Genomic DNA, 46,654 nt, shown 5'->3' with positions numbered 1-46,654 from the left:
CCCCCCCCCCCCCCCCCCGCCCCTTTGTGTCACCGCCCAGTTTCCGCCGGGTCGCGGGGAACGGGGTGGGCATCCGGGATGGTGGCGAACCTGCCGGGAGCAGCACCCGGTGTGGGCACACGGTGGAAGAACCGCAGGCTCAGCGCCGTGGTGATCAATAGCGCCAGGGATACCCAGGTGTAGTCGGAGATGAGGAGTTTCTCGAATCCCCCGAGGGCGTGGACGTTCACACCGTCACGCCCGAACCACCATTTCGGCGGCAGGATCAACAACATCACCGTCAGGAATCCACCGCTGTAGAGCAGGACCCTGGGTCGGTGCGGGTGGGTCCAGAACCGGAGGAGGAAGACCAGGGCCCACAGGGGTAGCCAGATCCAGTGGTGGGACCAGGAGATCGGGGAGATCAACAACATGACCATCGCATTGACCATCACCGCCTCCACCTGCAGACCGCGGATGAACAGGTGGTGCATCAGCACGGCGGCTGCGCCGATGGTGACCAGCGAGGCCAGGATCCACAGCACGCCGGGTAGCGAGGAGGCCTCCGCTGCCTCTGGGGACATCCACCACCGGTAGATCATCGCCTGCAGGGAACTGTTGGACTGGAACACGGTGCTCACCCCGGACTCGCCGGTGGCGTTGAGATCCAGGAGGGTGTTGAGGAAGAACTCCCTGGTCTCCCGCCAGGAGATGAGGGCACCGATGCCGGTGAACACCAGGGTCGAGATCACGGCGGTGATCATCCCCCGGACGTCACGTTTGACCAGGAAGTAGAGCAGCATCGCCAGGGGGGTGAGTTTGATGGCGGCGGCCAGGCCGATGAACACGCCACGGGGGACCCTTCTCCTGATCGGGAGGAGGTCATAGACCACCAGGGCGACAATGAGGATGTTGATCTGACCCAGGTCGGCATTCAGCCAGACAGGTTCGGTGAACAGGGCGATCGGCCAGGCCACCGCTGCGACGGTGAAGGCCGCCAACTGATCCCGTCCGCCCATCACCGCATTGGCCACCATGTAGAGACAGGCCAGCAACAACAGGGAGGACACCGCCACGATGAGGTTGCCGGCTAGTTCCACGGTGAGGAACTCGAAGTACCCGAAGGGTGCGAACAGGGCTGCACCGATGGGTGGGTAGATAAACGGCAGGGACACATCACCCAGATCGAAGGGTGCGGCGTACAACGGCTCACCGTTGACCAGGGCCTTGCCGCCGAGGACATAGACAGCGGTGTCGATGCGCCAGTTCAGCTGCTCGATGAGGATCTTGTTGGCCACCAGTCCGGCGGCCACCCCCAGCACCGCAACCATCGTCAGGACATGACGGAGGCTGAACTGGAGCAGGGCATCCCCGGGCACCGGGGTGGGTGTGGGGCGATCGGTGCTGTCATCTGTGCTCACCGGTGGTTGAGATCCTTCCCTGGGGGCGGTGCATCCGGATATCCGGGGAGAGCACCGCCACGGCGGACATCATCGGGAGGGGCCCCGGTGATGCATAACTGACTGATTATATTGGGGACGCGGAGGAGAGCTCAATCGGGCAGCCCCACGCGCGGTTTCACACCCCGGTCGACGGTCGGGCGGATCATCACGCAGACCAGCACGATGAGCGAGAACCACAGGTAGTGGGTGGCCAGGAGGTGCTCGAGCGGATTCCAGAAGAATTCGACTCCACCGGAGCTGGGCAGGAACATGTGGAAGGCACCGAAGGTCTGGGAGAACACCGCCCACACGGCCAGGAACCGGTGGCCGGTGAACCAGAGACAGATCGCCAGGGGGCCCAGCCACACCCAGTGGTGATGCCAGCTCACCGGGGAACACAACAGGGAGATCAGGGCGACCAGGGTGATGGCCAGCAGATGGTGGAGGGGGGTGTCCCCGGAACGCAGAACCCGGAGCACGGCCACGGCCACCGCGGCGATCACGATGAGCACGGACAGGCCCCACAGCAGCGAGGCTGCCTCCAGGTCGGGGAATCGTGCCAGCAGGCCCCGGATGGAGGCATTCTTGGCGTACCAGGGTTCACCGATCCGGTTGGAGGAGAAGAGGGTCTGCGTCCAGTAGGTGACCGAGGCCCCGGGGTTGAACAACCAGGCCAGCCCGGTGGCACCGAGGAATCCGGTCCCCATGCCGATCAGGCCTGCTGGTTTTCTCCTCGTGATCCACAGGATCAGGAAATACAACCCGAATACCAGTGGGGTGAGTTTGATGGCGGCGGCGATACCCGTGAGCAGCCCGAGGGGAATCCGGGGGAACAACCTGCCCACGTCAGTGATCACGAGCGCCATGAGGACGGTGTTGATCTGACCGAGGTCAAGCGTGCTCATCACGGGCAGGCTGCACATCAACACCACCAGCATCACCGAGACCTTCACACGGTGTTTGCCGACGGGAACAGCGTGTGCCAGGGTCCGGGCCACCAGCCACAGCATCGTCACCGATACCAGGGTGAACACCCGTTCTGTGGCGGTCTGCCCGATCGCCTCGGTGAGCAACCACAACGGAGTGAACACAATCGCCCCGAAGGGTGGATAGGTGAAGGGTAGGCCCTCATTCCGGGTGGGGAAGAAGGTGCCGTAGAGGTCGGTTCCCGTCCAGAAATGCTCGGCTCCCTGGATATAGACATGCATATCCAGCAGATACCGCCACCGCAGCTCCGTGTTGAGGGACACGCCGACCGTCACAGCTGCGACGATCACCCAGGACACCACCGGTGCCCAACGAACACCGGTGTTTATATCAGGGTGCACTTAGAGAGCTCTCACTTCCACGTCGCTGCCGGCCGGAACCGCGGACCGGGCACGCGGGGACTGGGTCAGGATCCGGTCGTCATCATCATAGTCACCGGTCACCAGGACCAGACCGATGTCCTCGAGGTCCTCGCGGGCCTCATCCACACGGCGACCGAGCAGACTCGGCACCTCCACCTGGCCGGCGAGCCCCAGGGTGACCTGGGGGTCGGCGGGGTTGATGAGCTCCCCGGCCTCGGGGGAGATGGCGACCACGGTGTCCGCGGTGCGCGCGGCCTCCCCCTCAACGGTGCTTGTCGACGCCACCGTCACCCCCGCCTCCGCCAGGGCCTCCAGCGCGTCATCCTCCCGCATGCCCAGCACGTCGGGCACCTCGATGGCATTGGACACCCGCAGCACGATCTCATCACCCCGACTGACCTCGGAGGCGATGTCGGGGGAGGTGGCGAACACCCGGCCCCGGGGGGTGTCGGAATCGAAGGCCTCCTCGACCCGTTCGACGTTGATGCCGGCGTTCTCCAGCACGCGGGTGGCCTGATCCACGCCCATGCCGGAGACATCGGGGATGGCCACGGGGGCGGGGCCACGGCTCAGGTGCACCTGCACGGGGGAACCGATGTCCAGGTCGGTGCCGGACGGAGGGGTGGTGGATGCCACCTGTCCCTCCGGGATGTCATCGGAGTATTTTCCCGGCGCGTCCACCCAGACGAAGGTGCGATCCTCCAGGGCGGCACGGACGGTGTCCACGGATCGGTCCTCGCCGAGATCCGGTACAACGGGACGCCCCTGGGAGACGAGGATGGTGACATCCTCGCCGCGAGGAAGGCGCTCACCAAAAGACGGATCAGTTCCAATGATCGATCCGTCGGGAACCTCGTTGTGGTAGCGGGTGTCGGTCACGGGGGTGAACCCCGCCTCCTCCACCACGGCCACGGCCTGGTACTCGTCCAGGCCGAGGACCTGGGGGATGTCACCGTAGCGCCCGGAACCAAACCACCACCCGCCGAGGGCCACCCCGGCGATCAGGAGCGTGACCAGGGCGATCCACACCGCCAGTTTCGCCTTCGACCGGTTGGTCACCGGTTGGATGTCCATCTGTTCAGATGCGGGAACGGAGCCCCCCTCCGGTTGGAGCGCAGGTGGCGGGGGTTCCGGCACCGGCACCGGAACACCACCGGGTGGTTCGGGGTGTGCGGGCAGGATGGAGGTCTCATTGCTGTTGGGATTGGCCTGCAGTGGGATCACCGAGGTGTCATCCGCCTGGTGGATCTGGGGCAGATGGGTGGTGAACATGTCGGTGGGCTGGGCCTCCGGGACCGCGGCGTCGGCACGGTTGGCCGCGGAGGACACCGGTGCGGGGACCTTGAAGCCGGGCAGGTTGAGTTCACGCGACACATCCTCCATGGCGGTGAGGAACTCGGAGGCATCGCTGAAGCGGTCATCGGGGTTGAGAGCTGTCGCCGTGGCCACCAGGGCATCGACGAGTGAGGGGATGCCGTCGATAAGCGAACTCGGCGCGGGGACCACCTCGGTGAGGCGGGCATAGGCGTGCTCCATGTCATCGGCGCCCTCGAAGGGGGTGGTGCCGGTGAGGAGCTCGAAGAGCACGATGCCGGCGGAGTACACGTCGCTGGCGGGACCGATCTCGGTGCCCTCGACCTGCTCGGGGGAGAGGTAGGCAACCGTGCCCACAATCTGGTCATCCCTGGACTGCCCGGCGGAGGCGGCGCGCACCAGACCGAAATCCGAGAGTTTGACCCGGTGGTCACGGGTGATCAGCACATTGTCGGGTTTGATGTCGCGGTGGACCATACCTGCCCGGTGTGCGGCGGCCAGACCGGTGAGCACCCCGCGTATCACACCGGTGGCGGCATGGGGAGGCATGGGGCCACGTTCCGCCAGCAGCTCACGGAGGGTGCCACCCGTGATGAGCTCCATGACGATGAAGGCGTGGTCACCGGAGGAGGAGAAGTCGAACACATTGACCAGGTTGGGGTGGGAGAGCTGCGCCATCGAGCGGGCCTCCCGGCGGAAACGCTGGCGGAATACCGGATCGTTGACGTAGGCGGCATCCATGACCTTCACGGCCACGGAACGGCCCAGACGGAGGTCGATGCAGCGGTACACCGTTGACATTCCACCCCGCGCGATGGGGGTTTCAATCCGGTACCTGTCCTCTAAAACGTCCCCGACCCTCAAATTCACCATGGCAACCAGTATGAATCAACGGGCGCGAAAAGTGGTAGTGACAACCCCTGCCCGCGTCGTGCACTTCACTGATGGGGTGCCGAGACGCTAGATTGAACCTGTGAGTTCAAAACACGTATCCCGAGATGTCCTGCCTGCCGATGAACCCCTGCTGACCCTGCCGGAGGTGGCTGACCGCCTCGGCATTGTGGTCACCAAGGTGATGGACCTGCTCAATGAACACAAGATCATCGCCGTGCAGCGCGATGGTGTCCGCTATGTTCCGGAGGCGTTCTTCAGCAGGAAGAAGGACAACACCAACCGTTTCATCCCCGGTGTCATCGCCCTGTTGGCCGATGGTGGCTACTCCGATGAGGAGATCCTGACCTTCCTGTTCACCCCGGATGACACCCTGCCCGGGCGTCCCATCGACGCACTGCACGGGCAGCTGGCCCGCGAGGTCATGCGCCGCGCGCAGTCCATGGCTCTCTAACGGCCACTGCCGGTAGCTCCGCACAACCGCCGACGGCGCCCACCTCCCCCACACGGAATCCCCGTGGAAAAGGAGGTGGGCGCCGTCGGTTTCGCGTCCCGCTGCGGATGCCCTACCTGCTATCCACAGGCTCCGGCGCGGCCGCCCGGAGGGGTTTCTCCTCGAAGATGACCAGCACCGCGACCCATCCCAACACCAGACCGATGATCACCATCGGGATATTGAACAGCTGGTGGTTGCCGCTACCGGTGAACATGAGGGCGACGAACACCGACGCCCCGGCCGCCAACCTGATCAACCACAACGGCGGGCGGAACGTACCCAGCAGGGAGATCAGGCTGGCGTAGTACCACGGCAGGGTGACGGAGTTGAACACGAACGCCACCGCGTAGGCGGCGGCGGTGCCCATGACCGCGCGCCGGGCATTCTGGCGGAACAGCCACCAGCACACCACCAGGCCGATGAGCATGATCACCATGGACACGGTGCGCAGCACACCCACCACCGCGTTGTAGTTGAAGTCATCGGTGAAGACACCCGCCACCATGGACACCAGGCCCGCGATGAGGGAGGGGAACGCCAGGGGGTTGATCACCTTCGAATTGCCACTGATCTCACTGATCCAGCCCCAGGACGCCCCGGATGCCCACGTGATGGCGCTGACCACCACGCCGGTGATGAGCACGCCCACGGCACCGGTGGCGAAGAATGCCAGCAGTTGCTGCCCTGGGGTGGGGGAGGAGCCCTCGGAGGAATCCTCGGCTGCTGCTGGGGCGGTGAGGCCGGTGCGGCGGTTGGCCAGCATCTCCGCCAGCTGATGCATGCCGATCCAGACCACGAACGGCAGGGCGATGGCCGCGGTGGCCTTGAGTGAGACCGCCACGGCGATGAGCGCGACACCGAGGGCGAAGCGACGTTTCAACGCCAGGAGCAGACCCACGCTGACCATGCCCACCATCATGGATTCATTGTGCATCCCACCGATCATGTGGATGATCATCACGGGGTTGGCCACGCCCAGCCAGAGGGCCACCGCGCGGTCGGCGCCGAAGTGGCCGGCGATCGCGGAGACCGCCCAGGCGATGGCGACGAAACCGGCGGTGGAGAGGATCTTGTACGCGAACACGCCGGCGGTCACATTGTCGCCGACGACGGTGGTGACCATCTCCCCGATCCACAGGTGCAGTGGGCCGTACGGCGTGGTGGTGTTGCGCCAGTCGTGGGAGACCTCCAGCAGCATGGGGCCGGGGTTGACGGCGGCGCCCTCGGTGTAGGGGTCGAACCCGTCGCGAAGCATCGCGCCCTGCATCAGATAGGAATAGACATCGCGCGACATCATCGGCGCGGCCACCAGGAGCGGCCCCACGGTGACGTACAGCGTGCGTTTGACCAACGCGGTGCGCTTGTCGACGTCGATATGCCCCCGGAACAACACCCGCCCGAGCACAACCCAGGACACGATCAGCAGCACGGTGCCGACAAACAGCACGGTGTTGGAGATGCCCTGCCCGTGCCCGTAGGAGAAGAACCCCAGACCCAGGGCCTCCAGGATTCCCCCGCGGTAACGGATGGCTCCGCCGCCGTAGGACCCCAGTGTGAGGGCGATGGCGGCGATCGCGCCCAGAACCACCGGGTTGGTGAGTGACCGGGTCAGTTTCGATGTTGTCATAGGGGTGGAGGTTACATCCTGCGTTCGGTGGCCCTGATGGCCAGGTGACGCAGCTGCGTGCGCACCTCATCCGGGATGCTGTCGATATCCAGGTGGGCCAGCCCCGAGTCGGTGAGCCTGGAGATGTGCTGCTCCACCTCATCCTCGGCACCGGTGGCGCGGATGAGCTCCGCGATCCGGTTGATGTCCCCCGGGTCACTGACCTTCCCGATGGCCGCCCGGATCGCGGTGGCTGCCTCCGGATCCCCGGCATCGGCGCGCTGGAGCGCCAGGGCGAGCAGGACGGTGCGTTTGCCCTCGCGGATGTCATCGCCCGCGGGCTTTCCGGTCACCTCCGGGTCCCCGAACACACCGAGCAGATCATCCCGGAGCTGGAAGGCGATACCGATGTCCCGGCCGTAGCTGCGCAAGGCGTCGATCAGCTCCGGATTACCACCCGCCAGCGATGCACCCAGGTGGAGGGGGCGTTCGATGGTGTACGCCGCGGTCTTGAAACGGTTGACGGAATTGGCCAGCTCCAGGGATTCGCTGGCCTGGGCTTCGAGGTAGATATCCAACAGCTGGCCACCGATGACCTCCGTGCGCATCCCGCGCCAGGCATCCCGGGCGCGGGCCAGCGCCTCGGCGGACAGGCCGGAATCCTGCAGCATGTCCTCAGCCCACACCAGGGCCATGTCACCGGCGAGAATCGCCACCGCCTCACCGAAGTGCGTGGCATCGCCCTCCAGACCGGTATCACCGTGCATCGCCTCCACCGCCCGGTGGACGGTGGGGGCACCGCGACGAGTGTCGGAGGAGTCGATGATGTCATCGTGGATCAGGGCGCACGCCTGGATGAATTCCAGGCTGGCGGCTGCGTCCAGCACAGCGTTGATGTCCTCGGAACTTCTCTCCGGACCCTGCGCCGCAACGAAACCGGCCCAGACGTAGAGCGGACGGATCCGCTTACCACCGTTGAGCACGAAGTCCCGCAGATAGGTGAGCGCCTCGGTCACCGGCCCCCCGATCGCAGCCACATCAGCGGCCCGGGCATCCAGGAAGCGGGTGAGGCGTTCACGTACGACATCCGGAATCTGATCGAGGTCGAGATCACGGTCATGTGCTGTGCTCAAAGGGAGTCCTTCCCCAAAATAGTGGTGGCAGCGGTGGCAGGTGCAGGGTGCATGAAAACCAGGGCGCGTTGACTCCCTGACCATCTACATAACATAAGATACCCAGGCATGTCGTCAACAAACATCTCAGCCTCGTCCCAATGGTCGATCAGTGAGGTGCTCAAGCGCCCGGTTCCGGGCCGGGTGCCCTTCTCCGTTGAATTCATGCCCCCGCGCGATGATGCCGCGGAGAACCGGCTCTACCGCGCCGCCGAGGTGTTCCACGATCTCGGGGCATCCTTTGTCTCCGTCACCTACGGCGCCGGGGGCTCCACCCGTGAGCGCACCGCCCGCGTGGCCCGGCGTCTGTCCCGCCAGCCACTGACCACCCTCGTGCACCTCACCCTGGTGGATCACACCGTTGAGGAACTGGAGGAGATCCTCCGTGGCTATGCGGAACTCGGGCTAACCAACCTGCTGGCGCTGCGGGGGGATCCACCCGGTGATCCCCTCGGGGAGTGGATAACCTCCGAGGGAGGCATGTCCTACGCCCTGGAACTGATCCAGATGATCAAGAACAGCCCGGAATTCTCCCACTTCGATATCGGTATCGCCTCCTTCCCGGAGGGGCACTACAGGGCGGGGTCACTGGAGAATGACACCCGGTACACCCTGGCCAAGCTGCGTGCCGGCGCGGAGTACTCCATCACCCAGATGTTCTTCGACGTGGAGGATTTCCTCCGGCTCCGGGACCGGCTGGTCGCAGCGGACCCTGTCCATGGGGCCAAACCCCTCATCCCGGGTCTGATGCCGATCACCAGTCTGCGCTCAGTGCGTCGCCAGGTTGAGCTGTCCGGTTCCACCCTTCCGCGGGCCCTAGAGGAGAAACTCCTCCGTGCGGCCAATGGTGATGAGGAGGCCAACCGCGATGAGATCCGCAAGGTGGGCATCGAGACCACCTCGGAGATGGCTGAACGTCTGATCGCAGAGGGGGTACCCGACCTGCACTTCATGACCCTGAATTTCACCCGGGCCACCCAGGAGGTCCTGCACAATCTGGGTATGGCACCCGCCTGGGGAGCCGAACACGGGCACGACGCGGTGCGGTAATCCAGATCTCCGTCACGACGAGGGGGCCGGTGAACAGTGACAGCACTGTTCACCGGCCCCCTTCTTGTCCACCCAGGGTGGTTCTGCCGGACGGTCAAGCACCCAGGGGCAGATCCGCGTGCAGCACCGCGAACTCCCTCTGATCACCGTCGAAACGGAAATGGCGCAACAGGTCGCGGAAACCGAGTGAGCGGTAGAGACCGAAGGCGTTGTTGGCCTCCTCATCGACCTCCGGGGTGGATAACACCGCGTGTCGCGCCGGGTTGCCCTCCACCAAGGCGTGCATCATCTGCCGCCCGATCCCGAGTCCCTGGTGCCCGGGCATGACGTGGACCTCGGCCACCTCGAAGTAATCCTGAAGTATGGCGATCTCCTCCGGAGAGGGGCCCCCCTGGTCCCGCAGACCACGTCGGAGTTGATGCTGCCACCAGTGGTCCTGATCGCCACGGAATCCGTAGGCAATGCCGATGACTCTTCCGTCAAGCAGTGCGCACACCGCCGTGAACCCGAGATTCATGGAATTGCGCCGCCACACGTTGATACGCGCATCCCGGATGGCGGGATCGTAGTTCATGGCGGTGATGTAGATGTCGACCAGTACGGGGACATTCACCGAGAATTCCTGGGAGTTTAATCTGCGGATCGTTAAAGACACATCACCATCCAACCATGAGTGCATCGGGCTCGTGGCGGGGTCTCGGAAACAGGTCCGGATAGTCACCCGGTAGTCCCCGGCCAGTCAGAGCGGGACGGATACCAGATGTGCGAAAACCATTGACCATTTAGAAAGTGTGTTCTAAAATGGATTCATAATGTCCAGCTCGGTGCCTATAGTTCCAAGTATTCGAAACGCAGTGACAGAAAGTGGTGTCCCAACGAAAGGACGTGGATTCGATGGGTGAGGTCATCTCCGCAACGACTCGGTTCGCCCGTCAGGGTGGCAAGTCCGTGGAGTTCCTGTCCAAGGCGAGGGTTCTGCTCGCCGAGGCGCAGCAATGCCGTCAGGAGGGCGATCTGGTTCTCGCGCTGGAATATGCCTATCAGGCAGCTCTCCGCACGGCGGGCGCGGTGTTTGCCAGTAGCCCTGAGGCGGCGAGAAAGCGTCCGCCGCGGGGTGCGTGGGAACGCCTGCGCCTGGTCGGGGATGAGGCTGCCGACTGGGCGGATGAGCTCTCCACCTACTCCCGCGTTCGTTCACGTGCTGCCAGCGGTCTGGATGTCGCACTCTCCGACGGTATGGTGGACAAGTTCATGGCACGGGTGGGGGAGTTCCTCTCTGAAGCAGAAGAGGGTGCAGGCTGGTTCCCTGCGGTCGCCTGATCATCCTCCCCATATCCGGGGGTGGTTATGAAGATCACTTTCTACCCGCGTTTCGCGAAATAGTTCACAGTTGCGTGGAAAAGCGACGACGGTCGCAGTGGAAAGATGGCTTTCCGGGCCTTTACCTCGTCTTTTTATGGTATTGGCTACCTTTCGGTGGCCAACGCCACCGACCGGTGGGCATAGGCGGCGGATGGTATTTCACGCCGGTCCGGATGCATTGGCGCATCAGGGAACAATCCAGATAATCTGGACGTTAACAGATCAGAAGGAAAAGATCTCTACAACCCCCGGGAGGACATCATGTCGCTTTCAGAGCAGGAGCAGAGGGCGCTGCGCGAAATTGAACAGGCTCTCATGGCGGATGATCCGAAATTCGGAAAGTCTGTGACGGGTGAAAATACACTGGCAGGTGGCGGTCTCACCCTCCGTGGAATTGCACTCTTTGTTGTAGGTCTAGTTTTGCTTGTTGCCGGCGTTGCGCTGAGCCAGCAGACCCTGTGGTTCTCTGTGCTCGGTGTCGTGGGCTTCCTTGTCATGTTCGGTTCCGGTGTGTGGATGCTCCGTGGTGGCGGTGGGTCTGACAAGATCTCCATCTCTCCACGGGGTGGTGGCGTGCCAACCGGCCAGTCCGGTGGATCCTCCCTCGGCGACAAGATGGAAGAGAATTTCCGTCGTCGTTTCGAGGGCAGGTAATACCTGATTCACCTCTCCTGATCCCAGGGGCAAGTTCCAAGCAGATCTGACCTCAGAGGCCCGGTCGACCAGTAATGGTCGCCCGGGCCTCTGTCGTGTCTCCGCGACCCCCTTTTCCCCACCTTCCCCCCTCTTGATGAAGCCTGCTGCTTTGCTGGGAATTCGCTGACGGGCTGGGCGGTATAGGGCCAGGTTATTGCCAGTTTTTGGGCTCTCCATGTCTCCTGGGGGACAACTTTCGGCGGTGTTATTAATGGGGCCAAAGGGATTCAAGTTGCACTTGAGGGTTAGGGACGGGCGTGGACACGGAGCGGGCCCCACTTTTCTTTTTAGGGGTTGACCAGTGGGTATGGAATGGCGGTGGGGGAGCGGCACCGCAACACTTGATACGCGTGGGGGAAAGTGGGGTAATGTGGGGCGCATCGGTGGACTGTGGTCCGGGATACCGGGTCGCCGAACACCGTAGAGACAAACTGATACGACTGATGTGGCTTCACCTTGGTCGGAGAGTTCGCGGAGGGGGTGCGGAGGATGTTCCTCGGTACCTACACACCGAAGCTCGACGACAAAGGCAGATTGACCCTCCCGGCCAAGTTCCGCGACGAACTGGTCGGGGGACTGGTGGTGACAAAAGGTCAGGATCACAGTCTCGCGGTCTATCCGACAGAGGAGTTTGCAGCACGTGCCCGCAAGGCAGCTGCAGTCTCCCGGACCAGTCCCGAGGCGCGTGCGTTCATCCGCAACCTTGCGGCAAGTGCGGATGAACAACGACCGGATGCCCAGGGCCGCATCACCCTGTCGGCCGGGCACCGCTCCTATGCGGGCCTGACCAAGGAATGTGTGGTCATCGGATCAGTGGATTTTCTCGAAATTTGGGACGCACAGGCTTGGGCCACGTACCAAGAGGAGACAGAAGCTGCATTCGCCGCGGCCGAGGATGATGTTCTCGGCGGGTTCCTGTAGTGGAAGGCCTCCGACCGCACGGGCATGGAGCGCGTGTAAGGACTCTGCTCGAGGAGTCAGCTCTGGTGTACTTCCCCGACATCAGATCGACACCTCGAGTGGGGCCCTGTACGCACTCCGTGATTGAGAAAGACGGACTGCGTGACTAACGGGTTAGACTGTCGCGCAGTTTTTTTGTCCACGAACGTGGGTATGAGTTGAGAGTTCACCAGCAAGCCGGGAAAGGGGGGACAGCCACCATGGATGACTACTCCATCAAGGGAAACCACGGGCACGTTCCAGTGATGAGGGACAGGATGGCCGCGCTCCTCGCCGACCATGTCGGGGAGATGGGGGATCGCGCCGTCATCGTCGATGCCACCCTCGGCGCCGGGGGACACGCCGAGCACTTCCTCACCGTCTTCCCCGAGGCGCGTGTCATCGGCCTCGACCGGGATGAAAACGCCCTTAGGGATGCCGGGGAGCGCCTGGCACGCTTCGGGGATCGTTTCCTCGGGGTGAAAACGCGTTTCGACGGTCTGGCCGAGGTGCTCGCCGCCGGGGAGGGGGAGATCCTCGACCTGGCCCGGAAGGAGGGTATCTCCGGTGCCCTGTTCGATCTCGGTGTGTCCTCCATGCAGTTGGACCAGGTCGAGCGCGGTTTCGCCTACCGCACCGATGCGCCCCTGGATATGAGGATGGACGCCACCCAGGGCATCACGGCTGCCGACATCCTCAACACCTACTCCCATGGGGATATCGCCCGGGTGCTCAAGACCTACGGCGATGAGCGTTTCGCGGGCAAGATCGCCTCCGCGGTGCTCAGGGAACGTGAGAAGGAACCGTTCACCACCTCCGCCCGCCTGGTGGAGTTGTTGTATGACACCATCCCGGCCGCAACCCGCCGCACCGGCGGGCACCCGGCGAAGCGGACCTTCCAGGCACTGCGCGTGGAGGTCAACCGCGAACTGGAATCACTGACCAATGTGCTTCCCCAGATCACCGACGCACTCAATGTCGGTGGGCGGGCGGTGTTCATGAGCTACCAGTCCCATGAGGACAAACTGGTGAAGCGGTTCTTCACGGAACTGACCACCTCCAAGACACCTCCGGGCCTCCCGGTGGACCTGCCCGGGACGGCACCGCGTTTCCGACAGGTCACCCGTGGGGCGGAAACCGCCTCCGAGGCCGAGATCGAAGAAAATCCCCGTGCTGCGCCGGTGAAGGTGCGCGCGATTGAACGCATCGCCGAGAACTCCGAGAACTAGGAGAACAACCATGACCATGACTCGTGGCTCCCGTACCGAACCGGGCAGAAACCGTTACTCCCGACAGTCGGGGAGCCGGGATTATTCCACGGCATCCACGGTGGTGAGGGATGCGTCGACAAGCACCGTCCCCCGCAGGACCACCCTGCCGCCGGAGCGCCGTCACACCACGCGCGGTCTGGTGAATCCCGGTGCACAGCCGACGCGTCAGCGGCGTCTGCAGCACAAGACCGGTTCGCAGCAGGTGCTGTCCGTCCGTGGCCGGAGGGTCGTCGCCCCGCGCGCCAACCCCCGGATGATCCAGCTGTTCACCGTGGTGGTCCTCCTGCTCTGCGTGGGTGTGGGGGCCTCCATGGGCCTGTCGGGTGTGTCCACCCAGCAGACCTATGACCTGCAGAACCTCAAATCTCAGGAGACCGAGCTGGCGAACCGTATCGAATCCCTGACCCGCGACGTTGAGGATGCCCGTTCCGCGGCCACCATCGCGGCGACCGCCGGTGAGATGGGCATGGTGTCCCCGGTCGAACCTGGTGTCCTGGCGGTCCGGGACAACGGGGAGGTCGTGGAGGAACGCCCCGCCAGCCCGGAGACCCGTGCGATCGTCGACATCAACAACGGCACCCAGGTCCGACCCAACCGTGCCTCCAGCAACCCGGATGAAACCAGTGAGGTGACCGAGAGCCTGCAGGTGATCCCACCGCAGCAGGGCGCGACCACCCCACCGCAGCAGGCGGCGGCCATCCCGCCGTACCAGAACAATTCCCCCGCGGGCGCGGTCCCGTATGAGGCGACCGCCCGTGACACCGGTGGGCAAGCGGGTGGCATCGGGCAGTGAGTTTCCCTGGGGATCCACAGAGCCGGGCACAACGAGCGGGACGTGGTGACACGTCCCGCCGCTCGGCCTATCAGGATGAAAGCCGCCGGGCGGCCCGCGAACGCGAACTGAAACGGCGCAACGGCACATCCGATGCCACCCGGGCCACCCGCACCACGCAGGCCGGCCCCGCCGCCGGTTCCACCGCCGCCGGGGTCAGTTTCCGGCCGGGCACACCGGAGGGTGGCGCCCGCAGGCGACGGGTCAACGTGATCACCGTCATCGCCCTGTGCCTGGCCTCCGTGCTGGTGTTCCGCCTGGGCTGGGTGCAGCTGGTGTGGGGGCCGGACCTGGCGGTCTACGCCTCGGATCAGCGCACCCGTGTGTACACCGACCCGGCACGCCGTGGTGAGATCCTCGACCGCGACGGCAATCAGCTGGCCTACACCATGCAGGCGAGGTCACTGACCGTCTCCCCGAACATCCTCCGCCCGGAGATGATGACCCAGACCGACCTGGCCCTGCGTCTGGCGGCCGAACAGGACGATCCCGCCGAGGTGGAAAGCTATGTCACCATCGCCGAGGGTGAGGACTACGTCCGCATGGACACCGCCCAGCGTCAGGAATTCCTGGAGGACAAGGTGGAGGAACGCCTGGAGTTCACCTCCGAGCGGATCCCCGAGATCATCGACTCCCACGGCAAGGACATCTCCAACATCCGCGCCGAGGAGATCCTGGAGAAGCTCCACGCCGACAGCCAGTATGAGGTGCTGGTGCGCAACGTCGACCCCGATATCGCCGCGGAGATCACCGATGAACTCTTCGGTATCGCCGCCGACCACCAGGACATCCGGCAGTACCCCAACGGTGCCGTCGCCGAGAACATCATCGGACGGATCAGCATGGACGGCGAGGGCCAGTTCGGTTTCGAGGCCTCCAATGATTCCCTGCTCGCCGGCATCAACGGACGCACCACCATGGATGTCTCCATCCAGGGGCAGTCCATCCCCGGAACCCTGCGCGACCAGGTGCCCGCCGTCGACGGCGCCAGCGTGGAACTGACCATCGACCTCGACCTGCAGACCTATGTCCAGCAGCTGTTGGAACAGGCCAAGGCCAATTCCGGTGCCGATGGGGCATCCGCGGTGGTGCTCGACGCCAAGACCGCCGAGGTCCTGGCCATGGCCAACTCCGACACCATCAACCCCAACGAGGACACCGCCAAGCAGATCGAGCGGGGCAAGAGCTTCGACAACCCCTCGATCACGCACCCGTTTGAACCCGGTTCCGTGGCCAAGATCATCACCGCCGCCGGCGTCATCCAGGAGGGACTGTCCACCCCGGATGAGGTGCTCCAGGTCCCGGGCAGCATCCAGATGGCCGGCGTCACGGTCAAGGATGCATGGGATCACGGTGTGGTCCCCTACACCACGGCCGGTGTGTTCGGTAAGTCCTCCAACGTGGGCACCCTGATGCTGGCTGAGCGGCTGGGTGAGGAGAAATTCGATGAGTACCTCGAACGCTTCGGTGTGGGACAACCCACCGGCATCGAGCTGCCCACCGAATCGCAGGGACTGCTTCCCGCACTTGAGCAGTGGTCGGGTGGCACCTTCGCCAACCTGCCTATCGGGCAGGGCATGTCCCTGACCCTGCTGCAGATGGCCGGCATCTACCAGGCGCTGGCCAATGACGGTGAGCGGATTGAACCCCGCATCATCAAACAGATCACCGACTCCGACGGCACCGTGCTGGAACAGTCCGAACCCGATCGCGTCCAGGTGGTCAGCCCGGAGGCGGCGCGTACCACCGTGGACATGTTCCGTTCGGTCATTCAGGACGACCCCTCGGGTATGCAGCGCGGCACCGCGGCCGATGCCGCCATCGAGGGTTACCAGCTTGCAGGCAAGACCGGTACCGCCCAGAAGGTCGATGAGGAGACCGGCGCGTACTCCAACTCGCGGTACTGGATCACCTTCGCGGGCATCGCCCCGGCGGATGATCCGCGCTTCGTGGTGGCGATCATGCTCGATGAACCGGAACGTGGCGTCCACGGCGGCGCGGGTGGCACCGCCGCCCCGCTGTTCCGGGATATCTCCGCCTGGCTGCTCAACCGGGATAACATCCCGCTGTCCCCGCCGGCGGAGCCGATTCTCCTGGAGGCGGGGTAGGTCCCCTAGAATCACCTTGATCTGATCAATCCGACCAGAGGTCCCGCTCCGGTGCACCACCCATGTGCGCCGGTGCCCGCACATCACCCACCATCCAACACCAGTACACACGGAGGAAGCCATGGCCATCACCCTGGGAGAACTCGCCCGCACGATCGGGGGCGAGTTGTTCAACGCCCCCGACCCGGACCTGGAGATCCGCAACATCGGGCTGGATTCCTCCACCCTGGCAAAGAAGTCCCCCATCTTCGCAGCCGTTCCCGGTTCCCGGAAACACGGCGCCGAATTCGCCGACACCGACCGCGCCGCAGGCGCCCTGGCGGTGCTCACCGACCGGGACGGTGCCACGATCCTCGACCGGAACGGTGACACGCGCCCACGTCTTATTGTCGAAGACGTGCGGGAGGTGTTGGGGGTGGCGTCGTCAAGCGTCTACGGTGACCCGTCCCGTGACCTGGTGCTCATCGGTGTGACCGGTACCTCCGGCAAGACCACCACCAGCTACCTGCTGGAACGCGGTCTCATGGAGGCCGGGTACAAGGTCGGTCTGATCGGCACCACCGGCACCCGCATCGACGGTGAACCGGTGCCCACCAAACTGACCACCCCCGAGGCACCGACGCTGCAGAAACTGTTCTACCGCATGCGTCAGCACGGGGTGACCCACGTGGTCATGGAGGTCTCCAGCCACGCCCTGTCCCTGGGACGGGTGTCCGGTTCCCACTTCAATGTGGCGGCGTTTACCAACCTCTCCCAGGACCACCTCGACTTCCACGACACGATGGAGGAGTACTTCGAGGCCAAGGCGCTGTTCTTCCGCGCGGAGTCCCCGCTGGCCGCAGACCACCACGTGGTGTGCATCGACGATGAGTGGGGTACCCGCATGGCGGAGGTGGCCGGTAACCCGCAGACGGTGGCCACCACCGGGAAGCCCGCTGATTTCACCGCCGGCCTGGTGTCGGTGAATGAGACCGGCGAGCAGAGCTTCACCGTCACGGTGCCGGGCCACGGCGAGGTGCCGGTGACCCTGGCGTTGCCCGGTGCCTTCAACGTCGCCAACGCCACTCTCGCTCTGGCCGCCGCCGTGCGCGCCGGGGTGGAGCCGGTAGCGTTCGCCCGGGGCATGGCGCAGGTCGCCGTCCCGGGCAGGATGGAGCGTATCGACGAAGGCCAGGACTTCCTCGCCGTGGTCGACTACGCACACAAGCCCGCCGCGGTGGCGGCTGTCCTGGACACCCTGCGCACCCAGATCGATGGCCGCCTCGGCGTGGTCATCGGCGCCGGTGGTGACCGTGATGCCACCAAGCGCGCCCCGATGGGGGAGTTGTCCGCCCAGCGCGCCGACCTGGTGATCGTCACCGATGACAACCCCCGTTCCGAGGTGCCCGCCACCATCCGCGCCGCGGTGATGGACGGTGCCCGCAGGGGTGCCGCAGAGGCGGATCACGAGGTGGAGGTCCGCGAGATCGCCGACCGTGCCGAGGCGATCCGCGCCCTGATCGGGTGGGCCGGCCCCGGAGATGGCATTGTTGTAGCCGGAAAGGGCCATGAGGTGGGCCAGCTCATCGCAGGCGTCACCCATCATTTCGATGACCGTGAGCAGGTTCGTGAGGCACTGCGGGACACGCAGTCCGACAGGGAAGGGAAGTAGTCCACACCCATGATTGAACTGACACTTGGACAGATCGCCGGGATCGTCGGCGGTGAACTCGCCGGCGGCGCGCAGGCGGACACCCCGGTGACCGGCACCGTTGAATTCGATTCCCGCCAGGTCACCGCGGGTGGGTTGTTCCTCGCCCTGCCCGGTGCGCGCGTGGACGGCCATGAATACGCGGCCACCGCCATCGGCCAGGGGGCCGCCGCGGTGCTCGCCGCCCGGCCCGTTGATGTTCCGTCCATCATCGTCCCCCCGGTGGCCCCCACGGCCTCCAACGCCGACATCTACGCCAACGATCCCGAGGGGCACGGCGCCGCCGTCATCGAGGCTCTGTCGAAGCTGGCCCGCCACGTGGTGGACCTGGCTGTCGGTGGGCATGACCTCACCGTGGTCGCGCTGACCGGTTCCGCCGGTAAGACCTCCACCAAGGATTTCATCGCCACCGTGCTGTCCATGGCCGGTGACACCGTTGCACCCCCCGGTTCCTTCAACAACGAGGTGGGCCTGCCGCACACCGCACTGCGCTGCACCACCCACACCCGGTACCTCGTGGCGGAGATGTCCGCGCGCGGCATCGGGCACATCGCCCACCTGGCACGCATCACCCCACCGCGCATCGGTGCGGTGCTCAATGTCGGATCCGCCCACCTCGGCGAATTCGGTTCCCGGGCCAATATCGCCCAGGCCAAGGGCGAGCTCGTCGAGGCGCTGCCCGCCGCCGCCGACGGTGGGGTGGCTGTCCTCAACGCCGATGACCCCTTCGTGGCGGCCATGGCACCGCGCACCCAGGCCCGTGTGGTGACCTTCTCCACCGCCAACCCGCCGGCATCGGGGGCACAGTACTGGGCCGGTGATCTTGAACTCGATGATGTGGCCCGCGCCAGTTTCACCCTGCACACACCACGTGGCTCCTGGCCGGTCAGCCTCCAGGTGTTCGGTGAGCACCAGGTGGCCAACGCCCTGGCCGCCGCGGCCGTGGCGATTGAGGCCGGCGTGGATGAAACCACCGTGGTGTCGGGACTGTCCTCTCATGCCGCCGCCTCCGCGCACCGGATGGATGTGCGCACCCGCCCGGATGGGGTCACCATCATCAATGACTCCTACAACGCCAACCCCGACTCCATGCGCGCCGGTGTCGCGGCACTGGCCTACACCGCCAGCGCCCGCCGGGACGCAACTAGCTGGGCCGTGCTGGGACAGATGGGTGAACTCGGTGACGAGGCGGTGCAGGAACACCGTGCACTGGGCGCTGAGCTGGCCAAGTATCATGTGGAAAGGCTCATCGCGGTCGGGGACAACCCCAACTGCCGTGCCCTGGGGGAGCAGGCCGCCGCCCTGGGAGTGAGAACCGACGCCGTATCCGATGCCGATTCAGCGGTTGACCTGCTGCGGCAGAAGGTACGCGACGGCGATGTGGTGCTGGTCAAGGCCTCCAATGCCGACCAGCTCTGGCGTGTGGCCGAGGGGCTGCACGCGATGTTTGACGGCGATTCGCGCCGTGATGTGGAAGGACTCTAACAACCCATGCAGCAGATCATCATCAGCGGAGCGGTGGCGTTCCTCGTCGCGATCTTCCTGACCCCCATCCTGATCCGTTTCTTCACGAAAAGGCAGATGGGACAGGAGATCCGGGAGGAGGGCCTCCAGTCCCACCTGCGCAAACGTGGAACACCCACGATGGGCGGCATCGCGATCATCGCGGCCATCACGATCGGTTACCTCGTCACCAACATCTACTCCTACTTCGCGGGATACGCCGCGTTCACCGCCTCCGGGCTGCTGGTGCTGGGGCTCATGCTGGGGTTGGGCGCAACCGGTTTCGCCGATGACTTCATCAAGCTGTACAAGGGACGCAACCTGGGGTTGAACAAGACCGCCAAACTGATCTCCCAGCTGGCCATCGCCCTCGTCTTCGGTCTGCTGGTGCTTCAGTTCCCCGATGAGAACGGTCTGACCCCGGCGTCCACGCACCTGTCCTTCATCCGCGATATCGACACCATCGACATCGCCTTCGGTGGCGGTGTCCTGGGCACCATCGTCTTCCTGCTCTTCATCTACATCGTGGTCAGTGCCTGGTCGAATGCGGTCAACATCACCGACGGGCTCGATGGCCTGGCGGCCGGTGCCACCGCGTTTGTCATGGGTGCCTACACCCTGATCGCCTTCTGGCAGTTCCGTAACTCCTGTGACACCGCGGTGGAGGCCGGCTGCTACACCGTCCGTGACCCCCTCGACATCGCCGTCCTCGCCGCCGGTGGCCTGGGTGCCACCCTGGGTTTCCTGTGGTGGAACGCCGCGCCGGCGAAGATCTTCATGGGTGACACCGGTTCCCTCGCGCTCGGTGGTCTGGTGGCGGGTATCTCCGTGGTCAGCCGCACCGAACTGCTCATGGTGATCATCGGTGCGTTGTTCGTCATCGAGGTGGCCTCCGTGGCCATCCAGATCGGCGTGTTCAAGACCCGCGGCAAGCGTGTCTTCCGCATGGCTCCGATCCATCACCACTTCGAGTCCGTAGGCTGGGCGGAAACCACCGTGGTGGTCCGGTTCTGGCTGATCGCGATCATGGCCGTTATCGCTGGTATGGCGATCTTCTATGGTGACTGGCTCACCCTGGCTGAGGTATAGGCAAGGTATCGGAAGGTGGCGAACATGACTGATGTGGAACTGTCCAGGCTCCCGGAATCCCTCAGGGGCCGGATCCTGGTCACCGGCGCCGGTGTCTCCGGCATCGGTATCGCCGGGATGCTGCATGATCTCGGCCTGGACGTGGTGGTGGCCGAGGACAATGAGACCTCCCGTCACCGCCTGATCGAAATTCTCGATGTGGACGTGGTCGGCACCGAGCAGGCCCGCGCGGCGCTGGGCGACTACTCCATCGTGGTGACCTCCCCGGGCTGGCGTCCCGACAGCCCCGTGCTTGTCGACGCCGCCTCCCGCGGCCTCGAGGTCATCGGCGACGTTGAGCTGGCGTGGCGCCTCGACCGGACCGGCGTGTTCGGTGTCCCGCGCACCTGGTTGGCGGTCACCGGCACCAACGGCAAGACCACCACCACGGCGATGCTCGCCGCGATGATGAAACAGGGCGGTTTCAACGCGGTGGCGGTGGGCAACATCGGCGTGCCGGTGTCGGCCGCCCTGACCTCCCGGGACCGCGTGGATGTCATGGTCGCGGAACTGTCGAGTTTCCAGCTGCACTGGGCGCCCACCCTGGTCCCCGACGCAGGCCTGGTCCTCAACCTGGCCGAGGACCACATCGACTGGCACGGATCCTTCCGTGACTACGCGCTGGCCAAGACCAGGGTGCTCACCGCGCCGGTGGCCGTCATCGGGGCGGATGATTCCTACCTCGTGGATCTCACCACCGAACTGGGCCTGTCCGGGCTCATCGGGTTCACCCTGGCCGAGCCGGGACCCCGGCAGCTGGGCGTGGTCGACGGCCAGTTGGTGGACAACGCCTTCGGCGCGGAGCTCCCACTCGCCCCGGCGGACAGCATCAACCCCTCCGGTCCGGCCGGTGTGCTCGACGCACTGGCCGCCGCGGCGGTCGCCCGCTCCCAGGGGGTGTCACCGGAGGACATCGCCCGGGCCCTGGCCGCCTTCGAGGTCTCCGGCCACAGGGGACAGATCGTGGCGGAGGACAGGAGGGTGGAGTTCATCGACAACTCCAAGGCCACCAATCCCCACGCCGCCGACACCGCCCTGGCGGGGAAGGACTCCGTCATCTGGATTGTCGGCGGCCAGCTCAAGGGCGCCGACATCGCGGACCTGGTGGCCACCCACGCCCACCGCATCAAGGCCGCCCTGGTGCTGGGGGCCGACCGCGCCGAGATCGTCACCGCGGTTGAACACCACGCCCCGGATGCGATCGTCCGGGTCACGGACTCCACCGATCCGGTGGAGGCCATGGAAGAACTGGTCAATCACGCGTTCGGGTTCGCCGAACCCGGTGACTGCGTCCTGCTGGCACCGGCGGCGGCGTCACTGGACATGTACAAGGGAATGGGACAACGCGGTGACATCTTCGCCGAAGCCGTGTTGTCCACCATCGAGGGACAGAAGGAAAAGTAGGTCGAGGTCATGACCAGCAGCACAGCAGGGAAGCCACGGGCCCCGAAGCGGGCTGCCGGCAGCACGCCACGAACATCCGGTTCCCCCCAGGGACTGGGGTTCCGGGACCGCATCTCCCACGCCTGGAACGATATTCTCTCCCGTCCACTGACGGACTACATCATGATCCTGTTCACGGTGATCCTGTTGTCCAGTCTCGGCGTGGTGATGGTCTACTCCTCATCCATGACCTGGTCGCTGGCTGAGGGCGGACGGGTGTGGAGCACCGCCCTGCGCCAGGGCATGATGATCTTCGCCGGTTTCGTGGCGTTGTGGGTGGTGCTGAAATTCAAACCCCAGACGATCCGGAACCTGGCACCGGCATTGCTGATCATCTCGATCATCCTGCTGCTCGCGGTGCAGATCCCCGGCATCGGTACCGGCCGTGAGGAGGTGGGATCCCAGTCCTGGATCGTGCTGGGGCCCATCCGGTTCCAGCCCTCCGAGATCGCCAAGGTCACCATCGTGATCTGGGGTGCCCACTACCTGGCGGGCAGGAAACCGTCGAAGCACTGGATCCTCAACCATTACACCCGGTTCGCGGGTGTGGGTGCGTTCATGGCCGCGTTGATCCTCCTGGAGGGCGATGCGGGCATGGCCATGTCGTTTGTGCTGGTGGTCATGTTCATGCTGCTGTTCGCCGGGGTTGCCCTGGGGTGGCTGGTCCTCGCCGCCCTCGTGGTGCTGGTGGGCCTGGTCGCCATGGCACTGGGTGGCGGATTCCGCTCCAACCGGTTCAGCGTCTATTTCGATGCCCTCTTCGGCAACTTCCAGGACACCCGGGGCACGGCGTTCCAGTCCTACCAGGGGTTCCTGTCCCTGGCGGATGGCTCCGCCACCGGAGTGGGCCTGGGGCAGTCACGTGCCAAGTGGTTCTACCTGCCCGAGGCCAAAAACGACTTCATCTTCGCCATCATCGGTGAGGAACTCGGATTCCTCGGTGGCGCACTGGTCATCGGCCTGTTCGCCACCCTGCTCTACTTCGGCCTGCGCACGGCCAAGCGCAGCCGGGATCCGTTCCTCAGCCTGATGGCCGCCGCGCTCACCGCCTCGGTGGTGTCGCAGGCCTTCATCAACATCGGGTATGTCGTCGGTCTGCTCCCGGTCACGGGTATCCAGCTGCCGATGATCTCAGCGGGTGGTACCTCGGCGATCATCACGCTGGCGGCCATGGGCCTGCTGGCCAACTGTGCCCGCCACGAACCCGAGGCCGTGTCCGCCATGGCCTCCTACGGGCGCCCGGTGGTGGACCGGATCCTCACGCTGCCGGAACCCTCCAGCAGGATCACCACCCGTAACTCCTCACGCAGCGGCGTCGGGAAGCCCGCGGGTGACACCCGTGAGCACACCTCCGGTGGGCCGGGCCGACGTGGTGAGGACACCCGGGAACGGTTCGGTGAACCCGTCACAGCACGACGTTCCTCACGGGCGGGTTCGAAACCCCCGTCCGGGTCAACTGGTAGCGTCAACAACCGTGATGACCGAGGCCGTGCCGCAGGTGCCCCAGGTGTTGCACCACGCACCCCCCGGACCCCCGCCCCGGATCCGCGTCGTGGGGGAGAGCGGGGCCGGGGCGCAACCGACCGGGGAACCGGCGGTCGCGGAAACGGCACCCGGGACCCCCGGCGCGGGGATGCCGGCCGCTACCGCGGTTAACCAGTTACTACAGGTCTATAGCGAGGAGAAAGTGCTCACATGAGCTCATCGAAGGAGCCGTTGTCCGTCGTCGTGGCAGGTGGTGGTACCGCCGGCCACATTGAACCCGCGCTCGCCGTGGCGGAGGCGCTCCGGGATACGTATGGGGCCACGGTCACGGCACTGGGCACCGCCCGCGGTCTGGAGACCAGCCTGGTGCCGGACCGGGGTTTCGATCTCCGCCTGATCGAACCCGTCCCTGTGCCCCGCACCCCGAACCTGGATCTGGTCAAACTCCCGTTCCGGGTGGCCAAGTCACTGCGTCAGGCACGCCAGGTGCTCCGCGACACCGGGGCACACGCGGTGGTCGGTTTCGGCGGGTATGTCTCCGCCCCGGCCTACCTCGCGGCCCGCTCAGTGGGCATTCCCTTCTTCGTCCATGAGGCCAACGCCCGCGCAGGCATGGCCAACAAGCTGGGTGTCAGACTCGGCGGTGTCGGGCTCAACGCCACGGAGAATTCAGGCATGCCCGGTCAGGTGGTGGGCATCCCGATCCGTCAGGGGCTCGGCGGGGAACGGAATGATGAGGCTGTTGAGCGTGCGCGGACCCGGTGGGACCTCGATGCGGACCGGCCGACCGTCCTGGTCACCGGCGGGTCCCAGGGTTCGGTGAGCATCAACGCCGCCGTGGCCGGTGCGCTGGATGACCTGCTGGGGGCCGACATCCAGGTTCTCCACGCGGTGGGTAAGAGAAACAGCCTGCCCAGCGCCTGCCCGGGCTATGTTCCGGTACCGTTCATCGAGGATATGCAGGCCGCCTACGCGGTCGCCGATCTCATCGTGTGCCGGTCCGGTGCGATGACCGTGGCCGAGGTGACCGCCTCGGGTATCCCCGCGATCTATGTTCCCCTCCCGCACGGCAACGGTGAGCAGGCCCTCAACGCCAGCGCCGTCATCGCCGCCGGTGCCGCGAAGCTTGTCGACGACGCGGATCTCACCCCCGAGCGACTTGCCAGCGAGGTCCGCGACATCGTCGGCAACCCGGCCACCCTCCAGCAGATGGCCGCAGCCGCCCGCACCTCCACCGTCGGCGATGCCGCCGGGGTGATCGCCAGGCTCGTGGTCTCCGCCGCCGGATACTAGACTCTAATCTCCACCAGACCGTTCATTGATGAAAGACGAGGATTGACCAGGTGCCCAACACCACTTCCGAACACCCAGCCATCGACCTGTCCAGGGTTCACCTCATCGGTATCGGTGGCGCGGGAATGTCCGGTGTCGCACGGATACTTCTGGCGCGCGGGAAGACCGTCACCGGATCCGATGCCAAGGATTCACGCACCCTCCTGCCGCTGCGTGCGGTGGGGGCGAAGATCGCCGTCGGCCATGCCGCCGAGAACCTGGAACTGGCCGGTGAACTCCCCACCGTGGTGGTCACCTCCTTCGCCGCCATCCCGCAGGACAACCCGGAGCTGGTCCGCGCACGTGAGGAGAACATCCCCGTGATCCGCCGTTCCGATCTGCTCGGTGAACTGCTCGAGGGGCACCGTCAGGTCCTCATCGCCGGTACACACGGCAAGACCTCCACCACCTCCATGGCGGTCGTGGCGCTGCAGACCGCGGGTATGGACCCGAGTTTCGCCATCGGTGGCCAGCTGAACAAGGCCGGGACCAATGCGCACCAGGGCACCGGTGAGGCCTTCGTGGCCGAGGCCGATGAGTCCGATGCCTCGCTGTTGCGCTACACCCCGGAGATCGCCGTGGTCACCAACATCGAGCCGGATCACCTGGACTTCTTCAAGACCCCGGAGGCCTATTTCCAGGTCTTCGAGGATTTCGCGGAGCGCCTCACCCCGGGGGGAACACTCGTGGTGTGCCTCGATGACCCCGGGGCCGCAGCGCTGGGGGAGCGGGCGGTGGCCCGGGGCATCAACGCGGTGGGTTACGGCACCGTGGATGCGGTGGCTGCGCACCCGACCGTGCCGGCGAAGGCGACGATCCTCTCCTCCCGGGTGGTTGCTGAGGGAACCCATGCCGTGCTCGACCTGGATGGCCGGGAGGTGGAGGTCATTCTCCAGATCCCGGGTAACCACATGGTGCTCAACGGTGCAGCCGCCCTGCTGTCCGGGTACCTCCTGGGTGCGGACGTCGACAAGCTCGCCGAGGGGCTCAGTGACTTCTCGGGCGTGCGCCGCCGGTTTGAATACCACGGCACCGTCCGGGACGGTCAGTTCGCCGGCGCGAGCGTCTACGACGACTACGCGCACCATCCCACCGAGGTGGAGGCTGTGCTCAACGCGGCCCGCGAGCGGGTCGTGGCGGCCGGGGAGGGACGCGTGATCGTGGCATTCCAGCCCCACCTGTACTCCCGCACACTTGAATTCACCCGGGAATTCGCCGAGGCGCTCTCGCTTGCCGACGCCGCCGTGGTCCTGGAGATCTTCGGTGCCCGCGAGAAGCCGGTGGAGGGGGTCACCTCCCGGGTGATCACCGACGAGATGACCATCCCGGTGTCCTATGAACCCAACTTCAGTGCGGTACCCGACCGCATCGCGGAGATCGCCGGGCCCGCTGACATCGTCCTCACCATGGGGGCCGGATCCGTGACCATGCTCGCGCCGGAGATCCTCGACCGGCTCCGGGGATAGACCGCGATGTCGAGGAAAGCCATCGCCCTGATCACCACCGCGGTGGTCGTGCTCATCGCCATTGCCGTGGCGGTGGCGTGGTTCGTTCCGGTGTTCAAGGTGGAATCCATCGAGATCAACGGTGCCGTGCGCACCGACACCGAGGTGGCCCGGGAGGTCTCCGGTATCACCGCCGGGGACAACCTCCTGCGCATCGATGCAACCGGGGCTGCCCACGCGATCGCGGAGATGCCGTGGGTGGCCTCGGTCACCCTCAACCGGAAACTGCCGTCCACGGTGGATATCACACTCACCGAACGTGAGGCGGCGGTGTTCATCCGGCGATCCGACGGTGACCACATCATCGACACCGAGGGCCAGCCCATCGTGATCGGAACACCACCGGTGGGAACGATCGAGGTCACGGGCACACGCGAGGATGATCCCGAGGTGCTCCCGGCGGTCATCGACATCATAAGCGCCATTGATGACCATGACCCGAAGCTGAGGGAGGTCATCGCCACCATCGAGGCCCCGGACCAGTTCGACATCCTCCTGCGGCTGACCGACGGCCGGGAGGTCTACTGGGGTTCCTCGGAGAACAACCACGACAAGGCTGTCGCACTCTCCACGGTCATCCAGCGTGAGGGGCAGCGATGGAACATCAGCTCACCGTCGATGGTGACAGTCCGCTAAAGTGGCGGGGCGGACTGTTTACGCAGTTCAAGAACCCTAAAGTGTGGCTTGAGGGTTCGACACGCCGCCCCGGATGTCCGACATTAGTGAGGGTTTTTCACTCATGATGGAGGATAGTCGGTAGTCGCCTGGGGATTATTCCTGACCAGATGGCCACCATCCCCGGCGAAGGCCAGGAGAAAACCAGCTATTAATATGACATACGTGCACCAAACTCTTCGAAAGGCGAGACATAGACCATGACCTCACCGAACAACTACCTCGCCAAGATCAAGGTCGTCGGCGTGGGCGGCGGCGGAGTCAACGCCGTCAACCGCATGATTGAAGAGGGCCTCAAGGGCGTGGAGTTCATCGCGGTGAACACCGATTCGCAGGCCCTGATGTTCTCTGATGCGGACGTGAAGTTGGATATCGGACGCGAGGCCACCCGTGGTCTCGGCGCCGGAGCCAACCCCGAGGTGGGACGAACCTCCGCCGAGGATCACAAGAACGAGATCGAAGAGACCATCAAGGGTGCGGACATGGTCTTCGTCACCGCAGGTGAAGGCGGTGGCACCGGTACCGGCGCCGCCCCGGTCGTCGCCGGCATCGCCAAGAAGATGGGCGCCCTGACCATCGGTGTCGTGACCAAGCCGTTCGAGTTCGAGGGTCGTCGCCGTACCCGTCAGGCGGAGGAAGGCATCGAGGCGCTCAAGGAAGTGTGTGACACCCTCATTGTCATTCCCAACGACCGCCTCCTCGAGCTGGGAGATTCGAATATCTCCATGATGGAGGCCTTCCGCGCCGCCGATGAGGTGCTGCACAACGGTGTGCAGGGTATCACCAACCTCATCACCATCCCCGGCGTGATCAACGTGGACTTCGCGGACGTCCGCTCCGTCATGTCCGAGGCGGGTTCCGCCCTCATGGGTGTCGGCTCCTCCCGCGGTGACAACCGCGTGGTGGCCGCCACCGAGCAGGCCATCAACTCCCCGCTGCTGGAGGCCACCATGGACGGCGCCACCGGTGTGCTGCTGTCCTTCGCCGGTGGTTCCGACCTCGGCCTCATGGAGGTCAACCAGGCCGCATCCATGGTCCGGGAGCGTTCAGACGAGGACGTCAACCTCATCTTCGGTACCATCATCGACGACAACCTGGGCGACGAGGTCCGGGTCACCGTCATCGCCACCGGTTTCGATGCCGCCCGTGCACACGCCTCCCAGGAGCGTCGCACCGCCGATGCGGGAGCCCCGGCCAGCGAGGCCAGCACCCCGGCACCGGCCCCGGCCAGCGAGCCCGCCACCCCGGCACCGAGCAACGAATCCATCTTCGGTGGTGCCCGTGAGGCCGATCCTTACGAGTCCCGTTCCGCAGGCGCACGCCACCGCATCGACGACAGCCGTTCCGGTGGCCTGTTCACCCGCGGTGATGAACGCGAGTTCCGCCGCGACGAGCGCAGGGATGACCGCCGTGACGATCGCCGCGATGACCGTCGTGATGATCGCCGGGATGACCGTCGCCGTGACAACGGTGATGATCTGGATGTCCCCAGCTTCCTCCGTTAGGAGACAGGGGAATAGACTGTTGACCATGGACAGTCTTGACCCACGCACACGCCCCGTCCGCAAGGTCTTCACGACCCGAGCGGGCGGGGTTTCCCCATCCCCGTATGATTCCTTCAACCTGGGCGACCATGTGGGCGATGATCCGGATCATGTGGCAGCCAACCGTGCGCGGCTGGCGGGCATCATCGGTCTGGATCCGAGCCGGGTGGTCTACATGGAACAGATCCACTCCAACACCGTCACGGTGATTGACCAGCCCCCCACGGACGGTGGTCCCATTGAGGCCACCGACGCCCTGGTGACCACCCAGCGCGAACTGGCACTGGCCGTCCTGGTCGCCGACTGTGTACCCGTCCTGCTGTCCGATACCGACGCCGGTGTCATCGCCGCCGTCCACGCCGGGCGGATGGGCGCACGCAACGGCATCATGAAGAAGACGGTCGAGACCATGGTCGGTCTCGGCGCCACCCCGATCAACATCCACGCGCTCATGGGTGCCGCGGCTTCAGGCAAACATTATGAGGTGCCGGAGCAGATGGCGCGTGATGTCGAGGCGAAACTGCCGGGTTCCCTGACCCGCACCACGAAGGGCACCACGGGACTGGACATCCGGGCCGGGCTGCTGCGCCAGCTGCTCGCCCTGGGGGTCCAGATGATCGACTCCGACCCGCGCTGCACCATCGAGGACGAGGATTTCTTCTCCTACCGCAGGCAGGGCACCACCGGGCGCCAGGCCGGTGTCATCTGGCTGCCGGAGGTGGTCTAGGTGGAACGACGCGCTGAACTTCAGGCGAACCTCGACAGGGTGAAAAAGCGTATCGACGACGCGACCATGGCTGCTGGTCGCCCTCCCGGGAGCGTGTCACTGTTGCCGGTGACCAAGTACCACCCCGTCCAGGACATCCGGATCCTCCACGAACTGGGTATCACCACGGTGGGGGAGAACCGGGAACAGGAGGCGCGGGCCAAGCACCAGGAATTCCCGGACATGGAATTCCATATGATCGGGCAGATCCAGACCAAGAAGGCGAACGCCGTTGCGCGTTGGGCTGCAGCCGTCCACTCGGTGGACAGCGTGCGCCTCGCAGAGGCGCTCGACCGCGGCGTGGGACTCGCGCTGGAACGGGGGGATCGCAGCGTCGACAAGCTCTCCTGTTTCATCCAGCTGAGCCTGGATGGCGACACTTCCCGTGGAGGAGTGCCCGCGGATGCCGTCATGGAGGTGGCGGAGACGCTCGAGAAAGCGTCGCATCTGATGCTGGCGGGGCTGATGTGTGTACCCCCGGTCGGGTGGGATTCACTCTCTGCCTTCTCCCAGGCCAGGGAGGTATTGGCAGGTGTGGAACATCACTTTGACAGAAACATGGAATTTTCTGCCGGTATGTCTGGAGATCTTGCCGACGCCATCATGCATGGCTCTACAATCGTGCGTGTCGGAACAGAAATTCTTGGAAGTCGACCGATACCGTAAGAACACAAAGTTCCACGGGTGTCCACGCACCCGGCTGCACATGACCACACGACATTCCAGGTGAAGGGAAACTGCCATGTCAATGCTCAAGAAGACCAAGGAGTTCTTCGGGCTCACTCCGTATGAGGCCGATGACGCCTACTACCAGGACGAACCCCGATACGAGGGCGCTACCGCCTACGCTCCCGAATACCGTGAGCCGGAGTACGGATACTCCCGCCCACAGTCGGCCATTCCTGCGGCACCGGCTCCCGCCCCCGCACCTGCATCGCGTGCCTACCAGCCCACCATCGTCACCGTCGGCCTGAACTCCTTCGAGGACGCACAGGAGATCGGCGCCGCATTCCGTGACGGTGACGCAGTGGTGTTCGACATGTCCCGCCTCACCCGCGAGGAGGCACGTCGCATCGTCGACTTCGCCGCCGGCCTGTGCTTCGCCCTGCGTGGCAAGATGCAGAAACTCGACAGCGAGAACTTCGCCATCACCCCGGAAACCTCGGATATCTCCATCTCCGAGCTGGAGCGCGCCGCGCGTATCCACTAACACCCCGGTTGGTCTTACCCGACACCGACACACCCGACACCGCATGCCGTGCACCGGTGAGTGGCGGGTGGTCATGAGCATGTGCCGGAGCGTGCGATCTGCAGGATCGAATCATGTGCAGCGTGATCGGTTACCCCACCCGTGGCGGAGCCACGATGCGGTGGAGTGTGTCCACCGTGCGTGGGGCCGGGACGGCAACCAGGTTCCGTCATCGTCCAAGTTCAGTTAGGCTGTTTCCCCGTGGGTACATTTGCAACTTTGATCGCCTGGATCATCAGCCTCTACATGTACGTGCTGATCGCACGCATTGTCATTGAGATGATCCAGTCCTTTTCCCGGTCCTTCTCGCCACCCAAGTGGTTCTATGTGATCGCCGAGCCGATTTTCATGGTGACTGATCCGCCGGTGAGGTTGCTGCGCCGGATCATCCCCCCTCTGCCCCTGGGCAATATCCGCCTGGATATCTCCGTGATCGTCCTCTTCTTCGGTCTATCGATCCTCCGGGTGCTGGTCACCTTCATCCCCTTCTGATCCCGCAGGGCTTTCACGCAGGACAGGCTCAGCCCGTCTGCGAGCGACACCCACCGATGGTGTCGCCCGCAGGCGGGTTTTGTGTGTAAATCACCCCCATTTTGCACACCCGACACACAGGACATGCACACCCGGTTACCACCGGGTAACTGAAGTCTCTATCCAGTGTTGATGCGCGCCCACCGGCCGGGTGGTCACAGTCTCGGGGTGGTGGGACATGGTGAAATAGCCATTCAAACGACCTTTCCGTGATCGGGGGGAGTAGGGTTGTGTGCGTTCGTGATTGTGTCCGTTTTGCGCGACCCACCGCACAGCGCTCCACTGGTTGCAGGGAAGACAGTGGATTTCACCGGCGAGTGAACTGAGCAAAAGTGGGTTGCTGGCTACAATCACGTGAGAAGGTCAGTAAGATGAATGGAAGTTCCGGCCGTGGGAGATTCCCGCGGCCGAGTCCCGGCCCATGCCTGGGGCCACCGTTAAATCGAAGGGAATCCGCTAATGCCGTTGACTCCAGCTGATGTGCATAACGTCGCTTTCAGTAAGCCGCCTATCGGCAAGCGTGGCTACAACGAGGATGAGGTTGATCAGTTCCTGGATCTGGTGGAGGACACCCTCGCCCAGCTCCAGGAGGAAAATGACGACCTCACCCAGCGGGTTGAGGAGCTCGAGACTCAGCTGAAGGACGGATCCCCCGCGGGAGCCAGCGCTGCAGGTTCCGGATCCCCACGCGTTGATGAGTCCGCTCTGCGTCGTGAGATCGAAGAGAAGATCCGGGCTGAGTACAAGACCAAGCTCGACGATGCGCAGAAGACCGCCACCAAGGCACAGAATGATGCCAAGGCTGCCCAGGATCAGCTGCAGAAGGCTCAGGCTGATGCCAAGGCTGCACGCGATGAGGCGGAGAAGGCCAAGGCCAACACCGGCAGCGGTACCCCAGCAGCGGCAGCCCCAGCGGCACAGGCCGCACCGGCCGCCAGCGGTGGCGCCACCGTAGATACCCACATGCAAGCCGCGAAGGTCCTGGGGCTGGCGCAGGAGATGGCCGATCGCCTGACCTCCGATGCCCGCGCCGAGGCCAAGTCGATGCTCGATGATGCCCGTGAGGCTGCCGAGAAGCAGATCTCCGAGGCCAACACCAGCTCCAACCGGACCCTCGAGGATGCACGTCAGCGCGCTGAGAAGCAGATCGCCGACGCCGAGTCGCGCGCCAAGAACCTCGTCGATGAGGCTGAGTCGCGCGCCAAGAACCTCGTCGATGAGGCGGAGAAGAAGTCCGCTGCCACCCTCGCGGATTCCACCGCACGCGCTGAGGCCCAGATCCGTCAGGCTGAGGACAAGGCCAACGCCCTGCAGGCTGATGCCGAGCGCAAGCACACCGAGACCATGGCAGCCGTCAAGGAGCAGCAGAACGCTCTGGAGACCCGCATCGCCGAGCTCCAGGTGTTCGAGCGCGAGTACCGCACCCGCCTGAAGTCCCTCCTCGAGGGCCAGCTGGAGGAACTCAACGCACGTGGTTCCTCCGCACCTGCGGGCAACACCGGCAACAACCCCGGTGGTCAGAATTCCTGATCTGATCTGACCCGGGATGAGGGGCATCCCACGCGGTGACCTCTCCTCCACGTAGTACACCCGGCTCCCGGGTCCGGTACCCACCGGGCCCGGGAGCCATTGGTTTGCCCCAGCACTGCTCCGCGCGCTGTCTTGGGGCGCAACCGGTCCCTGTCGGCACCAGCACATCCAGGAAGACATGTTCATCGCCGCCCTTGTATTATCCGCCCTCGGTTTCATCCTGCTGGTGGTGACGGTTACCACCCCGTCGGAGATCTGGACGTGGCTGCTCATCATCACGGTGGTTGCCGGTCTGGTGTGTTTCCTCATCGGTGAATCACGGGCACGCACCCACTCCGGGAGGAGGTCCCGGCCACCACTGGACGAGCGGACCCCGGACCGGCACCAGGATGCGCTGTGACCAAGTCCGGGGGACGCGGGATCCAGCCACTCCCGGAACGGCCTTTCTGCCACCGTGCGCTATACTGAGCGACAGTCGTTTCCCTGTGACACACAGAGAGGCGAAGGCGATGATCCGGCCATCACCGGGGAGTCTTTCCGGAAGAACAGCCCGCACCCGCCCCCATGGGAGGGTGCAGGCCCAGTAGAACCGGACGGGTGGGACCGTGACAGACCTGTTCAATCAAGTGGGACCGGTGGCCTGTTGACGGGCCGCAGGTTCAAGCAGGGTGGTACCGCGTCCGGATCAACGGGCGTCCCCGCAAGTACATGACCACTATTGGCACTTGCGAAGGATAAGGGACCCAATCACATGACTGAAGCCGTTGGCGGAGTTTACCCACTGGTCGACATGACCGGTGGATCATCACGTTTCCCCGACTTGGAGGAAAACGTACTCGACTTCTGGAAGAAGGATGACACCTTCCAGGCCAGCATCGACCAGCGCAATGACGCCGAGGATTACGTCTTCTATGACGGCCCCCCATTCGCAAACGGTCTGCCCCACTACGGTCACCTCCTGACCGGTTACGTCAAGGACATCGTGCCCCGCTACCAGACCATGCGTGGCTACCGCGTGCCCCGCGTCTTCGGCTGGGACACCCACGGTCTCCCCGCCGAGCTGGAGGCGGAGAAGCAGCTGGGCATCAAGGACAAGGGCGAGATCGAGTCCATGGGCCTGGCCCAGTTCAACGACTACTGCGCCAAGTCCGTCCTCCAGTACACCAGGGAGTGGGAGGAATACGTCACCCGCCAGGCACGCTGGGTCGACTTCGACAACGGCTACAAGACCATGGATCTCACCTACATGGAGTCCGTGATCTGGGCATTCAAGGAACTCTACGACAAGGGCCTGATCTACCAGGGCTTCCGCGTCCTGCCGTACTCCTGGGCAGAGCACACCCCACTGTCCAACCAGGAGACCCGCCTGGATGATTCCTACAAGATGCGCCAGGACCCGACCCTGACCGTCACCATGCCGATCACCGGCAAGATCGAGGGCACCGAGGCCAATGAGGCGCTCATCGGTGCCAACGCGATCGCCTGGACCACCACCCCGTGGACCCTGCCGTCCAACCTCGCGCTGGCGGTCAACCCGTCCGTCACCTACGCACTCGTCGAGGTCGCTGACGACGGTGAGGAGGGCTTCGTCGGACAGAAGCTCCTGCTGGCCCGCGACCTGGTGGGCGCGTACGCCAAGGAACTGGGCACCGATGCCACGATCATCTCCGAGCACCCGGGATCCGAGCTCATCGGCCTGACCTATGAGCCGGTCTTCGACTACTTCCGTGACCAGCCCAACGCCTTCCAGATCCTCGGTGCGGACTATGTCACCACCGAGGACGGCACCGGTATCGTCCACCAGGCACCCGCCTTCGGTGAGGACGATATGAACGTCTGTAACACCGCTGATATCGCCCCGGTCATCCCCGTGGACATGGACGGTAAGTTCACCTCCCTCACCCCGGAATATGAGGGTCAGCTGGTCTTCGACGCCAACAAGGACATCATCCGTGACCTCAAGGCCAAGGGGCGCGTGGTCCGTCACCAGACCATTGAGCACTCCTACCCGCACTCCTGGCGTTCCGGTGAGCCCCTGATCTACATGGCGCTGCCCTCCTGGTTCGTCAATGTCACCGAGATCCGCGACCGCATGGTGGAGACCAACCAGGACATCGAGTGGATGCCGGCCCACATCCGGGACGGACAGTTCGGCAAGTGGCTGGAAGGCGCCCGCGACTGGAACATCTCCCGCTCCCGCTACTGGGGTTCCCCGCTCCCGGTGTGGGTCTCCGATGATGAGAACTACCCACGCGTGGATGTCTACGGCTCCCTCGACGAGCTCGAGGCCGACTTCGGTGTCCGCCCGACCTCCCTGCACCGCCCGTACATCGATGAACTGACCCGCCCGAACCCTGACGATCCGACCGGCAAGTCCACCATGCGCCGTGTGCCGGATGTGCTGGACGTGTGGTTCGATTCCGGCTCCATGCCGTTCGCCCAGGTTCACTACCCGTTCGAGAACAAGGACTGGTTCGACACCCACGCGCCGGCCGACTTCATCGTGGAGTACATCGGTCAGACCCGTGGCTGGTTCTACCTGCTGCACGTGCTGTCTGTCGCACTGTTCGACCGCCCCGCCTTCAAGAAGGTCGTCGCGCACGGCATTGTCCTGGGTGATGACGGGCTGAAGATGTCAAAGTCCAAGGGCAACTACCCCAACGTCAACGAGGTCTTCGACCGCGACGGTTCCGATGCGATGCGCTGGTTCCTCATGAGCTCGCCGATCCTGCGTGGCGGCAACCTGATCGTCACCGAGAAGGGCATTCGTGAGGGTGTGCGCCAGGCCCAGCTGCCCATGTGGAACGCGTATTCCTTCCTGCAGCTCTACGCCTCGAAGAAGGCCACCTGGTCGGTGGACTCCACCGACGTGCTGGACCGCTACATCCTGGCCAAGCTGCACGACCTGGTTGCCGATGTCACCGCAGCGCTCGATGCCACCGACATCGCCCGCGCCTGTGACCAGGTGCGCTGGTTCTGTGACGCCCTGACCAACTGGTATGTCCGTCGTTCCCGTGACCGTTTCTGGGCCGGCGACGAGGCACACCCGGAGGCCTTCAACACCCTCTACACCGTGCTGGAGACCCTCACCCGCGTGGCGGCACCCCTGCTGCCGATGACCACCGAGGTCATCTGGCGCGGCCTGACCGGTGAGCGCTCCGTCCACCTCACCGATTTCCCCTCGGCAGACAGCTTCCCGGCTGACACCGATCTGGTCCGCACCATGGATGAGATCCGCGGTGTGTGCTCGGCGGCCTCCTCGATCCGCAAGTCCCACAAGCTGCGCAACCGTCTGCCGCTGCCGAACCTGACCGTGGCACTGCCGGATTCCGGACGACTGACCGATTTCCTGTCCATCATCCGCGATGAGGTCAATGTCAAGAACGTGGACCTGACCTCCGATGTGGATGCGGTGGGCACCTTCGAGGTGGTGGTCAACGCCAAGGTCGCCGGCCCACGTCTGGGTAAGGATGTCCAGCGCGTGATCAAGGCGGTCAAGGCAGGCAACTACGAGCGCGTGGGCGACACCGTTGTCGCCGACGGCATCGAGCTGCAGGACGGTGAGTACACCGAACGTCTGGTGGCTGCGAACCCCGATTCCACCGCCCAGATCGACGATGTCGACGGCCTCGTGGTCCTGGACATGGAGGTCACCCCCGAGCTTGAGGCTGAAGGCTGGGCCGCCGATGTCATCCGTGGTCTGCAGGATGCGCGCAAGTCCTCCGGCTTCGAGGTCTCGGACCGCATCAGCGTGACGCTGTCTGTTCCGGCTGAGAAGCTGGAGTGGGCCGGCCGCCATGCCGAGCACATTGCCGGTGAGGTTCTTGCCACCTCCTTCGAGGTCGTTGAGGCTGATCTCGGCGAGGGCGCCCACGAGGTGCTCAAGGGTGTTACCGCGAGCGTCGTCAAGGCTTAAACCCTGGTTTGAGCAACCCCGCTGTGTAAGCAGCGGGGTTTTCTTGACCCTGACACCGTGTCAGGTGGTGGGGTGGAGGCATGACCATCACGCGAGCTTTCCAGTCCACTGATCCATCAATCCGCCTGCGGGCTGCCTTGGCAGCAGGAACCGACCCCAACCCAGCACATCTTGTTCCACTCATGGAACGCCTCGGTGGGGAACCTCATTTCTTCGTCCGTGACATGGTCACCTGGGCGCTCACCCGTCATCCCGTGACAGAGACCTTTCCGCTGCTCACCGCCGCCTTAAACGATCCGGAGGCGCGAAGCCAGGCGCTGCACACGTTGTCCAAGATCCAGGCCCCGGGGACCTGGGAGGTGCTGACAACACAGATGCTTCACGACGCCAACGCAGCCTCGCGTACCGCAGCCTGGCGGCTTGCGGTGGCGGTGGTGCCCGATACGGAACGCGCAGCCTTAGCCACAGAACTGGTGGCGGAGCTTGGTCGTGGTGATGAGGATACCCAACGCAGCCTGATCCGGGCCCTAGCTGCACTGGACGGTGAGGTAAACCCCCTGTTATCTGCGGTCATCGCCCACGCCCAGGCCACCCAGGCATATCTGCAGGATCCCGACGGGGGCATCGCAGACCACCTCCATGAAGCCCGGAGGGTTGCCGCCCTCGGCCCCGTTGCGCAGAATTAGGCACATGCGTATCGGTGAATTCTCCGCCAGGACCGGGGTGAGCGCCCGGATGCTGCGCCACTATGAAGCACTCGGGTTGCTTACCCCCACGGAGCGGAGTGCAGCCGGTTACCGGGAATACACCGAGGATGATCTGAGGCGGATACTCCACATTGAAAGCCTACGATCCCTGGGGCTGGGCCTGAAGGAAGTGGGACAGGCGCTCGAGGATCCGGCTTTTTCTTTTGGTTCTGTGATCGATGAACTGATTACTGAGTCACGGGAACGTCTGAGACAGGAAAAGAGGTTGTTTGACAGGCTTCAGGCGGTGCGCACCGCCGGTGCCACCAGCTGGGATGAGGCCTTGACCATCACCGCTATGCTGCGTGGTCTGCGCTCACGGGATCCGGCACAGCGGCAGTCATCAGCATTGTCCTTAAGTCTCAGCGCACAACCCCAACTCTTGGCCAAGGCTGCATTGGAGGAAAGAAACGTCAATGTTGCCGGGAGCCTGTCCTGGGCGGTGCTCAACGCCGGGGATGAGGCGGTGGAGGAGGTGGCCCGGGGACTGAACTCCGCGGATGTTGAGGTGCGTCGCCGTGCCGTGCGTATTTTGGCAGAAGCTCCAGGTGCCAGCGAATATCTTCTCACTGCACTGGGCGATGATGATGCTGATGTGCGTGCCCTGGCTGCCCTCGCCCTGGGGAAGCAACACCGGCATGAAGCGATGCCAGAACTCATGGACATGATCCTCACCGGGCGCCGGGATGTGGACGCTGCGGATGCACTGGCTGTGCCACCGGAGTGGGAAGACGAGGTGCTGGCAGGGTTCACCCACCACCTTGATGTCTTATCCCGGGAGGATCCCGCCCGGGCCAGGATTACCCAGGCTCTGGCCGAGTTTAGCGCCTCCGACCAGCTACTAACCAGGCTGGCGGGGGACCCGTCACCGCAGGTGGCCATGACCGCCCGGGCAGTCCTGTCCTTGCGGCGCTCAGCTACACAGTGAGCAATCTTCCCTTAAGACTTGACCAATTCAACGGTATCGCCATCAGCCACGTGCTTTCCGGTACGATCCCTCTTCGTGAATAGGTTTGGTCGCATCAAGCCCGGGAGCCGTGTGCTGGCTCCACTGTTGATGATCATCAACGGATTATCTCTTTATGCCGGTGCCGCCATCGCCGTTGGTCTCTTTGAGACTCTCCCGCCAGTGCTGGTGGCATGGTTCCGGATCTCCACCGCGGCGGTGATGCTGGTGGTGCTGTTCCGGCCCAGGGTGCGGGATTTCCTGGGACGTACCGGCTTCAATGCGGCGGTCTATGGCATCTCCACGCTGGCCATGAACATGACCTTCTATGAAGCGATTGCGCGGCTGCCCATGGGAACCGCGGTGGCCATCGAATTTCTTGGCCCCATCACTGTGGCGGCACTGGGGAGTCGCACCCTGCGGGACTGGGCCGCCCTGGTGCTGGCGGGGATCGGGGTGGTGGTGATCTCCGGTGCGCAGTGGTCCACCAACAGCACCGGTGTCCTGTTCGCCCTGGGCGCTGCCGCGCTGTGGGCCCTCTACATTGTCGCCGGTAACCGCATCGCCGGGTCGGCGTCGGACAGTCGCACCGGGATGACGGTCGGTTTTGTCTGGGCTGCGCTGCTGGCCGCGCCCGTGGCGTGGTGGTTGTGGCCGGGGATGGCGTCGATCGCGCTCGAACCGGTGCAGCTGCTGGGCCTGGCCTTCGGCCTGGGGGTGCTCAGCGCGGTGATCCCCTACGGCCTGGATCTCATTGTCCTGCGGATGGCCGGGCGCGCCTACTTCGCCCTGCTGTTGGCGCTGCTGCCGCTGACCGCCGCGGTCATGGGCGCCGTCGCCCTGGGGCAGATGCTCACCCCGGCCGAGATCGCCGGCATCGCGCTGGTGATCGCCGCGGTTGCTTTACGACGACCCGCCTGACCCCCATCCCATTCGTTCACCCGTTCGGTTCACCCCTGGTTGTGCCCTAGACTGAACACCATGCAACGCTGGGTTCTGCACATCGACATGGATGCCTTCTTCGCATCCGTGGAACAGCTGACCCGGCCCACCCTGCGGGGACGGCCCGTCCTGGTGGGAGGTGCCTCGGGCAGGGGAGTGGTCGCCGGTGCCTCCTATGAGGCGCGCAGGTTCGGTGCCCGTTCGGCGATGCCCATGCATGAGGCCCGCGCCCGGGTCGGGTTGGCCTCCGTCGTGGTCACCCCGCGGCACGTGGTCTACTCCACCGCCTCCAAGCGGGTGTTCCAGATCATCGAGCAGCGCGCCGGGACGATCGAGAGGCTCTCCATCGACGAGGGGTATATGGAACCGGAGGAGCTGGTCGGGGCCTCACCCGATGAGGTCCGTGCGTGGGCCGAATCGCTACGTGCCGAGATCCGCGCCCAGACCGGATTGCCGGCCTCCGTGGGGGCGGGGTCGGGTAAGCAGTTCGCCAAGATCGGATCCGGGAAGGCGAAACCAGACGGGGTGTTCATCATCCCGGTGGAGAGACAGCAGGAACTCCTCGGTCCCATGCCCGTCAGCGTGTTGTGGGGGGTCGGGCCGGTCACCCAGGCCAAGTTGACCACGATGGGGGTGGCCACCATCGATGACCTGGCGGCACTCAGCGCCAAGGAGGTGGAGATCAGCCTGGGGCCCACCATCGGATACAGCCTGTGGAACCTGGCCCGTGGCATCGATGACCGCCCGGTGGAGCCCCGCGCGGAGGCGAAACAGATCTCCCAGGAACACACCTATGAACGCGACCTCACCTCACGTGCCCAGGTGGATGCCGCCATCCGACGTGCCACAGAGGGCGCCCACCGTCGCCTGCTCCGGGATGGCCGGGGCGCGCGCACCGTCAGCGTGAAACTGCGCATGGATGATTTCCGGATCGAGTCACGGTCCCACACCCTGTCCTATGCCACCGACGATCTGGCCACCCTGGAGGCCACCGCTTTCCGTCTGGCCAGGTATCCCGAGGAGACGGGACCCATCCGGCTGGTGGGAGTGGGATTTTCCGGCCTGGAGGAAAACCGCCAGGACATCCTCTTCCCCGAACTGGATCAACAGATCGTGGCCCCCGCCCCCGCGGACACGGACTATGAATCAGGGGTGCGGGCCAGCACCACCGACAACCGGCCGGTTCCGGACCAGGTAAGCGATGAACCCGGCATCCGGATCTGGAGGGCCACCCAGGATGTCCACCACCCGGAATTCGGACACGGGTGGGTGCAGGGGGCGGGGCACGGGGTGGTGTCCGTGCGGTTCGAGACCCGCACCACCACCCGGGGACTCACCCGGAACTTCGCCATGGATGATCCCCTGTTGGAACCCGCCGATCCGCTGAACAGCCTGGACTGGGGCGACTGGCTGGCCGACAACAGCCACGACCAGGACGGCGACTAGAACAGGGTCGCCGGATGCTGATCTGTGGCGATCGCCGCCGCGAGCAGGACGCGTGCCTGCCCGGCGCGAAAATACCGGGACCCGATCGCGCCCCGGGCAGCCAGGGTCGCGCCGCCGCCGGCGCCACCGTAGGTGCCGGAGACCTCGCCGCGCGGCACACGCGTCGTCATGACCACGGGGAGGCCGTCGTCAAGCGCCCGGCCCAGGGCCGCACCCATCGCGGTGCCCACATTGCCCGAGCCCATCGCCTCAACGACCAGACCCTGCGCACCCGCATCGATGGCGGCCTGCACCGACGCGCCGGACGCTCCGGGGTAGGCGGGGATGATCTCCACGGCGACATCCGCCAGGGGAGCGAGCTGCAGGGGATCCGGGCGTTCCGGCTCCTCAGGGCCGTTGGTGGCAAACGCCAGCTCATCGGTGGTGTGCCACTTGGTGCACCCACGCGCAGGGATGACGGCATGGCCGAAGACCACGAGCACTCCGATGCCCCGGGCGGAGGCATCCGAGGCGATCAGGCAGGACTCGAAGAGGTTGCCCGGGCCGTCGGCCTCCGGGTGGTCGGAGGGTTTCTGGGCGCCGGTGAAGATCACGGGGCGGTGGTCGGTGTGGAAGGTGTCCACCGCGATGGCGGTTTCCTCCATGGAATCGGTGCCGTGGGTGACCACGATGCCGACCACCTCGGGGTCCTCCAGGATCCGGTGGATCGTGGTGTTGAGCTCGTCGATGTCGGCGAAGGTCATGGAGGAGGAATCCAGGCGGTTGAGCTCATGGATCTCGAAGGCGAACTGGGAGGCGTCGAAACGCGCCGCGATGGGACGCAGCAGTTCCTCGCCGCTGACCGTGGGCAGGAGGTGGCCGTCGGCGTCGGCGGTGCAGGCGATGGTGCCTCCGGTGGTGATCACGGCAATTTTGGACACAGAGGTGCTCTCTGGAGAGGTCTCGGACATGGGGTTAAGAGTAGCAACAGTGCCCTGATCCGTAGTGTCAGGCTGCACCTACCGGACTCGGTCCCGCAGTTCCGCCCCCGCGGAGAGGTCAGGTCATGGGGATCAGGCGGTGAGGTCGCGGCGTCGGAAAGCATATGCGCCGAACACGGCCAGCAGGATGGCGGCACCAGCCAGCAGGATGACTCCGGGCCACCCCACATCGGTAGCGGGGTGCTGTCCGACGTGTTCAAAGGGGGAGAGGTTCAGCCATCGCTGACTGAGTTGTAGCATCCTGCCGAACATACTGAGAACGCTTCCGGCGATGAACACCAACCACACCAGGCCCAGGAGGCGGGGTACCAGCCCGTAGAGCAACGTGGCCACACCGATCAACAACCACACCGGCGCGAACTGCACACCATGACCGAGCACGGTGGGCCAGAACAACGCCCCATCACCGGTGACCAGCACCGCCCCCGAGGCTTCCGCGACACCGGCCAGCACACTCAACCACAGGGCACCGGCTGCGGTGACACCGATCCAGGACAGCACCCAGCCCACCCTGCCGACAGCGGTGGCCAGGACAGGTTCTGCCCGGTGTCCGGTCTCCTCGGCCCGCAGCGACTGCACCGACAGGATGCCGTAGACACTGAGCATGACGGCGAGATAGATCCCCATGAACCCCAGATAACCCTCGGTGAGGGCGGTGGAACCACCCATGACGGCGAGGATCTCCGCAGGCATGTCATCGGCGGTGTCCGCAATCGTCTGGGTGAAGGCCCCGAACACCAGACCCGCTGTGACAACCCAGACAGACCAACCGATGACCGTACCCCGCTGTAACCGCCAGGCCAGCGCGGGAGGCGACCCCAACCAGGAGGGCGCACGTTCGTTCCCCGGCCGGTCGGCGAGTACACCAGCACCCAGATCGCGCCGGGACCGGAGCAGGAACCCCAGGAAGGCCGTGAGTAGGGCGAGAATCAGGGGCAGCATCAACGGCCACCAACGGTTCAGGGTGTACGGGGCGGCCTGCTGTGCCCACCCGATCGGTGACAGCCACGATAACCAGGCCAGCCCACCGTTCTGCACCCGGGACATGTCACCTATTCCGCGGATGATGAAGGACACCGCCAGGACCATACCGGCGATGGACGTGCACGTTCTGGAGTAGGGGGACAGCTGCGCGGTGGCGATGGATACCCCGGCAAAGGCGATGCCCACTGCCGCGATACTCGCGGTGAACAGAACCGTCGGCATCAGCTCCGGCGTGGGATCAATCGGGGAGGTGAGGACCACCCCGGTCATGAACAAGGCCGTGAGGATATTCATCGTGACGGTGAGGATGAGGGCTGCGGTGGGTTGGGCATGATGGCCGACAGGGGCAGCCAGGACCAGCTCCGCGCGACCGTGTTGTTCCTCCGCGCGGGTATGCCGGGAGATGGTGAGCATGGACATGAGTGCGCAGCCCAGCATGAGGTAGGTGCCGTAGAGACCCGCGAGGAAACGTGGCACGGTGATCGCGTCGAAGCCGTATCCCGGGCCACCGACCAGCGCGGTGACGGGACTCAACGCCAACTCCGCCATCCCCTCCAGACTGTCCTCGTCGAGGACCGTGCCCAGTGCGGTGCAGAAATATGCCATGAGCAGTGACAGCCCCAGCACCCATGCCGGCAGACGCCAGCGGTCCCGGCGCAGCATGAGACGCAATGTGGCACCCGTGCCGGTGAAGGCGCCCACCTGTGCCCCCACCTGAGCGGTCATTGGTCGGTCCCCGCAGGGGCGTCGCCATAGTGGCGCAGGAGCAGACGTTCCAGCGACGGCGGGGTTGCGGTGATGGCACGCACCCCCAGCGCAGCGAGCATGCTCATCACCTCCGGTAGGTGGGCGGCATCGACGTCGAAACGCACCTGCTCACCCTCCCTGTGGGCGTTGTAGATACCCTCATGTCTGATCAGCTCCTCGGTGGGACGGTCCGTCAGGACGGTGACCACCGTGTGGCTGAGATGACGCATATCCAGCAGGGTGCCTGACTCCACGATCCGGCCCTTACGGATGATGGAGATCCGATCCGCCAGTGCCTCGACCTGCGCGAGGATATGGCTGGACAGGAGGACAGTGTGGCCCCGTTCCTTCTCTTCACGGATGAGCTCCTGGAATTGTGCTTCCATGAGTGGGTCGAGGCCGCTTGTCGGTTCGTCGAGAAGCAGTAGTTCCACATCCGACGCGAGCGCTGAGATCAGTGCTACCTTCTGCCGGTTTCCCTTGGAGTAGGTGCGACCCTTCTTGCTGGGGTCGAGATCAAAACGCTCGATGAGTTCATCCCGGCGCTTCACATTCAACTGGCCCCGAAGCCGGGCGAACAGGTCAATGGCCTCCCCACCGGTGAGATTGGGCCACAATTCCACATCGCCGGGAACATAGGCCAGGCGGTGGTGCAGCTCCACGGCATCACGCCAGGGGTCTTTGCCGAGCACCTTCACGGAGCCGGTATCAGAACGCAGGATGCCGAGCAGGACCCGGATGGCGGTGGATTTCCCGGAACCGTTCGGCCCCAGGAAACCGTGTACCTCCCCGGCCTCCACCCGGAGGTCGAGCTGATCCAGGGCACGGACGGAACCGAAATTCTTCGACAGCCCGATTGTCTCTACAGCAGGTGTGTCCGAGTGCGCCATGGGGGATCCTTCCGCAGCAGGGGAGGGCAGGAAACGATGCTCCCTCCAGTCTATGAGACGGGGACGGCCCCCGGTCAGGTCTGGAGATGAGGTTCCTCGTCGAGGGGCTGGCTTTCCTGTGCAGCACGCACCACCAGCACCGACCATCAGCCATGACACCCTGCTAGGGCCTGTGCGGGAAAACGTGTACCCTCTATGGGGAAAGTTGTCGTCTCCTGTGGCATACCGGGGTGACCAGGCACAGGATGGAATCACCGGACACCGGGAGACCACCTACCGCGCTGGGGGAACCATCCGGATTCGGGTTGTCCTGACCTTGCTGAATTCACATCATTTCGTGAGGTGTTTTATGGTGGGGAGAGTTCCCTCCGCCTTCGGTGGTGATGATGATAGAAACGGCGCCGGCAGTGCAGATGATTGCCGGTGCCTGACCAAGAAGCAAAGGAATCTTTAAACGTGAAGCTTTTCAAGGCAACCGCAGCAACCCTTTCCATTGTGGGTGCACTCGCACTGGGTGCGTGCTCCAGCGATGAGACGGCTGACACCGGGACCACCACCTCGGCAGCTGAGGCCACCACCGCCGATGAGGCGACCACCGGGGTCACCGAGTACCCGACCGCTGAGGAGCTGAACGAGATCCTGGCCATCGCCACCGATCCGAACGCCAGCATCGAGGATAAGGTCAACACCGTCCAGGGCTCCGAGAACGCCCCCGAGCTGTTCGAGACCATGACCCAGGCGAAGGTGGAATCCGGTGCGGAGTTCCAGGTCGTCGGCTCGGTCCTGCCGGGATATGACCCCCAGTCCGAGGTGCTGACCACCGTCATGTTCACCCTCCCGGACCGCCCTGACCAGGAGGCCGAGGGCGTGGAGTTCGTCAACGTCGACGGCAACTGGCAGCTGTCCCAGGACTGGGCCTGCATCCTGATCACCAACACCGTGGCACCTGAGCAGGTTCCGGAGATGTGTGTCGGTGCGGACACCGGTGCTGTTGCCCCCGCCGAGGGTGAGATGGTGGCTCCTGCCGAGGAGCCCGCCCCGGCCCAGTAGTATTCCGGGCCTACTTCCGGGTCAGCCCAGGCTGATCTTCTTCCCCGTCCACCGCTTCCGGATCCACCTGTCATGGCTGGCCAGGAGCACCCGGCCGGGGAATTTCTCTATGGCGTCCTCGAGTTCCTCGCTGAGGGCGAGGGAGAGGTGGTTGGTCGGTTCGTCGAGAAGCAGCAGGTCCGGTGGGCTCGCCAGGATGAGCCCGAGGGAGACGCGTCGGCGCTGTCCCAGGGACAGCTGTGCCAACGGCATGCTTTGCGACGCCGGACTCAACAGCCCCATCTCCACCAGGTCGGGTGTATTCGCAACCCCCAGCTTGTCGAAAACCTCCCCCGCGGACATCGCCAGCTGCTCATCCGTCCAGTCATCGTCCTGTTTGAGCCGGGTGATCCGCAGGTCCTCCGGGATGATCAGTTCACCCTCGGTGGGCTCGAGGGCCCCCTCCAGAACGGACAGCAACGTGGACTTCCCCGTCCCGTTGGGTCCCTCCACCAGGATGTGGTCACCCGGATCGATGCGGAATTTCACCGGGTGCAGACGACCCGCCACGCCCACGGATCGGACCTCCACGGATTCACCGGCCGCATGGCGCAGGTAATCCGGGATGCCCTGGAACTCCAGGGGTTTCGGGGGAGCGGGGATGGCATATTTCTCCAGGATCTCCAGCCGGTTGCGGGCTGAGCGCACCCGGTTGCCCTGGGTCTTGGCGGCACGGTCGGCGGAGAACTTCTGGGAGATCCGGGATTCCGACTTGGGGGTTGCCCGGTGGAAGATGTCCTCCTCCTCGATGCCGGAGGTGGCCTCCAGCTTCTGCCTCTCCGTCTCCTGGGCAACATAGAGCTGCGACCAGCGGGTTCTCCGGTGCTCGCGTTCCTTCAGGTAGGCGGTGAAGCCACCGCCGAAGGCCACAGCCTGTTTCACCTCCTCACCGGCACCCCCTTCAGGGCCGAGGGAGGGATCCAGATCAACCAGTCCGGTGACCACCGCGTCGAGGAAGAAGCGGTCATGGCTGGCGATCAACACCGGGCCCTTGAACGAGGTCAGCTCATTGATGAGGAAATCAACGGCATTGTCATCCAGGTGGTTGGTCGGCTCGTCGAGGATCAGGGCGTCGTGGGG

At 64.7% G+C, this 46,654-nt stretch carries 39 protein-coding genes (1 of these 39 cut by a window edge); 29 read left to right on the top strand and 10 right to left on the bottom strand.

Features of this window, described 5'->3' with window-relative positions; all coding sequences use genetic code 11:
- Positions 1-29 precede the first annotated feature (29 nt).
- The 3 genes from H9627_RS01205 to pknB form a co-directional block, all read right to left on the bottom strand.
- On the bottom strand, positions 30-1,400 hold the full coding sequence (locus tag H9627_RS01205; protein ID WP_318247736.1) for a glycosyltransferase family 87 protein: 1,371 nt from the start codon (positions 1,398-1,400) through the stop codon (positions 30-32).
- Positions 1,401-1,531: 131 nt separating this feature from the next.
- Entirely contained in the window at positions 1,532-2,749 is a 1,218-nt protein-coding gene (locus H9627_RS01200) for a glycosyltransferase 87 family protein (RefSeq protein WP_191732201.1), read from the bottom strand.
- Complete coding sequence (gene pknB, locus H9627_RS01195) at positions 2,750-4,957, bottom strand: Stk1 family PASTA domain-containing Ser/Thr kinase (RefSeq protein ID WP_191732200.1); 2,208 nt, start codon at positions 4,955-4,957, stop codon at positions 2,750-2,752.
- Between the two features lie 100 nt (positions 4,958-5,057).
- On the opposite strand from pknB, the gene H9627_RS01190 reads away from it, so the two are divergent.
- The gene (locus tag H9627_RS01190) at positions 5,058-5,429 is read left to right on the top strand and encodes an Rv2175c family DNA-binding protein (protein WP_191732199.1); all 372 of its coding nucleotides are present in this window, start codon (positions 5,058-5,060) and stop codon (positions 5,427-5,429) included.
- Positions 5,430-5,541: 112 nt separating this feature from the next.
- Here the strand turns inward: H9627_RS01190 and H9627_RS01185 are convergent, their stop codons facing one another.
- Complete coding sequence (locus tag H9627_RS01185; protein ID WP_191732198.1) at positions 5,542-7,098, bottom strand: alpha-(1->6)-mannopyranosyltransferase A; 1,557 nt, start codon at positions 7,096-7,098, stop codon at positions 5,542-5,544.
- Between the two features lie 11 nt (positions 7,099-7,109).
- Positions 7,110-8,210 carry a polyprenyl synthetase family protein gene (locus H9627_RS01180; protein WP_191732197.1) on the bottom strand — a complete coding sequence of 367 codons (1,101 nt, stop codon included), beginning with the start codon at positions 8,208-8,210 and terminating at the stop codon, positions 7,110-7,112.
- Between the two features lie 108 nt (positions 8,211-8,318).
- Here H9627_RS01180 and metF point away from each other — a divergent pair, with 108 nt between their 5' ends.
- The gene (metF, locus tag H9627_RS01175) at positions 8,319-9,299 is read left to right on the top strand and encodes a methylenetetrahydrofolate reductase [NAD(P)H] (protein ID WP_191732196.1); all 981 of its coding nucleotides are present in this window, start codon (positions 8,319-8,321) and stop codon (positions 9,297-9,299) included.
- A gap of 94 nt (positions 9,300-9,393) precedes the next feature.
- Here the strand turns inward: metF and H9627_RS01170 are convergent, their stop codons facing one another.
- Complete coding sequence (locus tag H9627_RS01170; RefSeq protein ID WP_191732195.1) at positions 9,394-9,954, bottom strand: GNAT family N-acetyltransferase; 561 nt, start codon at positions 9,952-9,954, stop codon at positions 9,394-9,396.
- A gap of 239 nt (positions 9,955-10,193) precedes the next feature.
- Here H9627_RS01170 and H9627_RS01165 point away from each other — a divergent pair, with 239 nt between their 5' ends.
- From H9627_RS01165 to H9627_RS01040, 26 genes are all read left to right on the top strand, one after another.
- Positions 10,194-10,619 (top strand): SAV_6107 family HEPN domain-containing protein, encoded by a 426-nt coding sequence (locus tag H9627_RS01165; RefSeq protein WP_191732453.1) that lies wholly within the window; start codon positions 10,194-10,196, stop codon positions 10,617-10,619.
- 303 nt (positions 10,620-10,922) lie between these two features.
- Positions 10,923-11,315, top strand: coding sequence for a DUF3040 domain-containing protein (locus H9627_RS01160; RefSeq protein ID WP_191732194.1), 393 nt, complete (start codon positions 10,923-10,925; stop codon positions 11,313-11,315).
- Positions 11,316-11,846: 531 nt separating this feature from the next.
- Positions 11,847-12,278 (top strand): division/cell wall cluster transcriptional repressor MraZ, encoded by a 432-nt coding sequence (mraZ, locus tag H9627_RS01155; protein ID WP_191732193.1) that lies wholly within the window; start codon positions 11,847-11,849, stop codon positions 12,276-12,278.
- A 239-nt stretch (positions 12,279-12,517) separates the two neighbouring features.
- A complete protein-coding gene (gene rsmH, locus H9627_RS01150) occupies positions 12,518-13,525 on the top strand; it encodes a 16S rRNA (cytosine(1402)-N(4))-methyltransferase RsmH (RefSeq protein WP_191732192.1) in 1,008 nt (335 codons plus the stop codon).
- A 10-nt stretch (positions 13,526-13,535) separates the two neighbouring features.
- Positions 13,536-14,360, top strand: coding sequence for a hypothetical protein (locus tag H9627_RS01145; protein ID WP_225213333.1), 825 nt, complete (start codon positions 13,536-13,538; stop codon positions 14,358-14,360).
- On the top strand, positions 14,357-16,507 hold the full coding sequence (locus tag H9627_RS01140; RefSeq protein ID WP_404826183.1) for a peptidoglycan D,D-transpeptidase FtsI family protein: 2,151 nt from the start codon (positions 14,357-14,359) through the stop codon (positions 16,505-16,507). Before H9627_RS01145 ends, H9627_RS01140 begins: the two co-directional genes overlap by 4 nt.
- A 121-nt stretch (positions 16,508-16,628) precedes the next feature.
- Positions 16,629-18,158 carry a UDP-N-acetylmuramoyl-L-alanyl-D-glutamate--2,6-diaminopimelate ligase gene (locus tag H9627_RS01135; RefSeq protein WP_191732191.1) on the top strand — a complete coding sequence of 510 codons (1,530 nt, stop codon included), beginning with the start codon at positions 16,629-16,631 and terminating at the stop codon, positions 18,156-18,158.
- A 9-nt stretch (positions 18,159-18,167) separates the two neighbouring features.
- Positions 18,168-19,682, top strand: a complete 1,515-nt coding sequence (locus H9627_RS01130) for a UDP-N-acetylmuramoyl-tripeptide--D-alanyl-D-alanine ligase (RefSeq protein ID WP_191732190.1) — start codon at positions 18,168-18,170, stop codon at positions 19,680-19,682.
- Positions 19,683-19,688: 6 nt separating this feature from the next.
- Positions 19,689-20,789, top strand: a complete 1,101-nt coding sequence (gene mraY, locus H9627_RS01125) for a phospho-N-acetylmuramoyl-pentapeptide-transferase (protein ID WP_191732189.1) — start codon at positions 19,689-19,691, stop codon at positions 20,787-20,789.
- A 24-nt stretch (positions 20,790-20,813) separates the two neighbouring features.
- Complete coding sequence (gene murD / locus H9627_RS01120) at positions 20,814-22,232, top strand: UDP-N-acetylmuramoyl-L-alanine--D-glutamate ligase (RefSeq protein WP_225213332.1); 1,419 nt, start codon at positions 20,814-20,816, stop codon at positions 22,230-22,232.
- Between the two features lie 9 nt (positions 22,233-22,241).
- Complete coding sequence (locus H9627_RS01115; protein WP_191732187.1) at positions 22,242-23,927, top strand: peptidoglycan glycosyltransferase FtsW; 1,686 nt, start codon at positions 22,242-22,244, stop codon at positions 23,925-23,927.
- Positions 23,928-23,966: 39 nt separating this feature from the next.
- Positions 23,967-25,049: an undecaprenyldiphospho-muramoylpentapeptide beta-N-acetylglucosaminyltransferase gene (murG, locus tag H9627_RS01110; RefSeq protein ID WP_191732186.1), complete on the top strand. Its 1,083-nt coding sequence runs from the start codon at positions 23,967-23,969 to the stop codon at positions 25,047-25,049.
- A gap of 125 nt (positions 25,050-25,174) precedes the next feature.
- On the top strand, positions 25,175-26,554 hold the full coding sequence (gene murC, locus H9627_RS01105; protein WP_404826185.1) for a UDP-N-acetylmuramate--L-alanine ligase: 1,380 nt from the start codon (positions 25,175-25,177) through the stop codon (positions 26,552-26,554).
- Positions 26,555-26,560: 6 nt separating this feature from the next.
- A complete protein-coding gene (locus tag H9627_RS01100; protein WP_191732185.1) occupies positions 26,561-27,229 on the top strand; it encodes a cell division protein FtsQ/DivIB in 669 nt (222 codons plus the stop codon).
- Positions 27,230-27,468: 239 nt separating this feature from the next.
- The gene (gene ftsZ, locus H9627_RS01095; protein ID WP_191732184.1) at positions 27,469-28,773 is read left to right on the top strand and encodes a cell division protein FtsZ; all 1,305 of its coding nucleotides are present in this window, start codon (positions 27,469-27,471) and stop codon (positions 28,771-28,773) included.
- Between the two features lie 25 nt (positions 28,774-28,798).
- Positions 28,799-29,539, top strand: a complete 741-nt coding sequence (gene pgeF / locus H9627_RS01090) for a peptidoglycan editing factor PgeF (protein WP_191732183.1) — start codon at positions 28,799-28,801, stop codon at positions 29,537-29,539.
- Positions 29,540-30,244: a YggS family pyridoxal phosphate-dependent enzyme gene (locus tag H9627_RS01085; protein WP_191732182.1), complete on the top strand. Its 705-nt coding sequence runs from the start codon at positions 29,540-29,542 to the stop codon at positions 30,242-30,244. It abuts the gene before it with no gap.
- 76 nt (positions 30,245-30,320) lie between these two features.
- Positions 30,321-30,788: a cell division protein SepF gene (locus H9627_RS01080; protein ID WP_191732181.1), complete on the top strand. Its 468-nt coding sequence runs from the start codon at positions 30,321-30,323 to the stop codon at positions 30,786-30,788.
- 240 nt (positions 30,789-31,028) lie between these two features.
- The gene (locus H9627_RS01075; RefSeq protein ID WP_191732180.1) at positions 31,029-31,319 is read left to right on the top strand and encodes a YggT family protein; all 291 of its coding nucleotides are present in this window, start codon (positions 31,029-31,031) and stop codon (positions 31,317-31,319) included.
- A gap of 498 nt (positions 31,320-31,817) precedes the next feature.
- Positions 31,818-32,888, top strand: a complete 1,071-nt coding sequence (locus H9627_RS01070; protein ID WP_191732179.1) for a DivIVA domain-containing protein — start codon at positions 31,818-31,820, stop codon at positions 32,886-32,888.
- A gap of 178 nt (positions 32,889-33,066) precedes the next feature.
- Positions 33,067-33,288 carry a hypothetical protein gene (locus H9627_RS01065; protein WP_191732479.1) on the top strand — a complete coding sequence of 74 codons (222 nt, stop codon included), beginning with the start codon at positions 33,067-33,069 and terminating at the stop codon, positions 33,286-33,288.
- Between the two features lie 351 nt (positions 33,289-33,639).
- Positions 33,640-36,804, top strand: a complete 3,165-nt coding sequence (gene ileS / locus H9627_RS01060) for an isoleucine--tRNA ligase (protein ID WP_191732178.1) — start codon at positions 33,640-33,642, stop codon at positions 36,802-36,804.
- Positions 36,805-36,884: 80 nt separating this feature from the next.
- On the top strand, positions 36,885-37,490 hold the full coding sequence (locus tag H9627_RS01055; protein ID WP_191732177.1) for a HEAT repeat domain-containing protein: 606 nt from the start codon (positions 36,885-36,887) through the stop codon (positions 37,488-37,490).
- Between the two features lie 4 nt (positions 37,491-37,494).
- Positions 37,495-38,478 (top strand): MerR family transcriptional regulator, encoded by a 984-nt coding sequence (locus H9627_RS01050; RefSeq protein ID WP_191732176.1) that lies wholly within the window; start codon positions 37,495-37,497, stop codon positions 38,476-38,478.
- A gap of 129 nt (positions 38,479-38,607) precedes the next feature.
- Complete coding sequence (locus H9627_RS01045; protein WP_225213387.1) at positions 38,608-39,417, top strand: EamA family transporter; 810 nt, start codon at positions 38,608-38,610, stop codon at positions 39,415-39,417.
- 60 nt (positions 39,418-39,477) lie between these two features.
- Positions 39,478-40,884: a DNA polymerase IV gene (locus tag H9627_RS01040; RefSeq protein WP_191732174.1), complete on the top strand. Its 1,407-nt coding sequence runs from the start codon at positions 39,478-39,480 to the stop codon at positions 40,882-40,884.
- Here the strand turns inward: H9627_RS01040 and H9627_RS01035 are convergent.
- The 3 genes from H9627_RS01035 to H9627_RS01025 all read right to left on the bottom strand — a co-directional run bounded on the left by H9627_RS01035 (position 40,881) and on the right by H9627_RS01025 (position 44,485).
- Positions 40,881-41,834 carry an asparaginase gene (locus tag H9627_RS01035; protein WP_191732173.1) on the bottom strand — a complete coding sequence of 318 codons (954 nt, stop codon included), beginning with the start codon at positions 41,832-41,834 and terminating at the stop codon, positions 40,881-40,883. The two genes, H9627_RS01040 and H9627_RS01035, sit on opposite strands and share 4 nt — an antisense overlap.
- A 102-nt stretch (positions 41,835-41,936) precedes the next feature.
- Entirely contained in the window at positions 41,937-43,574 is a 1,638-nt protein-coding gene (locus H9627_RS01030; RefSeq protein WP_191732172.1) for an ABC transporter permease, read from the bottom strand.
- Positions 43,571-44,485 carry an ABC transporter ATP-binding protein gene (locus H9627_RS01025; protein WP_191732171.1) on the bottom strand — a complete coding sequence of 305 codons (915 nt, stop codon included), beginning with the start codon at positions 44,483-44,485 and terminating at the stop codon, positions 43,571-43,573. The genes H9627_RS01030 and H9627_RS01025 overlap by 4 nt, the downstream gene beginning before the upstream one ends.
- A gap of 456 nt (positions 44,486-44,941) precedes the next feature.
- On the opposite strand from H9627_RS01025, the gene H9627_RS01020 reads away from it, so the two are divergent.
- On the top strand, positions 44,942-45,535 hold the full coding sequence (locus H9627_RS01020; RefSeq protein ID WP_191732170.1) for a hypothetical protein: 594 nt from the start codon (positions 44,942-44,944) through the stop codon (positions 45,533-45,535).
- Between the two features lie 21 nt (positions 45,536-45,556).
- On the opposite strand, the gene H9627_RS01015 is transcribed toward H9627_RS01020, so the two are convergent.
- Positions 45,557-46,654: the 3' portion of an ABC-F family ATP-binding cassette domain-containing protein gene (locus H9627_RS01015; RefSeq protein ID WP_191732169.1), read on the bottom strand. 537 nt of this gene lie beyond the right edge of the window; 1,098 of the gene's 1,635 nt are visible here — the last part of the coding sequence; its start codon lies off the right edge, out of view; its stop codon occupies positions 45,557-45,559.

The sequence above is a fragment of the Corynebacterium gallinarum genome (genome assembly GCF_014837045.1).
GTDB classification, from domain to species: Bacteria; Actinomycetota; Actinomycetes; order Mycobacteriales; family Mycobacteriaceae; genus Corynebacterium; species Corynebacterium gallinarum.
The sequence above is the reverse complement of the archived record's forward strand: the minus strand, read 5'-3'. Positions and strand labels throughout refer to the sequence as shown.

Coding starts and splice junctions, on each gene's coding strand:
- H9627_RS01040 (WP_191732174.1), top strand. CDS start 39,478: ATGCAACGCTGGGTTCTGCACATCGACATGGATGCCTTCTTCGCATCC.
- H9627_RS01115 (WP_191732187.1), top strand. CDS start 22,242: ATGACCAGCAGCACAGCAGGGAAGCCACGGGCCCCGAAGCGGGCTGCC.
- H9627_RS01130 (WP_191732190.1), top strand. CDS start 18,168: ATGATTGAACTGACACTTGGACAGATCGCCGGGATCGTCGGCGGTGAA.
- H9627_RS01025 (WP_191732171.1), bottom strand. CDS start 44,485: ATGGCGCACTCGGACACACCTGCTGTAGAGACAATCGGGCTGTCGAAG.
- H9627_RS01080 (WP_191732181.1), top strand. CDS start 30,321: ATGTCAATGCTCAAGAAGACCAAGGAGTTCTTCGGGCTCACTCCGTAT.
- metF (WP_191732196.1), top strand. CDS start 8,319: ATGTCGTCAACAAACATCTCAGCCTCGTCCCAATGGTCGATCAGTGAG.
- H9627_RS01165 (WP_191732453.1), top strand. CDS start 10,194: ATGGGTGAGGTCATCTCCGCAACGACTCGGTTCGCCCGTCAGGGTGGC.
- murD (WP_225213332.1), top strand. CDS start 20,814: ATGACTGATGTGGAACTGTCCAGGCTCCCGGAATCCCTCAGGGGCCGG.
- ftsZ (WP_191732184.1), top strand. CDS start 27,469: ATGACCTCACCGAACAACTACCTCGCCAAGATCAAGGTCGTCGGCGTG.
- mraY (WP_191732189.1), top strand. CDS start 19,689: ATGCAGCAGATCATCATCAGCGGAGCGGTGGCGTTCCTCGTCGCGATC.
- H9627_RS01160 (WP_191732194.1), top strand. CDS start 10,923: ATGTCGCTTTCAGAGCAGGAGCAGAGGGCGCTGCGCGAAATTGAACAG.
- murG (WP_191732186.1), top strand. CDS start 23,967: ATGAGCTCATCGAAGGAGCCGTTGTCCGTCGTCGTGGCAGGTGGTGGT.
- H9627_RS01030 (WP_191732172.1), bottom strand. CDS start 43,574: ATGACCGCTCAGGTGGGGGCACAGGTGGGCGCCTTCACCGGCACGGGT.
- H9627_RS01050 (WP_191732176.1), top strand. CDS start 37,495: ATGCGTATCGGTGAATTCTCCGCCAGGACCGGGGTGAGCGCCCGGATG.
- rsmH (WP_191732192.1), top strand. CDS start 12,518: ATGGATGACTACTCCATCAAGGGAAACCACGGGCACGTTCCAGTGATG.
- H9627_RS01070 (WP_191732179.1), top strand. CDS start 31,818: ATGCCGTTGACTCCAGCTGATGTGCATAACGTCGCTTTCAGTAAGCCG.
- H9627_RS01055 (WP_191732177.1), top strand. CDS start 36,885: ATGACCATCACGCGAGCTTTCCAGTCCACTGATCCATCAATCCGCCTG.
- H9627_RS01065 (WP_191732479.1), top strand. CDS start 33,067: ATGTTCATCGCCGCCCTTGTATTATCCGCCCTCGGTTTCATCCTGCTG.
- pknB (WP_191732200.1), bottom strand. CDS start 4,957: ATGGTGAATTTGAGGGTCGGGGACGTTTTAGAGGACAGGTACCGGATT.
- H9627_RS01135 (WP_191732191.1), top strand. CDS start 16,629: ATGGCCATCACCCTGGGAGAACTCGCCCGCACGATCGGGGGCGAGTTG.
- H9627_RS01185 (WP_191732198.1), bottom strand. CDS start 7,098: ATGACAACATCGAAACTGACCCGGTCACTCACCAACCCGGTGGTTCTG.
- H9627_RS01100 (WP_191732185.1), top strand. CDS start 26,561: ATGTCGAGGAAAGCCATCGCCCTGATCACCACCGCGGTGGTCGTGCTC.
- ileS (WP_191732178.1), top strand. CDS start 33,640: ATGACTGAAGCCGTTGGCGGAGTTTACCCACTGGTCGACATGACCGGT.
- mraZ (WP_191732193.1), top strand. CDS start 11,847: ATGTTCCTCGGTACCTACACACCGAAGCTCGACGACAAAGGCAGATTG.
- murC (WP_404826185.1), top strand. CDS start 25,175: ATGTCCGGTGTCGCACGGATACTTCTGGCGCGCGGGAAGACCGTCACC.
- H9627_RS01045 (WP_225213387.1), top strand. CDS start 38,608: ATGATCATCAACGGATTATCTCTTTATGCCGGTGCCGCCATCGCCGTT.
- H9627_RS01035 (WP_191732173.1), bottom strand. CDS start 41,834: ATGTCCGAGACCTCTCCAGAGAGCACCTCTGTGTCCAAAATTGCCGTG.
- pgeF (WP_191732183.1), top strand. CDS start 28,799: ATGGACAGTCTTGACCCACGCACACGCCCCGTCCGCAAGGTCTTCACG.
- H9627_RS01145 (WP_225213333.1), top strand. CDS start 13,536: ATGACCATGACTCGTGGCTCCCGTACCGAACCGGGCAGAAACCGTTAC.